At 38.5% G+C, this 57,671-nt stretch carries 56 protein-coding genes and 2 riboswitches (2 of these 58 cut by a window edge); of the genes, 21 read left to right on the forward strand and 35 right to left on the reverse strand.

Going from position 1 to position 57,671, the window contains the following annotated elements; all coding sequences use genetic code 11:
* The 5 genes from lpdA to ACRPLQ_RS12620 all read right to left on the reverse strand — a co-directional run.
* Positions 1–769, reverse strand: the 5' portion of a protein-coding gene (lpdA, locus tag ACRPLQ_RS12600) for a dihydrolipoyl dehydrogenase (protein ID WP_013082295.1). Its footprint begins 644 nt before the window's first position; the window shows 769 of its 1,413 coding nt (coding positions 1–769); the start codon lies at positions 767–769; the stop codon falls past the left edge of the window.
* A gap of 3 nt (positions 770–772) precedes the next feature.
* The gene (locus ACRPLQ_RS12605; protein ID WP_028414110.1) at positions 773–2,074 is read right to left on the reverse strand and encodes a dihydrolipoamide acetyltransferase family protein; all 1,302 of its coding nucleotides are present in this window, start codon (positions 2,072–2,074) and stop codon (positions 773–775) included.
* 102 nt (positions 2,075–2,176) lie between these two features.
* Positions 2,177–3,154: an alpha-ketoacid dehydrogenase subunit beta gene (locus tag ACRPLQ_RS12610; protein WP_013056055.1), complete on the reverse strand. Its 978-nt coding sequence runs from the start codon at positions 3,152–3,154 to the stop codon at positions 2,177–2,179.
* A 3-nt stretch (positions 3,155–3,157) separates the two neighbouring features.
* A complete protein-coding gene (gene pdhA, locus ACRPLQ_RS12615) occupies positions 3,158–4,273 on the reverse strand; it encodes a pyruvate dehydrogenase (acetyl-transferring) E1 component subunit alpha (protein ID WP_013056054.1) in 1,116 nt (371 codons plus the stop codon).
* Positions 4,274–4,854: 581 nt separating this feature from the next.
* Positions 4,855–5,520 (reverse strand): YkyA family protein, encoded by a 666-nt coding sequence (locus ACRPLQ_RS12620; protein ID WP_028407940.1) that lies wholly within the window; start codon positions 5,518–5,520, stop codon positions 4,855–4,857.
* A 169-nt stretch (positions 5,521–5,689) separates the two neighbouring features.
* On the opposite strand from ACRPLQ_RS12620, the gene ACRPLQ_RS12625 reads away from it, so the two are divergent.
* Together ACRPLQ_RS12625 and def are read left to right on the forward strand one after the other, a co-directional pair.
* Positions 5,690–5,800: a YjcZ family sporulation protein gene (locus ACRPLQ_RS12625; protein ID WP_016763434.1), complete on the forward strand. Its 111-nt coding sequence runs from the start codon at positions 5,690–5,692 to the stop codon at positions 5,798–5,800.
* A gap of 174 nt (positions 5,801–5,974) precedes the next feature.
* Positions 5,975–6,529 (forward strand): peptide deformylase, encoded by a 555-nt coding sequence (gene def, locus ACRPLQ_RS12630; protein ID WP_013056051.1) that lies wholly within the window; start codon positions 5,975–5,977, stop codon positions 6,527–6,529.
* Between the two features lie 29 nt (positions 6,530–6,558).
* Here def and ACRPLQ_RS12635 read toward each other — a convergent pair whose 3' ends face one another.
* The gene (locus ACRPLQ_RS12635; protein ID WP_033578407.1) at positions 6,559–7,341 is read right to left on the reverse strand and encodes a Cof-type HAD-IIB family hydrolase; all 783 of its coding nucleotides are present in this window, start codon (positions 7,339–7,341) and stop codon (positions 6,559–6,561) included.
* 549 nt (positions 7,342–7,890) lie between these two features.
* On the opposite strand from ACRPLQ_RS12635, the gene ACRPLQ_RS12640 reads away from it, so the two are divergent.
* Positions 7,891–8,100, forward strand: coding sequence for a DNA-dependent RNA polymerase subunit epsilon (locus tag ACRPLQ_RS12640; protein WP_013056049.1), 210 nt, complete (start codon positions 7,891–7,893; stop codon positions 8,098–8,100).
* 5 nt (positions 8,101–8,105) lie between these two features.
* The gene (gene rnjA, locus ACRPLQ_RS12645) at positions 8,106–9,773 is read left to right on the forward strand and encodes a ribonuclease J1 (protein ID WP_013056048.1); all 1,668 of its coding nucleotides are present in this window, start codon (positions 8,106–8,108) and stop codon (positions 9,771–9,773) included.
* A gap of 42 nt (positions 9,774–9,815) precedes the next feature.
* On the opposite strand, the gene ACRPLQ_RS12650 is transcribed toward rnjA, so the two are convergent.
* The 6 genes from ACRPLQ_RS12650 to ACRPLQ_RS12675 form a co-directional block, all read right to left on the reverse strand.
* Complete coding sequence (locus ACRPLQ_RS12650) at positions 9,816–10,478, reverse strand: potassium channel family protein (RefSeq protein WP_028414113.1); 663 nt, start codon at positions 10,476–10,478, stop codon at positions 9,816–9,818.
* 149 nt (positions 10,479–10,627) lie between these two features.
* The gene (locus ACRPLQ_RS12655; RefSeq protein ID WP_028414114.1) at positions 10,628–12,433 is read right to left on the reverse strand and encodes an ABC transporter ATP-binding protein; all 1,806 of its coding nucleotides are present in this window, start codon (positions 12,431–12,433) and stop codon (positions 10,628–10,630) included.
* A gap of 15 nt (positions 12,434–12,448) precedes the next feature.
* Entirely contained in the window at positions 12,449–14,185 is a 1,737-nt protein-coding gene (locus ACRPLQ_RS12660) for an ABC transporter ATP-binding protein (protein ID WP_033578405.1), read from the reverse strand.
* Between the two features lie 449 nt (positions 14,186–14,634).
* The gene (gene gnd, locus ACRPLQ_RS12665) at positions 14,635–15,531 is read right to left on the reverse strand and encodes a phosphogluconate dehydrogenase (NAD(+)-dependent, decarboxylating) (protein WP_025749395.1); all 897 of its coding nucleotides are present in this window, start codon (positions 15,529–15,531) and stop codon (positions 14,635–14,637) included.
* A 187-nt stretch (positions 15,532–15,718) separates the two neighbouring features.
* Positions 15,719–16,165: a TlpA family protein disulfide reductase gene (locus ACRPLQ_RS12670; RefSeq protein ID WP_028414116.1), complete on the reverse strand. Its 447-nt coding sequence runs from the start codon at positions 16,163–16,165 to the stop codon at positions 15,719–15,721.
* A gap of 102 nt (positions 16,166–16,267) precedes the next feature.
* On the reverse strand, positions 16,268–16,816 hold the full coding sequence (locus ACRPLQ_RS12675) for a peroxiredoxin (RefSeq protein ID WP_014461006.1): 549 nt from the start codon (positions 16,814–16,816) through the stop codon (positions 16,268–16,270).
* Between the two features lie 356 nt (positions 16,817–17,172).
* Between ACRPLQ_RS12675 and ACRPLQ_RS12680 the strand changes: the two genes are divergently transcribed.
* Positions 17,173–18,036 (forward strand): mechanosensitive ion channel family protein, encoded by an 864-nt coding sequence (locus ACRPLQ_RS12680; protein WP_071276184.1) that lies wholly within the window; start codon positions 17,173–17,175, stop codon positions 18,034–18,036.
* A gap of 35 nt (positions 18,037–18,071) precedes the next feature.
* Here the strand turns inward: ACRPLQ_RS12680 and ACRPLQ_RS12685 are convergent, their stop codons facing one another.
* The 6 genes from ACRPLQ_RS12685 to ACRPLQ_RS12710 form a co-directional block, all read right to left on the reverse strand.
* A complete protein-coding gene (locus ACRPLQ_RS12685; RefSeq protein WP_013056040.1) occupies positions 18,072–18,317 on the reverse strand; it encodes a YkuS family protein in 246 nt (81 codons plus the stop codon).
* Between the two features lie 56 nt (positions 18,318–18,373).
* The gene (locus ACRPLQ_RS12690) at positions 18,374–19,501 is read right to left on the reverse strand and encodes an N-acetyldiaminopimelate deacetylase (RefSeq protein ID WP_165635680.1); all 1,128 of its coding nucleotides are present in this window, start codon (positions 19,499–19,501) and stop codon (positions 18,374–18,376) included.
* Positions 19,502–19,645: 144 nt separating this feature from the next.
* The gene (gene dapD, locus ACRPLQ_RS12695; protein ID WP_098112880.1) at positions 19,646–20,365 is read right to left on the reverse strand and encodes a 2,3,4,5-tetrahydropyridine-2,6-dicarboxylate N-acetyltransferase; all 720 of its coding nucleotides are present in this window, start codon (positions 20,363–20,365) and stop codon (positions 19,646–19,648) included.
* Positions 20,366–20,494: 129 nt separating this feature from the next.
* The gene (locus ACRPLQ_RS12700; RefSeq protein ID WP_013056037.1) at positions 20,495–21,373 is read right to left on the reverse strand and encodes a LysR family transcriptional regulator; all 879 of its coding nucleotides are present in this window, start codon (positions 21,371–21,373) and stop codon (positions 20,495–20,497) included.
* Between the two features lie 99 nt (positions 21,374–21,472).
* The gene (gene cbpB, locus ACRPLQ_RS12705) at positions 21,473–21,928 is read right to left on the reverse strand and encodes a cyclic-di-AMP-binding protein CbpB (protein ID WP_013056036.1); all 456 of its coding nucleotides are present in this window, start codon (positions 21,926–21,928) and stop codon (positions 21,473–21,475) included.
* A gap of 382 nt (positions 21,929–22,310) precedes the next feature.
* Positions 22,311–22,547 (reverse strand): YkuJ family protein, encoded by a 237-nt coding sequence (locus ACRPLQ_RS12710; RefSeq protein ID WP_013056035.1) that lies wholly within the window; start codon positions 22,545–22,547, stop codon positions 22,311–22,313.
* A 280-nt stretch (positions 22,548–22,827) separates the two neighbouring features.
* Here ACRPLQ_RS12710 and ACRPLQ_RS12715 point away from each other — a divergent pair, with 280 nt between their 5' ends.
* Complete coding sequence (locus tag ACRPLQ_RS12715) at positions 22,828–23,064, forward strand: glutaredoxin domain-containing protein (protein WP_013056034.1); 237 nt, start codon at positions 22,828–22,830, stop codon at positions 23,062–23,064.
* Positions 23,065–23,093: 29 nt separating this feature from the next.
* On the opposite strand, the gene ACRPLQ_RS12720 is transcribed toward ACRPLQ_RS12715, so the two are convergent.
* From ACRPLQ_RS12720 to fadH, 3 genes are all read right to left on the reverse strand, one after another.
* On the reverse strand, positions 23,094–23,576 hold the full coding sequence (locus ACRPLQ_RS12720; protein WP_033578404.1) for a DUF3993 domain-containing protein: 483 nt from the start codon (positions 23,574–23,576) through the stop codon (positions 23,094–23,096).
* Between the two features lie 156 nt (positions 23,577–23,732).
* A complete protein-coding gene (locus tag ACRPLQ_RS12725) occupies positions 23,733–24,944 on the reverse strand; it encodes an EAL domain-containing protein (RefSeq protein WP_013056032.1) in 1,212 nt (403 codons plus the stop codon).
* Between the two features lie 105 nt (positions 24,945–25,049).
* Positions 25,050–25,814, reverse strand: a complete 765-nt coding sequence (gene fadH, locus ACRPLQ_RS12730; RefSeq protein WP_028414119.1) for a 2,4-dienoyl-CoA reductase — start codon at positions 25,812–25,814, stop codon at positions 25,050–25,052.
* 171 nt (positions 25,815–25,985) lie between these two features.
* Here fadH and ACRPLQ_RS12735 point away from each other — a divergent pair, with 171 nt between their 5' ends.
* Both ACRPLQ_RS12735 and ACRPLQ_RS12740 read left to right on the forward strand, forming a co-directional pair.
* On the forward strand, positions 25,986–26,852 hold the full coding sequence (locus tag ACRPLQ_RS12735) for a metallophosphoesterase (RefSeq protein ID WP_013082275.1): 867 nt from the start codon (positions 25,986–25,988) through the stop codon (positions 26,850–26,852).
* Between the two features lie 146 nt (positions 26,853–26,998).
* Complete coding sequence (locus ACRPLQ_RS12740) at positions 26,999–27,337, forward strand: hypothetical protein (protein WP_014461015.1); 339 nt, start codon at positions 26,999–27,001, stop codon at positions 27,335–27,337.
* A gap of 39 nt (positions 27,338–27,376) precedes the next feature.
* Here ACRPLQ_RS12740 and ACRPLQ_RS12745 read toward each other — a convergent pair whose 3' ends face one another.
* Both ACRPLQ_RS12745 and ACRPLQ_RS12750 read right to left on the reverse strand, forming a co-directional pair.
* On the reverse strand, positions 27,377–29,500 hold the full coding sequence (locus ACRPLQ_RS12745; protein ID WP_165635679.1) for an RNA degradosome polyphosphate kinase: 2,124 nt from the start codon (positions 29,498–29,500) through the stop codon (positions 27,377–27,379).
* Positions 29,501–29,573: 73 nt separating this feature from the next.
* On the reverse strand, positions 29,574–31,100 hold the full coding sequence (locus ACRPLQ_RS12750) for a Ppx/GppA family phosphatase (RefSeq protein WP_165635678.1): 1,527 nt from the start codon (positions 31,098–31,100) through the stop codon (positions 29,574–29,576).
* Positions 31,101–31,202: 102 nt separating this feature from the next.
* Between ACRPLQ_RS12750 and ACRPLQ_RS12755 the strand changes: the two genes are divergently transcribed.
* The gene (locus ACRPLQ_RS12755; protein WP_028414122.1) at positions 31,203–31,715 is read left to right on the forward strand and encodes a L,D-transpeptidase family protein; all 513 of its coding nucleotides are present in this window, start codon (positions 31,203–31,205) and stop codon (positions 31,713–31,715) included.
* A 261-nt stretch (positions 31,716–31,976) separates the two neighbouring features.
* Complete coding sequence (locus ACRPLQ_RS12760) at positions 31,977–32,444, forward strand: YkyB family protein (RefSeq protein ID WP_013056025.1); 468 nt, start codon at positions 31,977–31,979, stop codon at positions 32,442–32,444.
* Between the two features lie 50 nt (positions 32,445–32,494).
* On the opposite strand, the gene ACRPLQ_RS12765 is transcribed toward ACRPLQ_RS12760, so the two are convergent.
* Positions 32,495–33,400, reverse strand: a complete 906-nt coding sequence (locus tag ACRPLQ_RS12765) for a chemotaxis protein (protein WP_048020021.1) — start codon at positions 33,398–33,400, stop codon at positions 32,495–32,497.
* 297 nt (positions 33,401–33,697) lie between these two features.
* Between ACRPLQ_RS12765 and ACRPLQ_RS12770 the strand changes: the two genes are divergently transcribed.
* The 5 genes from ACRPLQ_RS12770 to ACRPLQ_RS12790 all read left to right on the forward strand — a co-directional run bounded on the left by ACRPLQ_RS12770 (position 33,698) and on the right by ACRPLQ_RS12790 (position 37,054).
* Positions 33,698–34,297: a TetR/AcrR family transcriptional regulator gene (locus tag ACRPLQ_RS12770; protein ID WP_013082269.1), complete on the forward strand. Its 600-nt coding sequence runs from the start codon at positions 33,698–33,700 to the stop codon at positions 34,295–34,297.
* Positions 34,298–34,410: 113 nt separating this feature from the next.
* Positions 34,411–34,605, forward strand: coding sequence for a hypothetical protein (locus tag ACRPLQ_RS12775; protein ID WP_013056022.1), 195 nt, complete (start codon positions 34,411–34,413; stop codon positions 34,603–34,605).
* A gap of 203 nt (positions 34,606–34,808) precedes the next feature.
* Positions 34,809–35,030, forward strand: coding sequence for an IDEAL domain-containing protein (locus ACRPLQ_RS12780; protein WP_047751393.1), 222 nt, complete (start codon positions 34,809–34,811; stop codon positions 35,028–35,030).
* A gap of 96 nt (positions 35,031–35,126) precedes the next feature.
* Positions 35,127–36,290 (forward strand): aminotransferase A, encoded by a 1,164-nt coding sequence (locus ACRPLQ_RS12785; protein WP_432236036.1) that lies wholly within the window; start codon positions 35,127–35,129, stop codon positions 36,288–36,290.
* A 152-nt stretch (positions 36,291–36,442) separates the two neighbouring features.
* Positions 36,443–37,054 (forward strand): nitroreductase family protein, encoded by a 612-nt coding sequence (locus ACRPLQ_RS12790; RefSeq protein ID WP_014461024.1) that lies wholly within the window; start codon positions 36,443–36,445, stop codon positions 37,052–37,054.
* A 36-nt stretch (positions 37,055–37,090) separates the two neighbouring features.
* On the opposite strand, the gene ACRPLQ_RS12795 is transcribed toward ACRPLQ_RS12790, so the two are convergent.
* Positions 37,091–37,876 carry an SDR family oxidoreductase gene (locus ACRPLQ_RS12795; RefSeq protein ID WP_028414127.1) on the reverse strand — a complete coding sequence of 262 codons (786 nt, stop codon included), beginning with the start codon at positions 37,874–37,876 and terminating at the stop codon, positions 37,091–37,093.
* 140 nt (positions 37,877–38,016) lie between these two features.
* Between ACRPLQ_RS12795 and ACRPLQ_RS12800 the strand changes: the two genes are divergently transcribed.
* Complete coding sequence (locus tag ACRPLQ_RS12800) at positions 38,017–38,712, forward strand: GNAT family N-acetyltransferase (RefSeq protein ID WP_033578397.1); 696 nt, start codon at positions 38,017–38,019, stop codon at positions 38,710–38,712.
* Between the two features lie 139 nt (positions 38,713–38,851).
* On the opposite strand, the gene ACRPLQ_RS12805 is transcribed toward ACRPLQ_RS12800, so the two are convergent.
* Positions 38,852–39,628, reverse strand: a complete 777-nt coding sequence (locus ACRPLQ_RS12805) for a hypothetical protein (protein ID WP_047751395.1) — start codon at positions 39,626–39,628, stop codon at positions 38,852–38,854.
* 241 nt (positions 39,629–39,869) lie between these two features.
* On the opposite strand from ACRPLQ_RS12805, the gene ACRPLQ_RS12810 reads away from it, so the two are divergent.
* From ACRPLQ_RS12810 to ACRPLQ_RS12820, 3 genes are all read left to right on the forward strand, one after another.
* A complete protein-coding gene (locus ACRPLQ_RS12810) occupies positions 39,870–40,745 on the forward strand; it encodes a LysR family transcriptional regulator (RefSeq protein ID WP_033578395.1) in 876 nt (291 codons plus the stop codon).
* Positions 40,746–41,242: 497 nt separating this feature from the next.
* Positions 41,243–41,611, forward strand: coding sequence for a CidA/LrgA family holin-like protein (locus ACRPLQ_RS12815; RefSeq protein ID WP_014461029.1), 369 nt, complete (start codon positions 41,243–41,245; stop codon positions 41,609–41,611).
* Positions 41,608–42,294 carry an LrgB family protein gene (locus tag ACRPLQ_RS12820; protein WP_165635677.1) on the forward strand — a complete coding sequence of 229 codons (687 nt, stop codon included), beginning with the start codon at positions 41,608–41,610 and terminating at the stop codon, positions 42,292–42,294. Before ACRPLQ_RS12815 ends, ACRPLQ_RS12820 begins: the two co-directional genes overlap by 4 nt.
* Positions 42,295–42,334: 40 nt before the next feature.
* Here ACRPLQ_RS12820 and ptsP read toward each other — a convergent pair whose 3' ends face one another.
* From ptsP to ACRPLQ_RS12865, 9 genes are all read right to left on the reverse strand, one after another.
* Positions 42,335–44,056: a phosphoenolpyruvate--protein phosphotransferase gene (gene ptsP / locus ACRPLQ_RS12825; RefSeq protein ID WP_013082261.1), complete on the reverse strand. Its 1,722-nt coding sequence runs from the start codon at positions 44,054–44,056 to the stop codon at positions 42,335–42,337.
* On the reverse strand, positions 44,056–44,322 hold the full coding sequence (locus tag ACRPLQ_RS12830) for a phosphocarrier protein HPr (protein ID WP_013056011.1): 267 nt from the start codon (positions 44,320–44,322) through the stop codon (positions 44,056–44,058). The genes ptsP and ACRPLQ_RS12830 overlap by 1 nt, the downstream gene beginning before the upstream one ends.
* 18 nt (positions 44,323–44,340) lie before the next feature.
* On the reverse strand, positions 44,341–46,395 hold the full coding sequence (gene ptsG / locus ACRPLQ_RS12835; protein ID WP_028414132.1) for a glucose-specific PTS transporter subunit IIBC: 2,055 nt from the start codon (positions 46,393–46,395) through the stop codon (positions 44,341–44,343).
* A 270-nt stretch (positions 46,396–46,665) separates the two neighbouring features.
* Positions 46,666–47,514 carry a glucose PTS transporter transcription antiterminator GlcT gene (gene glcT / locus ACRPLQ_RS12840; RefSeq protein ID WP_165635676.1) on the reverse strand — a complete coding sequence of 283 codons (849 nt, stop codon included), beginning with the start codon at positions 47,512–47,514 and terminating at the stop codon, positions 46,666–46,668.
* A gap of 131 nt (positions 47,515–47,645) precedes the next feature.
* Positions 47,646–48,518, reverse strand: a complete 873-nt coding sequence (locus ACRPLQ_RS12845) for a hypothetical protein (RefSeq protein WP_165635675.1) — start codon at positions 48,516–48,518, stop codon at positions 47,646–47,648.
* Positions 48,519–48,900: 382 nt separating this feature from the next.
* Entirely contained in the window at positions 48,901–49,371 is a 471-nt protein-coding gene (ribH, locus tag ACRPLQ_RS12850; protein WP_013056007.1) for a 6,7-dimethyl-8-ribityllumazine synthase, read from the reverse strand.
* A gap of 91 nt (positions 49,372–49,462) precedes the next feature.
* Complete coding sequence (locus ACRPLQ_RS12855) at positions 49,463–50,656, reverse strand: bifunctional 3,4-dihydroxy-2-butanone-4-phosphate synthase/GTP cyclohydrolase II (RefSeq protein WP_028414135.1); 1,194 nt, start codon at positions 50,654–50,656, stop codon at positions 49,463–49,465.
* 16 nt (positions 50,657–50,672) lie between these two features.
* Positions 50,673–51,332, reverse strand: a complete 660-nt coding sequence (gene ribE, locus ACRPLQ_RS12860) for a riboflavin synthase (protein WP_028414136.1) — start codon at positions 51,330–51,332, stop codon at positions 50,673–50,675.
* A gap of 278 nt (positions 51,333–51,610) precedes the next feature.
* A riboswitch (FMN riboswitch) is annotated at positions 51,611–51,761 on the reverse strand.
* A 107-nt stretch (positions 51,762–51,868) separates the two neighbouring features.
* Positions 51,869–52,903, reverse strand: a complete 1,035-nt coding sequence (locus ACRPLQ_RS12865; RefSeq protein ID WP_223546455.1) for a YkvI family membrane protein — start codon at positions 52,901–52,903, stop codon at positions 51,869–51,871.
* A gap of 332 nt (positions 52,904–53,235) precedes the next feature.
* Positions 53,236–53,342: riboswitch (SAM riboswitch) on the forward strand.
* Positions 53,343–53,449: 107 nt separating this feature from the next.
* Between ACRPLQ_RS12865 and ACRPLQ_RS12870 the strand changes: the two genes are divergently transcribed.
* The gene (locus ACRPLQ_RS12870) at positions 53,450–55,288 is read left to right on the forward strand and encodes a bifunctional homocysteine S-methyltransferase/methylenetetrahydrofolate reductase (RefSeq protein WP_165635674.1); all 1,839 of its coding nucleotides are present in this window, start codon (positions 53,450–53,452) and stop codon (positions 55,286–55,288) included.
* Positions 55,289–57,671 carry the 5' portion of a methionine synthase gene (gene metH / locus ACRPLQ_RS12875; protein ID WP_165635673.1) on the forward strand. 1,061 nt of this gene lie beyond the right edge of the window, so 2,383 of the gene's 3,444 nt are visible here — the first part of the coding sequence; its start codon is at positions 55,289–55,291; the stop codon falls past the right edge of the window.

Here is a 57,671-nt window from a genome sequence, read left to right on the forward strand (position 1 = left end):
CTTCAAACGTAACTTGTACGCCATCAGCAGTTTCTTCAACACCTTTAGCCATTGCTTTTGTGTAGATTTCAACGTTTCCTTTTTTCTTAAGGTTACGTTTAACAAGAGAGCTCATTTGTTTTTCAAAACCAGCTAGAATTTCATCAGCAGCTTCTACAAATGTAACTTCTGTGCCGAAGTTAGCAAAAGCAGTACCAAGCTCAGTACCGATGTAACCTCCGCCGATTACAACTAATTTTTTAGGAACTTCTTTAAGCGCTAATGCACCTGTAGAGTTGATTACGCGCTCAGAGAATTTGAATCCAGGGATCTCGATTGGACGAGAACCAGTTGCAAGGATTGCATTTTTGAATTTGTACGTTTGTGCTGAATTTTCATCCATTACACGTACAGTTTCGCTGTCAACGAAGTAAGCTTCACCTTTTACGATGTCAACTTTGTTACCTTTAAGAAGGCCTTCAACACCGCCAGTAAGTTTGTTTACAACGCCGTTTTTGAATTCTTGAACTTTAGAGAAATCAACTGTTACGTTCTCAGCGATAATCCCCATGTCTTCAGAATGTTTAGCATGTTCAAAACGGTGACCTGCAGCGATTAATGCTTTTGAAGGAATACAACCAACGTTTAAGCATACGCCTCCAAGATTACCTTTTTCTACGATTGTAACTTTTTGACCTAATTGAGCTGCACGAATTGCTGCAACGTAGCCACCAGGGCCAGCACCAATGACAAGAGTATCAGTTTCGATTGGGAAATCTCCTACTACCATTTATTACGCCTCCATTAATAATAATTCTGGATCATTTAATAAACGCTTGATTTGGTTAAGAGCGTTTTGAGCTGTTGCGCCATCGATAATACGGTGGTCAAAGCTTAGTGATAATGCTAATACTGGAGCAATTACAATTTCACCGTCGCGTACAACTGGTTTTTCAGCGATACGTCCGATACCTAGAATTGCAACTTCTGGGTGGTTGATAACTGGAGTAAACCATTGTCCACCAGCAGAACCGATATTTGTGATTGTACAAGAAGCGCCTTTCATTTCAGCAGGAGCTAATTTACCATCACGTGCTTTTCCAGCAAGGTCGTTAATTTGATCCGAAATTTCGAATACAGATTTACGATCAGCATTTTTCACAACTGGTACTAAAAGACCTTTTTCAGTGTCAGCAGCGATACCGATGTTGTAGTAATGTTTTTGAATTACTTCATCTGTAGAATCATCGATTGAAGTGTTAAGAGCTGGGAACTTCTTAAGTGCTGAAGTTAACGCTTTTACCACGTAAGGTAAGAATGTTAATTTAATACCTTGATCTGCTGCAACTGTTTTGAATTTTTTACGATGAGCAACAAGAGCTGTTACATCGATTTCATCCATTAATGTTACGTGTGGAGCAGTGTGTTTAGAGTTAACCATAGCTTTTGCGATTGCACGACGGATACCGCTCATTTTCTCGCGAGTTTCTGGTAGATCGCCTTCAGGAATAGCTTGTGCTGCTGCTGCTTTTGGTTCAGCTGAAGCAGTTTCCTCTTTAGCTGGAGCTTCAGCAGTTGCTGTAGCTGTAGAGCCACCAGATAAGAAGCTATCGATGTCATCTTTAACAATACGTCCGTTTTTACCTGAACCAGGAACAGCTTTAATGTCTATACCTTTTTCACGAGCATATTTGCGCACTGAAGGCATAGCAATTACTTTACGGTTAGGATCAACATCAGCTTGTGCTGCAGGAGCTGTTGCTTCTTCAGTCACTTCTTCAGTTGAAGCTTCTTCTTTAGCTTCTTCTGCTGGTGCATCATCATGATCGTCACCTTTGAATTTTAAGTCTTCGTATCCAGGAGCATCAAAAGTAACGATAACTTGTCCTACAGTAGCTACTGTACCTTCGTCAACTTTTACTTCTAATACTTTACCTTTTACAGGAGATGGGATTTCAACAACAGCTTTGTCATTTTGTACTTCTGCTAGTACATCATCCTCATCAATTTCATCTCCAGCTTTTACGAACCATTTTACAATTTCACCTTCGTGGATACCTTCACCGATATCCGGCAGTTTAAATTCAAATGCCACGTGTCTTCACCCTCCTAGTTAGTTGCGTTCAATTTGTTAGTGTTTATTTTATCTAAGACAGAAATCAGCACAAAGCTGATTTCTATCACAGTAAAATGCTAATTAAAATTCAAGTACTTTCTTAGCTGTTTCAACGATGTCTTTGTGGTCTGGTAACCATACGCCCTCAGCTTGAGAGAATGGGAACACAGTATCCGGTGCTGTTACACGTAATACTGGTGCTTCTAAGCTTAAGATTGCACGATCGTTAATTTCAGCTACAACGTTAGCTGCGATACCAGCTTGTTTTTGAGCTTCTTGAACTACTACTACGCGACCAGTTTTTTCAACTGATGCAAGAATTGTATCGATATCTAAAGGTTGAACTGTACGTAAGTCCACTACTTCAGCAGAGATACCTTCTTTTTCTAGTTCTTCAGCTGCTTTTAATGATGAGTGTACCATTGCACCGTAAGCGATAAGCGTTACGTCTGTACCTTCACGTTTCACATCAGCTGTACCTAAGTCAATAGTGTATGATTCTTCAGGTACTTCTTGACGGAATGAACGGTAAAGCTTCATGTGCTCTAAGTATACAACCGGATCGTTATCACGGATTGATGAAATTAAAAGACCTTTTGCATCGTATGGAGTTGAAGGAATTACAACTTTTAGACCAGGTTGAGATGCTACGATACCTTCTAAGCTATCAGCGTGAAGTTCTGGTGTATGAACGCCTCCACCAAATGGTGAACGGAATGTGATTGGTGCATTCCAGCGACCGCCAGAACGGTAGCGCATACGTGCAGCTTGACCTGATACAGAATCAAGTACTTCGTATACGAAACCAAAGAATTGAATTTCAGGAACCGGACGGAAACCTTGAGTCGATAGACCCACAGCAAGACCACCGATACCAGATTCAGCTAATGGCGTATCGAATACGCGATCTTCGCCGAATTCTTGTTGAAGACCTTCAGTCGCACGGAATACTCCACCGTTTACGCCAACGTCTTCACCAAAAACTAATACGTTTTCGTCGTTTTTCATTTCTGTGCGTAACGCATCAGTAATCGCTTGAATCATTGTCATTTGCGCCATGGCTTACTTCGACTCCTTCTCTTTGTAGATTTCATATTGCTCTTGTAAGTTTGAAGGCATAGTTTCGTACATGATTTCCATTAAATCTGTAACTTTTTGTTTTGGATAATCGTCAGCCTTCTTAATAGCTTGTTTGATATCTTCTTTAGCTTGCTCGATTACTTTGTTTTCTTCTTCTTCATTCCAGATGCCTTTAGCTTCTAAGAATTTACGGAAGCGAACAAGTGGATCTTTCTTTTCCCACTCAGTGTCAAGCTCAGCTGTACGATAACGAGTTGGATCGTCACCAGCCATTGTATGTGGACCATAACGGTAAGTTAATGTTTCAATTAAAGTTGGACCTTCACCGTTTACTGCACGCTCACGAGCTTCGCTTACTGCAACGTATACTGCTAGTGCATCCATACCGTCTACTTGAACGCCTGGGATACCAACAGCCGCTGCTTTTTGAGCGATTGTACGTGCTGCAGATTGCTTTTCAACTGGTGTTGAAATTGCAAAGCGGTTGTTTTGTACAACAAAGATTGCTGGAGCTTTGAATGCACCTGCGAAGTTCATACCTTCGTAGAAGTCACCTTGTGAAGCTCCGCCGTCACCTGTATAAGTGATCGCTACTGCTTTTTTACCACGCTTTTTAAGACCTAGTGCCACACCAGCAGTTTGCACGATTTGTGCACCGATGATGATTTGTGGAGAAAGTACATCTACACCTTCTGGCGCTTGGTTACCGTGGAAATGACCACGAGAGAATAAGAACGCTTGATATAGTGGAAGACCATGCCAAATTAACTGAGGCACATCACGGTACCCAGGTAAAATGAAGTCTTCTTTTTCTAATGCGAAATGTGAAGCGATTTGAGAAGCTTCTTGCCCAGCAGTTGGTGCATAGAAACCTAAACGACCTTGACGGTTCAATGAAATTGAACGTTGATCAAGAATACGAGTGTATACCATGCGAGTCATTAACTCTTTTAATTTTTCGTCAGATAAATCTGGCAACGCTGATTTATTTACTACTTCGCCCTCTTCATTAAGAATTTGGAACGTTTGGTACTGCTCAGCGATTTTATCAAGTTGCTTTGATACATCAATAATAGCCTTTTTAGTTTTAGCAGCCATCTAAGTCACCTCTTCCTTTCATTTAAGCCGTATAAATTCATTTTACTAATCAAACAAACATACACGCTTTTAGAATGTCCCAAATGGACAAGTAAAAGTCATATTTTGTCGAGTAGCTTTTTGAATTCGCTAACCCTTAACATTTCTATGTATTCCCCAGCGAATTCTGTGCAAACATTTACGTAAAAGGAAAGTTTAAGCGAAACGAGCGTTTCGTTAAACTGTATTAATTATTTTGCAAAAATGATTAATACAACACTTACTACGCTACCTAGTTTACAATACACTAAAACAGTTCGTCAATGCATTTACATCAAGAAATTACGCTTTTTTAGTTTGTGAAATAAAACACATAAAAAAGACATGCTGTACTATTACACAGATACAAACTGTATTATATGTTTTATAATAACCTTCTCTTTTTTTACGTCTGCACATCTCCTATCTTGCCACAAATAAACGATTTTTTAAAACAATAACCTTTTGTAATTTTTACTTGAATCGTGTCGAAACTCTTTCTTTATTTCAGAAAACCTTCCTTTTCAGCCAAAAAAAAAGACCTGTAAACTTCACAGGCCTTCTTATTTATCCTCGCTATTTTTCACCTTTAACTTCGTTTTGTTATAAAAATCTTCTTTGGCTTTGTTATAGTCAGCTGTTAGTGTGTTAAACGTTTCTTTTTTCTTTTCAACTTCTTTATAAGTAGCATTGATCGAAGCGATTTGTGTTTCAAGATTCTCTAATTTCACATTGTCTTTTTCAAAGAGCGTATATAGCTGACGATCTAATTCAATGGAATGAAGATAGGCATCATGTAAGGACTGGTAGGCCTTATAACGCTTCTTCATTAACGAAGATAGTTCAAGCGCCTCTTCTTTTGCTTTGCCGTCCTCTAGCTTTTGGATCTTTGGCTCTGTCGCTTCAAACTGTTTTTGCGAAGCGCTGATGCTTTTTTCTTCTTTTTGTAATTTATTTTCACGCTCATCTAATAACTGCTGCGCTTTTTGTGCTTTATTTTTTATTTTCTTTTTATCTTTAATCCCTAGCTCAATAATTTGGTCGTATATCGCATTTTCTTGCTGTTCTAAATCAGCTAACGGTTTTTGCTGATCAGCAAATTGCTTTTCTTGTGCTACCACTTTTTCTAATCCATTATATACCTCAAGTTCAGGCGATGAGCCCTCTGCACAGCCTGCTAGTGACATAGCAGCAATGCCAATAACTATATATCTTCCGACGCATTTCATATTTGGTAAATCCTCCCTTATTCATGGGTCATTATACAATTTTTGTAGGAAATTAGCAATTTATCTACACCCTTTTTCCACCTTTTAATATATTATACTAACCCAATCGTGAAAAAAAGGGAGTTTATTACTTTTTACCTTGGGATTGATAACTACGGGAGGTTACATTATGTTGGGTTATGGTGGATATGGCTGCGGCGGTTCTAATAAAGGTTTCGTGTTATTAATCGTACTGTTCATTTTATTAGTTATTATCGGCTGCAGCTGTGGCGGCTGGTAATTATACAATAAAAGCGGCTAACTGCCGCTTTTATGTTTTCTTATGCATGTTTTTCCAAATGTTTGATACATATAATTAGTAGAAACATTTATGTGGTCAAGGTCGAGGTAATGACTTTTTTATACGGATTTGGTACACTTTATACCTATAAAATAGCCTAGGGAGATGTGAAAGTTGATTACAATGAACGATATTATCCAAGACGGACACCCAACGCTGCGAGAAGTAGCAAAAGAAGTACCGTTACCTGCTTCTGAAGAAGACAAAAAGATTTTACATAGCTTATTAGAATATGTAAAAAACAGCCAAGACCCTGAAATTGCTGCTAAATATGGACTGCGATCTGGTATCGGACTTGCCGCTCCTCAAATTAATGTATCAAAACGAATGATTGGGGTACACGTTACGGATGAAAAAGGCAAGCTATACAGCTATGCATTATTTAACCCTAAGATCATTAGCCACTCAGTTGAAAAGACATATCTTACAGGCGGTGAAGGCTGCTTGTCTGTCGATCAAGATATCCCAGGATTTGTTCCTCGATATGCACGCATCACAGTAAAAGGCACAACGCTTGAAGGCGAAGAAGTGAAAATTCGTTTGAAAGGCCTTCCTGCTGTCGTATTTCAGCACGAGATTGATCATTTAGACGGAATTATGTTTTATGATTACATCAATAAAGAAAACCCATTTCAAGAACCTGAAAATGCTTTTCCATATGAACGCTAAAAAACGCGAGCTAGAGCTCGCGTTTTTTCTTATTTTAACAATCCTACTAGCTCTAATCCGTGGAGAATACCACCTTCTGCTACATCTTTTGTAACAAGATCAGCCACTTCTTTCACGACTTCTTCCGCATTTCCCATCGCTACGCCATTTCCGACAAACTCAAGCATTTCGATATCGTTTAAGCCGTCTCCGAATGCATATACATCTTTTTTATCAAAGCCAAGCTTTTCAATCATGGTCTCAATTCCTCGCGCTTTTGATCCACCTTTTGGGAGAACATCAGTTGAAAATTCATGCCAGCGAATAAAGTCAAATTTCTTAAATTTTTCTTCATAAGGAGCTTCTTCTCCCGCTGTACAGAATAAGAGGGATTGATAAATTTCACGCCCTTTGAAATAAGCAGGATCGTGGTGAGGGTGGGTAAATCCAATTTTCAGCGTGCTGATGCTGGATTCGATATAATCATGAAATTCAATGTTTGATTTCATATCTTCATGATCCATGTATACGACAGGATGATCATGCTCAACAGCAAAAGCCGTTAAATCCTGAAGCTCTTCTTTATTTAACGGGTTTTTGTAAAGAACTTCTCCATTTAAGACAATGTACTGACCATTAAAGCTAATATATGTTTGAATATCCAACTCTTCACGCAGATCTTTAAACATAAAAGGAGCCCTTCCAGTTGCAATTGCCACTTCATGCCCCTGCTCTTTTAACAGCTGGACAGCTTTTTTTGTAGAAGCAGGCAGTTTTTTATCATGATCCAATAACGTTCCATCAATATCAAAAAAAATAATCTTTCGTTCCACGTTTATCACCTTATTTTTTATAATTTTTTATCTCTTTGTTAAGCCTTTCCAATTATACCAAACAAGCGCTGATTTCTCTATAAATGGACGTTCCCATTTACAATTTTTCCATATTTAACCACGAGAAACCTCTCCCTTTTCATCATATAATAAAAGTACAGAGAGAGACAGGCAGGTATCGCAAAAAAACAAAGGAGCTGAAAAATCATGTTAAAAGATTTTCGAAAAAGGCTGCTAAAACGCTGGAATGAATTATTGCGTAAAAAAACGATGGCATAATCGATTTTTTTAGGGCTTTCTGTTGTAAAATTTGCAGAGTGTGTGTCTGCATCGTACAATGGAATAGCCCTTATTTTTTATACGCCCGGAAAATATAGTCTTGTATCCGTTTCCTATTAATATTATTCTATAATTAATTGACTTGTTATATTTAGATGACTAAAATGTAGTGAAAGCAAGTTTCTTTAGAAAATACATGAAATACATACACATTTTATAATATAATAAAATAAGTTATTTGAATTTCGGAATTAAGGAGAGATTTTTGTTATGATTTTTAAAGTTTATTTTCAAGAAAAAATGAGTGAAGTAGCTGTACGTGAAAATACAAAAACAGTGTATGTGAACGCAGATTCTGAGCGTGACGTTCGTAAAAAGTTAAAAGCGCGTTCAATTAATATTGAGTTTGTTCAAGCAGTGACTGGAGACTATCTAGAATATGAACAACAGCATGAAGATTTTAAAGTATTGGAGATATGATGAAAATGAAATTTGTAAAAAATAATCAAACGGCAGTTTTCGCCCTGGGTGGACTAGGCGAAATTGGTAAAAATACGTATGCCGTACAGTTTCAAGATGAAATTATTCTTATTGATGCAGGAATTAAATTCCCTGAAGATGAGCTTTTAGGAATTGACTACGTTATTCCTGACTACAGTTATTTGGTAAAAAATGCAGATAAAATCCGTGGTCTTTTCGTTACACATGGTCATGAAGATCACATTGGCGGAATTCCTTACTTATTAAGAGAATTAAACATTCCTATTTATGCAGGAAAATTAGCCCTTGGACTTCTTCGCAACAAATTAGACGAGCACGGGTTGCTTCGTACAGCTCAGCTTCATGAAATTACTGAAGATGACGTAATTAAATTCCGTAAAACATCGGTAACGTTCTTCCGTACAACTCACAGTATTCCTGATTCTTACGGAATTGTGGTAAAAACACCAAACGGACAAATCGTACATACAGGAGATTTCAAGTTTGATTTTACACCAGTGGGCGAACCGGCTAACTTAACAAAAATGGCTGAAATCGGTAAAGAAGGCGTTCTATGCTTGCTTTCAGACAGTACAAACAGTGAAATTCCTAACTTTACGATGTCTGAGCGCCGCGTAGGTGACAGCATTCATGACATTTTCCGTAAAGTAGACGGCCGTATTATTTTTGCAACGTTTGCTTCAAATATTCACCGCTTACAGCAAGTAGTGGAAGCAGCCGTATTGCATAACCGCAAAGTTGCTGTATTCGGACGCAGTATGGAAGCAGCTATTGAGATTGGCCAACAGCTTGGATATATTTCATGTCCGAAAGATACGTTCATTGAGCCTTCTCAAATTAACCGAATTCCAGCTAACCGCGTGACTATTTTATGTACAGGCAGCCAAGGTGAACCGATGGCAGCGCTATCTAGAATTGCAAACGGTACTCACCGCCAAATTCAAATTATCCCTGGAGATACGGTTGTGTTCTCATCTTCACCTATTCCAGGAAATACAGTAAGTGTTAGCAAAACAATTGATATGCTATTCCGTGCAGGAGCAGAGGTTATTCACGGTGCTCTAAACGATATCCATACTTCTGGACACGGCGGACAGGAAGAGCAAAAATTAATGCTTCGTTTGATGAAACCAAAATACTTTATGCCAATTCACGGTGAGTATCGCATGCAGAAGATGCACATCAAACTTGCAACAGACTGTGGAGTTCCTGAAGAAAACTGCTTCATTATGGATAATGGAGAGGTGCTAGCTTTAAGCGACAGTGAAGCTTCAGTAGCCGGCAAAATCCCTTCAGGCTCTGTATATATTGACGGAAGCGGAATTGGTGACATTGGAAATATCGTACTTCGTGACCGCCGTATTTTATCTGAAGAAGGACTTGTTATTGTCGTTGTAAGCATCAATATGAAAGACTTCAAGATCGCTGCTGGTCCAGACATTATCTCTCGTGGTTTTGTTTATATGCGCGAATCTGGCGACTTAATTAATGATGCACAGTCCCTCATTACAAAACACTTGAACAAAGTGATGGAACGTCGTACGTCACAATGGTCTGAGATTAAAAATGAAATCACAGACACATTGGCTCCATTCCTTTACGAAAAAACAAAGCGCCGTCCAATGATTTTACCAATCATTATGGAGGTTTAATAAAAGAAAAAGAGCAGATGCAATTGCATCTGCTCTTTTTTATTAGGAACTGGCAAATTTATTTTCGAAGCGGTTGATATCTGCGTCTGCTCCAATAACAATCAACACGTCTCCTTCTTGTATCGTTTCGGACGCCTGAGGAGAAACGATGATATCTCGATCACGCTTAATGGCTACAATGTTAATACCATATTTCGCACGAATGTCTAACTCAATCAGCGTATTGCCAGCCATTCTTTTGCTTGCTACTAATTCGACAATGCTGTGTTCTTCAGATAGCTCCAAATAATCCAGCACGCTGTTTGAAATCATGTTATTGGCAATTCTTCGTCCCATATCTCGTTCGGGATGCACGATAAAATTGGCGCCAATTTTTGATAATACTTTGGCATGATAATCATTTTGCGCTTTTACCGTTATTTTTTCAACCCCCAGCTCTTTTAGTATAAGGGTCGTCAAAATACTTGCCTGAATATTGTCGCCAATAGCTACGATAACGTGATCAAAATTACGAATTCCTAAACTTTTTAGAACCCCTTCATCCATTGAATCGCCTACTACTGCATGCGAAGCAACGTTAGCATACTCATTTACCTTTTCTTCATCAATGTCAATCGCCAGAACTTCCATTCCTTGATCGCTTAATGTTTTACAAATACTTCCACCAAATCTACCTAATCCGATGACTGCAAATTCTTTTTTCATTTGAATTCCTCCATTATGTACAGGAAAAAATCTGAACTACCGTTATTTTACCACAATTCTTTTGTATCAACCTCATTTTCCCGTTAACAACGCTTATATGTCTTTACTATTTCTCATAGAAAAACAGAAGGATCAGCTCCTTCTGTTTTTTAAGCTGTAGCATGGGTTTGAACAAGGTAATAATATACGCCTTTTTGCTGCATAAGTTCCCCGTGATTGCCTGTTTCAATAATGCTTCCGTGGTCTAACACAATGATGTTATCTGCTTCTCGTATAGTCGATAGCCGATGAGCAATCATGATGGCCGTTCTGTTATTTAACAGCGTTTTAAGCGCTTGTTGAATCTTCACTTCTGTTTCTGTATCGATGCTTGCTGTCGCTTCATCTAAAATAATAATACGAGGATCAGCCAACAGCGTTCGAGCAAATGAAATCAATTGACGCTCTCCCACCGATAAAACGTTTCCTCGCTCTTCTACTTCCGTATCATAGCCTTTTTTCAGACGCTTTATAAAATCTGCAGCCCCTACCGCTTCTGCGGCCTTAATCACTTCATCATCGGTAGCATCCGGTTTTCCAAACCGAATATTCTCCGTGATGGTTCCTGAAAAAATAAAGGTTTCTTGCAGCACAATACTAATTTGTGCTCGTAAACTCGCTAACGTAATATCTTGAATAGGCATATTATCAATTAAAATCTGCCCTTTGTTCACATCATAAAAACGTGTGATTAAATTAGCAATGGACGTTTTTCCAGATCCAGTATGCCCCACTAAAGCAACCGTCTGTCCTTCTTTTATTTCAATTGATACGTTGTTTAGAGCTTTACGCTTCCCATCATAAGAAAATGAGACGTGCTTGAACTCAACTTTCCCCTTCATATTCTCTAAAGACGTAGCGGTTTCCAAATCTGCGACGAGAGGTTTTTCATCTAGAAATTCAAAAATGCGCTCGGATGAAGCCATTCCCATTAATAATTGATTGTACACTTGCCCTAAACGAGAAATCGGTTCCCAAAACATCCCGAGATAAAAAGCAAATGATACAAAAATACCAATTGTTAGCCGCTCATCTTGAATAAGTGCAGCACCGAACCAAATTAAAATGGCCGTTCCGACAGCATTTGTGAGTTCTACAAACGGTCGAAACATGGCATTTTTTCGAGTAGCTTGCCTCCAGCTCTCGTAATTTTCACTGTTTATGCGATCAAAAAACAGCATATTTTCTTGTTCTTGAGCAAATGATTGAGTAACGCGAATGCCTTGAATACTCTCATTTAAATGTGAATTTAATACTGACTGCTTCATACGAACAACTTGCCATGACCGGCGGATTCTTCTTCTCAGCTTTGTAGAAATCAAAAACATAATCGGTAAAATGACTAAAACAGCACATGTCAAAGCAGGACTGAGAGAAAATAATATAACCACAATTCCCACTAACAATAAGAGGTCCATAAATAGGTTAACTACCCCGTTCGTAAATAAATCTTGAAGAGAGTTAATATCATTCATAATCCTTACAAGAATAGAGCCTCCTGAACGCGTATCAAAAAACCGGTGCGACAGCCCTTGAACATGCGTAAATAAATGTTTTCTTAAATCATATATCACGTGCTGCCCGAGTTGATTCATCCATTTAATCCGAAAGACATTCGCAATATAAGATAGGATATACAAGCTAAAAATGATGAAAACTAACTGCATGAGCAGCGTGCTATTCTTATCTTTTACAGCATGATCAAGCGTATAGACACCTATCAAAATAGGAATAGCGAGTCTAATGACCGTCGTGATAATGACCATAAGAAACGAGAAAGGAAGCAAGTTTTTTCGATATGGATGAAGATAACGAAACAAGCGGGCCATTTGCTTCCAGTTAAACGTCTTATCAATGATTTGATCTGTTTGATAATAAAAGCGCTCTCGCACAACTTTATTTTTTTCGCCTGCCATTCTATTCCTCCCCTGTTATACGTTCATCACCGACGTACTGCTTTCATATTGAATGTCGTAAATGTTTTTATAAATCCCTTGCTTTTGAATGAGCGTTTCGTGGCTTCCTCTCTCTTTTATACGACCTTCATGTAAGACCAAGATTTCATCGGCATGTCGCAAAGAAGAAAGGCGGTGCGCGATAATAAACGTCGTACGATTTTTCATCACTTCTTTTAAAGCCAATTGAATTTCTCTTTCTGTTTTCATATCAACGGCACTGGTGGCATCATCTAATACTAGAATACTAGGATTTAAGATAAGCGCTCGTGCAATCGCAATACGCTGCTTTTGCCCGCCTGATAACCCCAGTCCTCTCTCTCCCAGCATCGTATCATATCCATCTGGAAGCTCCATAATAAAATCATGCGCCTGCGCTCGTTTTGCAGCATCAATAATGTCTTCTCTAGAAATACCCGGCACGCCATAAGAGATGTTGGTTCCTATGCTGCTTGAGAACAAAAACGTTTCTTGAAGTACAAAGCTAATTTCTTTCCGAAGAACAGAGAGCGGATACTCTTTAATCGGACGATGGTTAACTAAGATCTGTCCTGAAGTCGGTTCATAAAACCTCGTGAGCAGCTGTGTTAAGCTTGTTTTGCCGGCTCCAGTTGCACCGATTAAACCTACTACTTTCCCTTTAGAAGCAGAAAACGATATGTTCTCAAGCGATTTTTTATCCTCGTTTGGATAGGATAAGCTAACATGCTGAAACTCGACCGTTCCATTAATAGAGAAACTTCCGGCATGCTCATGGACTTTTTCTTCTTCTTCTAAAATTTCTAGCAGCCTTTCACCTGAAGCTTTAGACTGTGAAAACATATTGATAACAAACCCTAGATTCATAATAGGCCACATTAAATAAGAGGTTAAGCTAAAGAAAGCAACAAGCTCTCCAGGACGTACGCTTCCGTTCATAACAAGCGCTCCTCCGTAAGCAAGGAGACCAACAATAGATAAATTCCCTATAAACTCCATTAAGGGGAAATAAGTTGCCCACACATTCGCTGTTTCAATGTTTCGATTTTTATAAACTCCGTTGGAATCGTTAAATTTAGAGGTTTGAAATTTTTCTCTTGATAATGATTTGACCGTCTGTATGCCGCTTATATTTTCTTGAACATTTGTATTAAGTTCTCCAAACGATTGGCGAATTAAGCGAAACGCTGGATGAACGCGTTTATCAAAACGATAAACAGCTACCCCCAAAAAAGGCAGCAGGCAGATTGTGACAAGAGTGAGTGAAATAGAGTAATAGAACATAACGGAAAAGCTGGCAGTAAGTAAAATGACGAAGCGAATTAATTCTGAGAAGCCAAAAGATAGAAAAAAACGAAATCCTTCTACATCAGCTGTCAACCTGGACATCAAGTCCCCTGTTTTAGCATTGTCATAATAAGAAAACGGTAAATACTGAAGTTTGCGGTAAAGTTTATTGCGAAGAGTATACACGGACTTAATTCCAAATAAGTCGCCGTAATATTGCTGAATATATGTAAAGATTCCTTTGATGATCATCAGTCCAATAAAAATAAATGCTACATTATCGACTAGCTGATATTGTTTTCCTAACACGATATGATCAATCGTATATTGCAGCACAATAGGGTAAATCACAGTGATGGAGGTTACAAATAACAAGCAAATAGCAGAATAAAAAAAGTACATTCGGTACGGCAAATAAAAATCTTTTAGTTTTTTAAACGTTCCCATATACCCCGTCCTTTCCCTTAGCTAAGATGTGGCACACATATTTAAATATATCGGTTCCCGAAATAAATTACCATAATTTTTAGATATTTTTTCAAAAAAAGGTAAATAGTCATAAAAAAGAGGTCGGGATATAGCTAAATGAATCCAATCTAAAGAAGAACAAATGGAATACATGAGTTGAACTGCTTGTGATACCGCAGTTGATTTCCGTGCAAGACTTCGCTTTCCGCGGGCGGGCGCTGAGCCTCCTCGTCGCTTGCGCTCCTGTGGGGTCTCATCTGTTCCGCTTTTCCCGCAGGAGTCTTCGTCTTGCCCTCCAATTAACTTCTAGAGAGACCTAAATAGACGAAACCTATTCACTATAACAAAAAAACGAACCACCAATCAATACGTTGATTAGTGGTTCGTTTTTCACTTGGACTAAAATACTTTTGTCCCCGCTTCTTTTTTTATTGTTTTTCTACTGCATGTCCACCGAACTCATTGCGAAGAGCCGCTACTACTTTACCTGTAAACGTATCATCTTCAAGTGAGCGATAGCGCATCATTAAAGATAAAGCAATAACTGGCGTTGGCACTTGTAAATCTAAAGCTGATTCAACCGTCCATTTCCCTTCACCGGAAGAATGCATAACTCCTTTAATACTGTCAAGTTTTGCGTCTTTTGAAAATGCACGTTCCATTAATTCGATTAACCATGAGCGAATAACAGAGCCATTGTTCCATACGCGGGCTACAGCTTCGTAGTCATAGTCAAATTCACTTTTCTCTAACACATCAAAACCTTCAGCAATTGCTTGCATCATGCCGTACTCAATTCCGTTATGAACCATTTTCAAGAAGTGACCGCTTCCTGCTGCACCTGAATAGAGATAGCCGTTTTCTACGTTGATGTCGCGGAAAATAGGTTCGATTGTAGCAAATGCTTCTTTATCTCCGCCAATCATCATACAAGCGCCGTTTCGGGCACCTTCCATTCCGCCGCTCGTTCCAACATCGAAGTAGTGAATTCCTTTTTCAGCAGAAGCTGCAGCACGTCGTACGGAATCTTTATACTTAGAATTACCGCCTTCGATAATCATATCTCCTTCTTCAAGTAATTCTTGAAGCTCAGAAATTACTTTTTCTGTGAGCTCTCCGGCTGGAACCATTACCCAAGCAATGCGTGGTTTTTCTAATTTGCTTACTAATTCTTGAATGGAAGAAGCGCCTTCTGCTCCCTTTTCTGATACTTTCTGTACGGCTTCGTTGTTCACATCGAATGCTACCACAGAATGGTTATGATCTAGTAAATTCAATACTAAGTTTGCTCCCATTTTCCCTAAGCCAATCATACCTAATTTCATATGTAAATTACCTCCAATAGTAAGTTTCGTATCATGTTGTTAGTGTTAGTATGGTGTAAACTCACAAGAAAAAATCCACATTTTTATATTTCCTTTATCAGTTACTTCCTACACACAAAAAAGAAAAACATTCGATGCAAGTTCTACTAAGCATCGAATGCTTTTCACCTGTTACAACTGCCTGTATTTATTCGTTCTCGCCTAATACACGATTCACGCGCTTTTCAAGCATTTTCATACCGCTTCCACCAGCTTGGAAGTGGCGTAGCTGACCTGTTTTGTCAAATACATAATATGCCGGTACATATTGATTTTCAAATGCATCCGTTAATTTATGTTCACTGTCTACAAAAATTGGCTGCGTAATATCGTGTTCTGCTGCTACTTCTTTAATTTTTGTTAAGTCTAAATCATCTTCAGAGCGCGGCATATGAACGGCTACTACGTTTAGTTGTTCTTTGTATTGGTCGCGAAATTCATTTACTTGAGGCATTGCTTCTTTACATAGATGACAGCTTACTGACCAAAAATGAATAAGCGTTGGCTTTTCGCCAATTAGCTGCTCTTTTGTAACCTCTCCGTTTAACCATTCTGTAGCGCCCGTTAACTCAGGCATTGGCTGACGTAATTTCATGAATAAAAGCCTCCCTTATTTTCACTATTATTAACTAAATGTTCTTTATTATCCGATGAAAAAAAGGCCTAACGTGGACGTTAGACCTTTTAAACGTTGTGCTTACGCGTTTAAAGTAGCTTGACCTGGTTTCCAGTTAGCTGGGCAAAGTCCGCCAGTTTGTAACGCTTGAAGAACACGTAAAGTTTCATCAACGTCACGGCCAATATTGTTGTGGTTTACAACTGAATATTGTAATTCGCCTTCTGGGCTGATGATGAATAAACCGCGAAGTGCTACACCTTCTTCTTCAATTAAAACGCCGTACTCACGAGAAACAACGTGATTTGTATCAGCTGCTAATGGATATTTAAGATCACCTAAACCATTATCTTTACGATCAGTGTTGATCCAAGCTAAGTGTGTATGGATTGTGTCTGTAGAAACACCGATTACTTCTGCGTCAAGATCTTCAAACTCATCATAACGGTCAGAAAGTGCAGTGATTTCTGTTGGACATACAAATGTAAAGTCCATTGGATAGAAGAATAATACTGTCCATTTGTCATTTTTAATATTTTCTTCTAAGCTAACTTTACCGAATTCTTTGTTTGATAATACAGCTTCCATTTCAAAGCGTGGAGCTTGTTTACCTACCATACGTTCTGGCATACATGATCCCTCCAAATAATTATTAAATGAGAAAATGTATAAAACATTCTCACTTATGTACTGTTATAACGGTTTTCATTATAATGGATATTGTTTTTTTAGTCAATATTAATTAAGAATGAATTTAAACAACACCTTATAATGGTAACATAGTTGTTATGCCCGCCTTGAGGGCAAATTAAACCCTGACTTTAGCAAAAAAATGCTATAAAAGGGTTGCATTTATTTACCTTCTCAGTTTAGCATGTCTAATATCGGGAATAAACAAATGTGCTCATACTCTTACAAAATCTTTTCCACAGAATAAATTCCCACTTAGTAATATTGAAACAGAACATAGGAAGGATGAACAACGAATGTTTAAGATGCAAGACATCAACTGGGAACAGCTTCTTACCAATGCTGGAGTTATTGTGTTAAAACTTATTGCCATTACTATCGTCTTTTTACTTGTACGAGCAATTGGTAAAAAAGTTATTGAACGTTCCTTTGAAAGAATGAGTGAGCGCGAAAACGCTACGCGCGGACGTATGCTCACACTCAAAAGTTTAACCGTTAATGTGTTTTCATATGTACTTATTTTTATTTTTGTCGTCATGCTGCTTGAAGCAGTAAATATCCATGCGACAGCTTTATTAGCTGGTGCCGGAGTTGTGGGTCTAGCAATCGGGTTCGGTGCTCAAGGACTGGTTAGCGACATTGTAACAGGTTTCTTTTTACTTCTTGAAAAACAGCTTGATGTTGACGACTATGTAACAACCGGAAGTTTTTCAGGAATTGTCGAATCAGTAGGTCTTCGCACTACTCAAATTCGCGGGTTTGATGGAACTTTACACTATGTGCCTAACCGTGAAATTACAAGCTTAAGCAATCATTCCCGAGGCAATATGCGCGCGTTGATTGATATTGGCATTTCGTATGATGATGATATTGACAAAGCAATTTCCGTACTAGAAAAAGTATGCGAGCGCGTTGCTGCAACAAATGAAAACATTGTAGAAGGACCAAGCGTAATAGGAGTTCAAGGTCTAGGCGCGTCGGACGTTGTGCTTCGTGTAGTTGGCAAAGCTAAAAACGGTGAGCAGTGGGGGGTTGAACGTCAGCTTCGCAAAGAGTTTAAAGAAGCATTTGACGCAAACGGTATTGATATTCCGTTCCCTCATCAAGTAAATATTGATAAAAAGCAGCCTGAAGATGCCAAGCAGCCTCAGCATGCATAAAAAATAGCCGAAGGATTTGTTCCTTCGGCTTTCTTTTATCCTTGTACCTTGTTGCCTACTTGCTGACAAATTTCTTCTGCCGTTAATCCGCTAGCTGTAATAACTGAGCCTTGCGTTACTGCATCAGAAATCCCCATTACGTTTGAATCCTGTCCTGTTACAACACAGCAATCGCACCCTTGTGCATCACTTTCGTTGCGTAATTGTACCACTTCATGTCCGAGCTGCTGAAGTGCAGCCTGTACATCTGTTAAACCGTATTCTACACCAATTCGTGCCATCGTTGCCCACCTCCTCATGCTATTAATTTAGCCATAAGGAAAAATGATTATACGATTTATTGATTGCCTTTATGTTCAAAATATTTTGTAATGAGTGAAATCGCAGTATCTATTGCGCCTTCATGAGGCTGCAGCTTTGCATGATGAAGCCCATATTCAGACTGAACGCCAAGCCAAAACATAAATCCAGGAATATCTTTTAGCATATAGCCAAAATCTTCTCCTGTCATTGCTTCTTTGCACTCAATAACATCCACGTCCGTTTGCGCTTTGGCAAACTCCATAAACTCTCGCGTGACTTCATGGTGATTATATACTTGATGATACATACATCCATAATCAATGGCTGTTTCACACTGATACCCTACTTCTACTCCTTTAACAATCGCTTCAATTCGTTCTTTAACACGCTTCATTGATTCAGGAGATAGCGTGCGAATGGTTCCTTCTATGCGAGCTCGCTCCGCAATAATATTTTGAACCGTCCCCCCTTGAATTTTTCCTACTGTAATTACAGCGCTGTCTAGCGGATCAACGTTGCGAGCAACAATCGTTTGAAGCTGTGAAACGAGCTGACATGCAGCGACTACCATATCATTTGTTGTATGTGGATAAGCAGCATGACCGCCTTTTCCTTTTAAATCAATAAATAGCTCAGACGTGTTAGCAAATAGTAACCCTTCCTTCAGCGCAATCGACCCAACCGGATATTCAGGAGCTACGTGAAGGGCAAAGATGAAATCTGGAAGCCATTCTTTCATGATATCGCTTTGGAGCATTGGCTGTGCTCCTCCTGGACCTTCTTCTGCAGGCTGAAAGATGAACAGTACGTTATCTTTGATTTCATGCTGAGCAAAGTAAGTCAGTACGCCTAGCCCAATGGCCATATGCATATCATGTCCGCAGGCATGCATGAGTCCTTCATGCTGTGATTGAAAAGAATAATTCGTTTCTTCCGTGATAGGAAGACCGTCAATATCTGCTCGGTAGCCTATTGTTTTAGTTGGGTTTGTACCATGTACTTTAACAAAGAGTCCCGTTTTCCACGTCTTTACTTCTAAGCGCTCTTGCGGAAGAGTGTTAATATAATCAAGCAAAAAACGCTGTGTTTTCACCTCTTGAAACCCTAATTCAGGAATTTTATGTAGCTCTCTTCTTATTTTCACAAATTCATTTTCAGCCATGTGTATGTCCTCCTCACGAAATAAAGAAGAAAGCGTGGTTGCCCACGCTTCCAACTTGTCCATATGATACGTTTAAGGATTCAGTATCCCAATCGCTAAAACCTATTAATTCAGCAAAGAAAAAGCGCAAACTGATCGTTTTTCTTATTCTTCGTTTAATTGACGCAATTCTTGCTTGATTTCTGTTTTAGACTTTGTTTTTTCGTCAATTTCTTTAATAACGCGTGCTGGCGTACCTGCTACTACTGTGTAAGGAGCTACATCTTCGACCACAATTGCACCTGCAGCAACTACGGCACCTTTACCTACTGTTACCCCTTCAAGAACAACAGCATTAGCACCGATTACTACATCATCTTCTACTACAACTGGTTTTGCAGAAGGTGGCTCAATAACACCAGCTAATACAGAACCTGCGCCGATATGACAATTTTTACCTACTGTTGCACGACCACCAAGTACTACGTTCATGTCGATCATTGTTCCTTCACCGATTACAGAACCGATGTTAATCGATGCACCCATCATAATAACAGCGTTGTCGCCGATTTCAACTTGATCGCGAATAATAGCGCCCGGCTCAATACGGGCTTTAATTCCTTTCATATCTAATAAAGGAATCGCAGAGTTGCGGCGATCGTTTTCAATTACGTAGTCTTCAATTTTTCCTTCGTTTGCTTCAATAGCAGCTTTGATGTCTTTCCATTCACCAAATACTACACCTGTGTTGCCCGTTACAAATGTTTTAGAAGATGAACCAAAGTCAATTCCTTCTACTTCACCTTTTACGTAAACTTTTACCGGTGTTGATTTTGTACTGTTTTGAATAAATGAGATAATCTCATTAGCATCCATCATTTTCATTATGTATTCCTCCTAAGTAAGCAATGTCTCATTTAATGTAACAAAATGCTTTCACAATGACAAGCATCATTATCGTTTTAATAAAAAGATAACGATTGCAAATAAAAAAAGCGAGCACCTGAGCTCGCTTTAGACCGTTTCTCTTACGTATTCACGTACAATATCAACAAATGCTCGAACTTGCTTCAGTTTAAACGCTGATTCATATCCAACTAAAGAAGTGTCTCGTGTAATTGGCTCGCCATTTGCTTTTAGAAGCGGCGTCCGATGAATATGGCTTCCAGCTTCTTTGATAGCAATCGATGGTAAAATAGCGAAACCAAGACCATTTAAAGCCATTTGTTTACACGTCTCAATCTGATCCACTACAATCGTACGCTTCGGTGTAGTATGAAACTCTCGATGCCACCATTCTAAAATTTCTTGATAATACGTTGAGTCACTTTTAAATTGAATAAATGGTCGATGAGTATTTACTACTTCCGCTGCCCTTTCAATTTCTGAATCAACTAGGTAAAGAGGATCTGTAAACAAATGTTCTTTGACGCCTTTCCAATCCGGATTTCCGCGTATGATTCCAATATGTACCTCATCTTCGTACAGATAGCGAAGCATTTCACTGCTCCAGCCGGTTACAAGAGAGATTTTAGCATGTGGGTAACGATCCATATAGCGTTTTAACACCGCCGGCAGCCAGTGCTGTCCAATAATCGAAGCCACCGCTAATTTGAGTGTACCATATACTTCATTATCTAAATGATGCAAGTCCTCGCGAACCCGATCTTCTTTTTCTACTACTTCTTTTGCAAATTGAACAATCTTTTCTCCAGCAGGCGTTAATGACAGTCCTTTTTGCGAACGAATGAAGATTTGTGTATCCCATGCTTTTTCAATGGTTTGCAGCCTCTGTGATAAAGCTGGTTGCGATACAAATAATCTCTCTGCAGCTTTTCTCATATTTAATTCTTGAGCTAATACAACGAGCATTCGACATTCTATTAATTGCATTCAGTTATTCCTTTCAAGCCTCTTTTTACTTTCATTTTACCTTTATCATATAAGAAAAAAACGGAGAAAGATAGGCTGAAACACGATTTCTTAAAAAAATTATTGAAATGACTCTTTCGGGAGAATGATGGACTGCCTTCTTAATGACTTTAACAAATTTCTTCGCGTTAAAATCCCTTCAAAAATACCATCTTCATTCTCTACGCACAAAAAAGGATGGTTAATCATGGCATTTATGACTTTTAATACGGATTTTTTCATGGAGACACGAGGAACATTTTGATTCATAACTTCTTCTACTTTCATGGTTTCTAATCGTTCAAATTCAATGCGCTTTAACCCTAAAATCGAATCTAAAATAAGCGTCATGCTCACGAACCCCTGCAGCTGAAACCTTGGATTTAATACGGGAATGGACGTATAGCCAGTCTTTGTTAACACAAGCAAAGCATGTTCTAAATTATTTCCCACTTGAACATGAGCAACTTTATCAGAAGTGACAAGCAAATCTCGAAGTTCAATTTGATTTAACTGATTGTGATCAATATCAATCATTTATACATTCTCCTTCCATTTCTCATAACTTCCACGTGTGTAAAGAGAAAAAGAACAAGCTACAAAATGAAAATAGCTTGCTTACGTAAATGCGAACCTTTAAGAGGGAATAGAAGCAGACACACTCGATGTTCTCCCTTATATGTTAAGTCTAGATTTTTTTAAAACAAGTGTCAACGAAAGTTCATAATTATCTGAATTTTTTATTTTGCTTTTTTTACAGCATTCGACCCTTTCCTTCCATTTATCAGAAAATCCGCTATCACTTTGTCGGTATTTCTCGGGAAAATAGGACAGAAGCCACCGCAAAAACTCCATACGCAGTAACAAAAAAATGCCGCAAAGTATAAAATCCTTTGCGGCATTCGTTTTGCTTTATCCCTTAATGAATAAGTTCAAAAATTTCAATTGCAATCATATCAACGTTATCAAATTGATAAACAGCTGGCTTTTCACCATCTTGATATACTTCAAGTTCGTATGTTTCAGTTTTTGCATGATATTTCACGCTGCAAATTCTTTTTCCCTCTACTTCGAAGAAGCGTTGTGGCGCTTCACTTCCACTTGCTTGCTCACGGAGATTCACAAGACGAGTTAAAATACCTTGTAATTGTGACATATAATCTCTCCTTTCACCTATTACATCATTACGCATTCGACTTTTCTACAATATCAATTCAAATAAGTACTTTATCTAAACTAATACTTAAAAGACACCATTTCACTATATGCCACATACTAAAAAAACACAAGTACTTTACGTGATTTTTCATAAGAAAATGCCTTATTATAGCGATATATGTCGTTTTTTATTATAATAACATAGCGATATACTATGTATCATCCAAAACTTCATTCTACTTTAACACCATTCATTTTGATATAGGGAGGTGCTTTCATTGAGATCTATAGAGCTGTACACACAACCAGCTTGCCCACCTTGCGAAATTGTTAAACAGTTTTTACAGCATCACCACGTTTCCTATAAAGAATTTGACGTATCTAAAGATGCTTCTGCTCGAAAACGAATGACTACTGAGTTAGAGTCTTATTCCACTCCGACTATTCGTGTTGATCAGGAAATTATCAGAGGGTTTGACCTTCAAGCGCTTGAGAAGCTTCTGAACATTGGGTAACAGAAACACTCAAAATAAGCTTTTCTCGGCTATTTTGAGTGTTTCTTACTATATATAAGCTTTTGCACCTTCCATTTCCCCTGTTTTTTTACTAAAGTGATCATTTCATAATGATCTTGGTATTTTACTCGTTCATTATGCACAGCCGGAAAAAATTGATAGACATAAGCTTTGTTTTGGTCGGAATGAAGAGCTACCTTCGTCTGTTCATCGAAAGAAAAGAAAGGGATGTAGTGTGTTAAATATTCAGGTCCCTCTCCGACATATCCTTGAGCTTTTTGTAAGAGAGCCTCATTAAAAAATACGGATGCATACTCATCATCTAAAAATAATTTCAGCTCACGAGCAGCATCTTGATTAGCATGGGCAGACGCAGCTCTTAGCTGAGCCTGATAAGCGTCCTGCAAATTTATAAAGATTTCATGCCTAATCTCTCCTGACACTTCTGCATGAACAGATTTTCCTGAGTACAAGATCATCATCAAAAAGACAAGTAAGCATATTTTCTTCAAATTAACTCAGCTCCTTCGCTTCTTTTTTATTAGAATTCCGAAATTTCCCCTGCCTATGCATATCTCTATAACCGACTGTCGTTCCCCTCTAAAAAAACATAAAAAACCGGCAACCACTTTTGCTGATTGCCGGTTTAACTTCAACTTATATATTCTCTACAAAACGTCTCTTTCATATAAAAAAGAATATGAAATATCAAGGAATATATAGTGCATATTATCAATCGGATACGAAAAAGTCCGGATATTCTCACCTGTTTCAATATCATTATACAAATCTGATAATATGCCTTTTTTTTCATAGCTCATTCGAATAATATTCTCAAGAAAATATGGGCGCCAGCTCCAATTTTTCTTTACATATTCAGGCTCAAGAATCCAATCCTCGTTTTTCTTTACATAGTTAGAAGACTTTTGAAATCCATTTTCATCGCAGATGTAAAGGCGAAAACACACGTTGGATAGTTCTTCTGCAATAACAGGCAGCATATCGTCATACGTTTCTAGCTTTCTGCACTTTGTCATTACCTGCTGCATTTTATCTTGAAAGCGTTCCGTCAGCTGGTAAACAGCAAGCAGCTTTTTCTTTTCATGAGCGATATACATTTCGAAACGTTCCTTTAGTTTATCCTTTAAGATGTTCGGATCGACAAGTTCAGCAGCCGGCTTATGCAAATAATAACCTTGAAAATATCTGCCTCCGTTTCTCCATGCATACTGCAGCTGATAGGAGGCTTCTATATCTTCATATAGAAGCGTAGCACCCATTTTTCTTGCTAAAAGAGATAAAGAATACAATACGTCTTGATACGACTGCGCCATGTCCGTTTGTCTTAGAATATGTAAATCTACTTTTAAGATATCTGGTGACAGCAACCCAATTCTGTCTAGATTACTACTTTCTTTTCCTATATTATCAATTGCAATCTTAATACCATATGTTTGATAATACTTTAGTAAGTGTTGAAGCGATTCCAAATCTCCACTAAAATTGTGTTCTGTAATTTCGAGAACAATTCGATCAAGCGATAATCCTTTATTTTCGAAAAGTTGCAATAATTCTAGCAAGGATTCTCCATGATCGTTCATTAATAAATTAGGGTTCTGATTAATAAAAATTAAAAATTGTTCTTCCTGGGTCAACATATGCTCGAGCGCTTGTGTTAAAACAGCATAATCAACTTCTATGCGATATTCATCCGGAATCGCATCATCATGAAAGAATGGGCCGAGACTTTCAATTTCCCCTTCATTTTGAAACCTCGCCAACACTTCATAGCCAATTACTCTGTGTCCATCTGCACTAAAAATTGCTTGATAATACGGAAGAGTTTTCTCTATGTTTGTTAATACATCTAACGGGTCCACTCAACTCTCCCCTCTCCTTGTTCACTTTACGTTAGTATAATACGAATAGCATAATTTTGCTAGTCCTTCTAGGTTTGCTTTGTACTTTTTAGTGCGTATCCAACCTTAAAAAGGATGCTGATTTAGCCACTGTCCCCCGTCCATTGTGATGCATTCCCCATTGATATAAGATGCTTCATCGGAGAATAAGAAACTAGCTAATCCTGCTATTTCCTCAGGAGTTCCAAGGCGTCCTAATGGTACAGAATTCAATGTACGCGCTTTCATTTTTTCTGACTCAAATAACTTATCGGCTCCTCCTGTTCGCTCGATCGGCCCCGGCGCAATCGCATTCACCCGTATACCGTATTTCTTTCCCCACTCTACTGCGAGCGTGCGCGTCATGGTTAAAACTCCTGACTTGGCACAAGCTGAATGAATAACACCTGCTCCTGCGTTCCACGCATATGTAGCCACAATGTTTGTAATGGCTCCTTTTGTACCTTTATCGATCCAATATTTCCCTACTGCGGAACTGCAATAAAATGTACCATTTAATACAATATTAATTACGCTGTTCCATCCGTTAACGGATAAGTCTTCAGCTGCACATATAAAATTCCCTGCAGCATTATTAACTAAAAAATCAATTTGTCCAAATGCCTTGTCTGTTTCTTGAACCATTCGTTCCACATCTTCTGGATTGCGTACATCCATCACCACGGAAAGTACCTGTCCATCAAACGTTTTAATTTCCTTTTCTGTCTCTTGTAATCGATCGGCTGACCTACCTGTGATTACCACATGAGCACCTTGTTCTGCAAATCGCTTCGCCATATGTTTTCCCATTCCACTTGAACCGCCAGTAACAATTACGACCTTGTTCTTCAATTTATCTTCCTCCCCAAAACATAAGTGTTTTACAACTATTATTTTACTATTTTTTCTGAATAAAGTGAAACTTTTATCTATTTAACTTAAAAGCAGACTTCTCGTTGTGATGATAAAAAAAACAATGCTATAATGAAAACTTGAAAACTATAAGGAATAGGTTGATTTTGCATGAAAAAGACGTATACAAGACGATCTTTTTTGAAAGGACTAGCGTCTATTTCGTTAGGGTCTTTGCTCACCACGTCTTTTGGGTATACATATGCCAAATATATTGAGCCTAGACGTCTGCAAATTGTTCGTCATACAATTACTTCTAAAAACATTCCGAAAAGCTTTAACGGAATAAAAATTTTACAATTTAGTGATATTCACCTTGGACTCTCTTATGATTTATTACAACTTGAACAGCTTATGGTAACCATAAATAATTTGAAGCCTACTATTATATTATTTACTGGAGATTTAATGGATGTACCTAATGAATACCCGCATCCAGAAAGAATTCCCCCGATTTTACAGAGGCTTCAGGCTCCTCTTGGAAAATACGCAATATATGGAAACCATGATCATGGAGGGTATGGAACAAATATCTACAAACAAGCCATTGAAGACGCAGGATTTAGACTTCTAGTAAATGAAGTTGACACGGTTTCCATGCCCGATAAAAGCTACATTCATATTTGTGGACTCGATGATATTATGCTTGGGAATCCACAATATGAGGGAACGCTAGGACAATTACAGCCGGATATCTTTTCTATTGCTATGATTCATGAACCTGACGTTGCTGTCAAAGCAGCTCCTTTTCCAGTGGATCTTCAGCTCTCCGGCCACAGTCATGGAGGCCAAATTCAAATTCCTTTTTACGGTCCTTTGATTACACCGCCCTTTGGGACGGTTTACCCTGAAGGAATGTACGAAGTTGGAGATTCTAAAATGAAGCTTTATGTGAATAGAGGCTTAGGAACCACGCGCATTCCTTTTCGTTTTTTAGCTACGCCTGAAATTACGCTTTTCACCTTGCAATCAACATAAAAACGCCCTTACAGGGCGTTTTTATGTTTTTTTGTCTTTTTTTAGCTGATCATGACCGCCTAATTCTAGTCTTAAAGAAATAAACCAGGCTCAAAAACTTCCGTTCAGCCATACACTACAAAGACAACTGACAAGGAGGTTAAATTATGTACTATCAATATCCCTATACAGGATATCGTAATATTCCAAATGGTGACGAGCGCTTTTTTGGATTTCCTTTTGTTGCTGGCTTAGCTGGTGGGCTGCTTGGCGGACTAGCTGTTGGCGGCTTTGGAGGCAGACCTGGGTGCTGTCCACCACCTTATCCTTATCCCGTTCCGTTTTACGGCGGTGGATTTCCTGGAGGAGGCTACCCTGGTGCCGGCTTTGGAGGCGTTGGATTTTCTGGAGGAGGCTACCCTGGTGCCGGTTATGGAGGCGGTGCTCCTGTTTATAACACATACTACGGACCTGGATACGGTCCTGGTGGTCCCATTCCTAGATAATAACATGACTAAAAAGCCGAGCACTCGGCTTTTTTTGTATTATTCTTGATCGTCGCAAAGAGCATATTGACAAAAGATCTCTTGACTATTGATAGAGAGCTCATGTTCTTTTTTTATGACGTAATGATAATTCCCTTCTTGATCTTGTTCTCGTGCTTTTACATTATCAGCAAGCATAACTTCAAGCCACTTCCACACTTTTTTTTTCAAATGTGTATCCAAGACAGGAAATAAAATTTCTACTCGTTTCACCATATTTCTTGTCATCATATCTGCAGATGAAAAGAAAAACTTTTCCTGTTTATTATGATGAAAATAATAAATTCGGCTATGTTCTAAAAATCGTCCCACAATGCTTCTTACTCTTATATTCTCGCTAACGCCTTGAATTTGAGGGCGCAAGCAGCACGCTCCTCTAACAATGAGTTCGATTGTCACACCCGCTATAGAAGCTTCATATAGCTTCATAATTAAAATTTTATCTGTCAATGAGTTCATTTTCCCAATGATTCTTCCATTGCCATACCGTCTGTGATACTGTATTTCCTGATCAATGAGATGCAAAAAATCGTTTCTTATATCAAATGGTGCAACGGATAAATGATGATATACTGGTTTTTGCGTATAGCCACTTAAGTAATTAAAAAAATTGGCCGCATCTATCCCGATGTTTTGGTTGACAGTAAAAAGACTTATATCCGTATAGATCTTTGCCGTCGCATCGTTGTAATTCCCAGTACCAAGATGAACAAATCGCTTAATATGCTCTCCTTCTCTTCTCACCACGAGCGTAATTTTACCATGCGTTTTTAAATGCGTCATTCCATATATCACGTGGCATCCTGCCCGCTCTAACTCTTTAGCCCATTGCACATTATTCTCTTCATCAAACCTTGCTTTTAGTTCAACTAGTACCGTCACTTGTTTACCTTTTGCAGCCGCTCGTTTTAATGCTTTAATAACGGGAGAATCTCCACTTACCCTATATAACGTTTGCTTAATAGCAAGCACATTTTCATCGTCTGCTGCACAGTTAACAAAGTCAAGCACCGGCTTAAACGATTCATAAGGATGGTGAAGCAAAATGTCTCTTTGAATCATTTGATCGAAAACATTTTGATCCGGGTGTAACTGTGTTGTAACCTTAGGAATAAAGGCTTTTTCAGCGAGCTCTTCATGGGTAGATTTAAGTAATCTATAAAACGAAAACAAACTGGTTAAATCCAACTGTTCTTTGATCTCATACACATCTTCATCGTCAATTTCAAGGACTGACTTTAAATACGCTAGTACACCCTGATCGTATGGACTCTTAATCTCAAGCCGAACAGCCGCTCCCCATTTTCGCTTCTGCAACTCTTCTTCAATCTCTTTTAATAAATCTTGAGCGTCTTCTTCGTGAATAGTCATATCTGCGTTGCGGGTAATTCGAAATTGAGAAACGGAAGAAACGCAGTATCCCTTAAACAACTTTTTAATAAAATAGGCAATCACATCCTCTAGCAATACAAATAGACGGGTAGAATCTGACGTAGCTATTTCAATATAGCGCGTTAGCATCGAAGGTACTTGAACGATGGCTAGTCTTCCTTTTATCTCGGCAATTTGCTGCTCATCATTTAACTTTTCTGAAAGGACAACTGCTAAGTTCAAGCTTTTATTCATCAACATAGGAAACGGCCGGTATGTATCAATAGCCATAGGAGTTAATACGGGAAAGATTTGCTCGTCAAAATACTGTTCAAGCTTATCTAGATTTGATTTCTCCAGCTTTTCAACCGAAATGATTTCCACACCGTATTTCTGTAATTCGGGAAGAAGTGTGTGAATATACGTATCATACCGCTGCTTGACAAGCTCGTGGTTTTGTTTGGAGATAGAGAATAACTGCTGTGTAGGAGTTAAGCCTGCTTTGTTTTCGGGTTTGTTAAATCCAGCCTTCACCTGATCTTTTAACCCCGCTACCCGAATCATAAAAAACTCATCCAGATTCGAACTGAAAATCCCTAGAAATTTAAATCGCTCAAGCAAAGGGTTTTTCGTATCTACAGCTTCTTCCAGCACCCGCTTGTTAAAGGCCAGCCAGCTCAATTCACGATTATTGTAATAAGCTGAATCAGCCACTTGTATGGTTTGCTTATAAGTGCGATTACTTTCTAACATTAGCCTCACCTTCCAGGATAATGAATTTAATCTAGTTAGCTATACTGAATATTCTAACCGATCCAGCGTTATTCTAAAGCTTAGTAAATTCAAGAACAATATTTTTTTTTACTACTTTTTCTAGATGCTTTTTCTGTTTTTCAGCCTGATATTGTTCAGGAAGAAAGGTTTTTGTACATAATAGTTTAATCGTCACTGTGTTTTCATCGCTTTTCACATCAATATGTTGAACAACATTTCGCTTTGTTGCATGTAAGCCATCAGCTATTTTTAAAAGTGCACCGAGCAGCTGAACTTTTTTTTGTTCGTCTTTTGTTAACCACTTTTTAAAAGGAGCAACATATTGCCTAAAAGAAGACTTCCCTTTATATGAAGAAACAAGTGCCAGCTTTAAACGTTCTCTATGTGAAATTCCATCTATTGTACGATTAGCAAGCACATAAAACGTATGCTGGCTGCTTGATTCTGCATCAATATACTTTCCTATATCATACACTTGCGCAGCTTTTATAAGAAGCGCTAAGTCATCCTCTTTTAACTCAACCGGTCCCTGCTCCCTAAGATGCTGAAACATCATACTAGCTGTGCGCGTAAGCTGTTTGACGTAATCTTTACTTACTTCAAACTCTTCCATTATTTCTTGAAAACTTTGCTGTATGACATCGGGGTACATTGGCTGGATATTAGCATCAGATGCTTCTTTAAATAACAGCCCTTCTCTCAAGCCTTTGCGGCTTAGGATGAAGCGAGTCGCGTTCACTGTTTCATATACTGATTGAAATACTTCAATCGCTAGCAAAATTGTATCTGCACGATCGTTTGACAAGCGGTCTAGCTTTTGAAGATTGTGATAAGACAATGAGCCTATAGCAGATTTCACATGCAATATATCAGCTAAATTCATTTCATATTGATGCAGCCCCGCGAGAGGATAGTGGATAAAACCTTGATGCAGTTGCACCATACTTCTTGCACTTCCTCCAATTGCTACAATCGGCACATGACGATTTAAAAGCCAAGGGACAGCATGGAAATGCCGGATCACGAAATCCCGGATTTTCGCTTTTTCTTCTGCAGTGGGAATATTGCCTTTGACGAACTGCAGACGTAGAGATAAGGCACCGAATGGAAAGCTGTGGTACTGCACTAACTCTCGATTGCGAAAATACGTAACTTCCGTACTTCCCCCGCCAATGTCAATTGTAATGGCTTCTTCGATCGAAGTGGAATGAATAACTGCAACAAAGCCGTAATACGCTTCTTCATATTCAGACAATAGTCGAATAGAAAAGCCCGTTTCTTTTTTTACAAGGGCTAGAACTTCTTTTGCATTAGTCGCTTGACGGATGGTAGCTGTGGCCACACAGGTAACGCGCAGCAGCTGATAATGCTTGGTAATAACTCCAAACGTTTTAAGCGTATCAAGCAAGGTATGTATTCCTTTAGCCGTTAACACTCCTTCTTTATCTAAATAATTTCGAATCCGTGCAGCTACTTTCACGTTTTCAATTTGCTTAAACCCTCTGCCTTTTTTGTATTCATAAATAACAAGGCGTATTGTATTTGAACCTATATCAATCAGTCCATGCTTATAAGTCAATGTAATTTCAACACCTTTTTCAAAATAACTTTAAAAAGTCACTTTTACTTTTTTCAATCGTATACTGTTACAGCATAGTCATATATCAAAGGAGCGAAGTTAATGAGATATATAGTAAAGCGCGGTGAAACCTGGCAAAGCGTTTCAGGTGACTACCGGATTCCGGTTGAAGACCTGTGGATGGCTAATCCTTTTGTAAGCCATCATGCGCTGAAGCCTGGGCAAGTAATCATCATTCCAAACCTCCCCGATAAAGAGCTCATTCCTTACACGATCCACGTGTTTATTGCTGAAAAACAGCTTGAATTACGAAGAAATAATATCATACAAAAAGTCTATCCCATTGCAGCAGGAAAAATGCTGAGCGCAACGCCTACTGGAGACTTTGTTATCGTTAACCGGGAACCAAACCCCGGGGGGCCTTTTGGTACAATGTGGCTAAGCTTGTCTAAAAAGTCATATGGCATTCACGGAACAAATGATCCAAGTTCTATTGGAAAAGCCGTATCCAAAGGATGCATTCGTATGTATAATGCCCAAGTAAATGAGCTAGCTCAAATTGTGCCAAATGGTACTGGTGTTTATATTCGACCCTCTCGACGAATGGCTCAATAGTTCGGGATTTACTAATCAATGATTGTTTAACTGTGCGAGCAGCATTTTTTAAAAATAGAAAGTATGGCGTGCTGTTCCACTTTACTTGTATAAGGAAGCGTAACAAAACAAACCCTATACATAGGAAATTTCATTAATTACCAAAATACTTCTTCGTGTAATTATTTTCAAATGGGACAAGACACGCTATAATGAACGTATCAGCTTTCACCTTTCACCTTATAGGTTGAACAGCTGATATGATAGAAAGGGAGTGAACGTATGTCTCAAGCAAATGGACAAGGCTCTTTGACCCCGTCTGTATCTGAGATTGCACAAGCTATTTTCACTGTAAATCGTCACGCAAAAGCTGCTCCTGATCCTAAGCAGTTATATACGTTAAAGAAAATTGCATTAGATCAACTAATTTTAGAAGGAAAAGCAAAAAAAGAAGGACTTCACTTTTCGCCAAACCCTGGTAAAAGTCAACAAAAATCAGATGTACTTGTATCAGTTGGAGACTACTTTTTCCATATGCCTCCAAAGAAAGAAGACTTCAAAGAGTTATCACACCTCGGCCATTTAAACCATCAGTATCGAAATCCCAAAACGACTATGTCATTATCTTATGCGAAGCGCTTATTATCTAAATATACGGGTCATCTCGTACAGCCGGCTAAAAGCCCTGTTTCGACTCCAAGAAAACGGCAAGCACCTGTGTTTAAACCGCTGGGTAAAAGTTATTTTTAAAAAAAGTGCCTGAAGTGGAGCAATCTGCTTCCAGGCACTTTTTTGTCTTCCTACAAAATATAGAGATCAATCAACTCAACAAGCTCTCCGATTTCAGGCTTACTTACTTGTCCTTCCGCTCCTACCATTTTTCCCTTGTGACGTAAATCTTCTGTGATAAGAGAAGAGAAAATAATAACTGGAAGGATAGAAAGCTGAGGATTTTCTTTCACTTTTTTAGTTAAATGATGTCCATCCATTTGCGGCATTTCTATATCTGTAATAAGCAGCTGGACTTGATCACTGATTTCCACTCCTTCATCGATCACCGAGCTTAGATAGTTCCATGCTTCCTCACCGTTCTCGAAAAATTCCGTGTTCTCATAACCTGCTTGTGCAAGAGTATCTTCAATCATTCGGCGCAGCAGCGGCGAGTCTTCAGCCACGACAATCTTTTTATTAGAACGTTCTCTAGCCCCTAGCTTTTTTATTTTCGACTGATTAATACCCGCATCAGGGTTCACATCAGAAATCAACTTTTCGAAGTCTAACAGCAGAAGCATTTGCCCGTTTAATTTTACCACTCCAGTAATCTGCGTTTCCAAACCTTGATACAAATCTGAAGGCTTCTCAATTTCTTTCCAAGAAATACGGTGAATTTGCGTTACTGCGTGTGTGTGAAAGACTATTTTTTGCTGATTGAACTCTGTGACGATTAACTTATCTTTTTCCGGCGTATTTGAAGGTTCCATTTTTAACGCTTTTGCTATGTCAACGACAGGAAGAACTTCTCCTCTTAGCTCTATAATACCTTCTATGTAAGAATGCGCATTTGGAACAGGTGTAATAGATACAGGATTAATAATCTCTCTAACTTTTACTACATTGATGCCAAATAAAACATTTCCTATCTCAAATTCGACAATTTCCAGTTCGTTTGTACCACTTTCTAACAGTATTCCTTTATCTTGATTCATATCACTTACTCCTCTCATCTCACCCGCTTATCTAATAGTCCATATTTCCTATTATAGTGACCGCCTCTTATATCCGTAAAGAAAAATTTTCTTATTTTATTATCCTTTTTCCCTAAAACATATACATAAAATATTGTTTTACGAATTAACAGAATATTATATACTATATAAAAACATGAGCGTTGATCCCTTTCGTCTTATCCTCTGCTCAGTTTTTTACTTGCTCTACTTTACTTCTCTATACTAGCTTATGAACTTGAGTCAAACGACCACTCCTATTCAAATGAGGTGTAATTTATGAACAGAGGATTACAAAAAGAAGAAACAAAAAAACGCATCCAAAAAGCAGCTATCTCTTTATTCCAACAGCAGGGATATCAAAAAACGACTGTGTCTCAAATTACGCATGAAGCGGGTGTAGCAAAGGGAACATTTTTTAATTACTTCAAAACAAAAGAAGAAGTTCTTCACTACCTTGGAATTAATTTCACAAACCGTATCTCCTATAAATTAGAACAGCTCCTTCAAACCGAAGAATCAACTGCTGCCATTGTCAAACAACTGTTTTTATTACTAGCACAATCAAACGAAGAAGCGAACCCTCACCTAATCCGTTCTTGGTTTCATATTGCTATTACCAACAGTTCCTTTCAACAATCTGAAATTCTTCAAATTGAAAAAATGCGCGCTCATTTTACAAAAGTTTTTCAAACAGGACAAGACCGAGGTGAACTTATAGTCGATATCCCTGCCGAAGAAATGGCTTCTATTGCTATACTTAATTTTTTTGGCACCCTTCTCTACTGGTGTACTAACCAACCCGACTCTGCTACCCTTCAAGAAAGAATAGACAAGTCGGTTACTCTTCTATTTAGAGGGTTTCTTATTCATTCCTAAAAGCCTGTTCACAAATTTTTAACAAGAAATCGAAGATAGCTGTGGACTCTACAGCCAAAACGGTTTATACTACACAAAGTGAATGAATAATCTTAAAAGAAGGTGTTCGTAATATGAAAGGCTCCGTCATTCTTTTTAATGACGATAATGAAATGACCATTATTGAAAACGTAGAAGAAGCTGTATATCAAGATATTAAAGAACAAGAAGGCTCTGATCACTGCGTTGTCACATTGGACGATCATGAAGTTGATTTTGGCTACGTTTCCCCCGTTTATTGGCGTGAAGGCCAAATACACACTGACTAATATACAAGACCTGCATATATATGCAGGTCTTTTTATTCACTTATTTTTTTGAATCTAGAATTGAGCGTGAAGCAAGGAACCTCTGATTTCCTAACACATACCTTAGCACATTCGCAGTTAAAAACAGGGTTAACAACTATATAGAAAGGGTACATTTCAAGTAATAGAAGCTGCGTTTTATTTTAAAAAAGGAGGTTTATGTTATGAGTTCTTATCGAAAAAATATGAATCACTATCCTCACTCATCTCAGTACACACCTTACCAACACTATTACGCAAAAGAGGCCAATCGTATTTTGACGACTATGAGTACAAACTTTAATAAACAGCATTTGAAATCTCTTATCGACGATGCGTTAGATAACAGAGATGAAGAACAATTTTATGAACTAACAACTGCTTATAATAAGCTATATAACACCTAACTTAAAACCACTATTTGCAAAATGCGCAAATAGTGGTTTTTTACCTATTTTCATTGTGATAAAATGAGTTGAAAATACGCGGAAGGATTTGAAACCATGGAGCACTTAATCAATAAACGTGTCAAAGAAATTGAACTATCAGGAATACGTACATTTTATAATATGGTCTCACAATACCAAGATGTTTTATCCCTCACAATTGGACAACCTGACTTCTTAACACCACAGCATGTAAAAGAAGCGGCAAAATCTGCAATTGATGGTAACCAAACTTCTTATACCCACAATGCTGGAACAATCGAACTGCGCGAGGCAGCAGCTCAATTTGTCAAAGAAAAATATGACTTGCACTATAACCCAGCGGATGAAGTAATTGTGACCATTGGAGCTAGTCAAGCAATTGATATTGCTCTTCGCACCATTTTAGAAGAAGATTCCGAAGTTATTTTGCCTGGACCTGTTTATCCAGGATACGAACCGCTTATCCGGTTAAACAGGGCTAAACCTGTACATATTGATACAACCGAAACAGGATTTCGACTAACTGCGGATTTAATCGAACAACATTTGACCTCTAAAACAAGATGCGTCATCTTACCTTATCCGTCTAATCCTACAGGCGTGACGTTGTCACAGCAAGAATTAGAAGAAATTTCCGCTCTTTTAAGCGATAAAAATATTTTTGTACTATCTGATGAAATATACAGCGAGCTCGTTTTTGATAAAAAACATCAGTCCATTGCCTCCATTTCATCTATGAGAGAGAAAACAATTGTTATTAACGGAGTATCAAAGTCTCACTCCATGACGGGCTGGCGAATTGGTCTTTTATTTGCTCCTTCTTATTTAGCCAAACATATTTTAAAAGTTCATCAATACAACGTGAGCTGTGCTTCTTCTGTCTCTCAAGCAGCTGCACTCGAGGCACTGACAGCAGGTAAAAACGATGCGGTGGATATGAAAAAAGAATACGAACAAAGACTGAATTATGTGTATGACCGACTAGTAAACATGGGATTTGACGTAGAAAAGCCGACTGGTGCTTTTTATATCTTCCCTTCTATCCAGAACTTCCACAGTAATTCATTTGATTTTGCCCTGGAGTTAGTCAAAGAAGCGGGTGTTGCACTAGTACCCGGCAGCGCTTTTTCTTCCCACGGTGAAGGATATGTACGCCTGTCGTATGCGTATTCCATGAACACGCTGCGTGAAGCCTGTGATCGAATTGAAGCTTATCTTACATCTCGTCAATCACGTTAAACCGATGGTAAGAAGTGTATGCATTTTTTTGTGAGTGATAGCACATAAGAGCGGGTATACTAGAAGCATATAAATTGACTTCAATAGTGTATCATTATAAAATGTGCATCGATTCACTAAAGAAATACATACTTTTAACGGAGGTTTTTATTATGACAAAAGATTTTTTTGATGTGGTAAATGAACGTACATCGATTCGAGAATATGACTCTTCAGCTAAATTAAGCAAAGAAGAATTAACGGAACTTTTAGAAGCAACAGTGAAGTCACCATCAGCTTGGAACTTACAGCACTGGCATTTCGTTGTTATTACAGACCAAGATGCGAAAGAACGTCTACTTCCAATTGCTTACAACCAAAAACAAATTACAGAAGCAGGCGCTGTAGTAGCTGTGTTAGGTGATTTAGAAGCCAATAAAAATGTAGATGACGTGTACAACCCACTAGTCGAAGCAGGTCACATGACAGAAGACGTAAAAAACATTTTGTCAGGACAAATTAACGGCGCTTATAAAAACGGTGCTTTCGCCCGCGATGCCGCGTTTACAAATGCTTCGCTTGCATCTATGACATTCATGCTTGCAGCAAAAGCAAAAGGATATGACACATGTTCAATGGGCGGATTTAACGCACAAAAATTTGTAGAAGAGTTTAAAATTGAGGATCGATACATTCCAGTTATGCTTATTTCAGTTGGAAAAGCAGCTAAAGAAGCACATGCTAGCGATCGTTTACCATTAGATCAAGTTACAACTTGGATTTAACAAAAAACCCTGCAGCTGCAGGGTTTTTCTATGTAACTAAATGGATTTCACCATGCCTCCGTCGATTAGAAACGACTGGCCTGTCATATATGAATTCGCTCCCGAAACAAAGAAAGCAACGGCTTTAGCAAACTCTTCAGGCTGACCGTAGCGCTTAAGAGGAATTTGGTTTCTCATCTCTTCTTCAACTTCTAAAACGTCTACTCCCATTTTTTCAGCACGAATGGTATCTAGCTCTTTCACTCGGTCTGTTGCAATTCTTCCTGGCGCAACCGTGTTAATTAAGATACCGTCCTCTGCTAGTTCTGAAGCAAGTGTTTTCGTAAGTCCCACGATTCCTGTACGGAAGGTATTTGACAGAATAAGTCCAGCAATTGGCTCTTTAATGGAAGAAGAAGCAATATTGACAATACGTCCTCCGCTCTTTTTCATAAAGGGCACTACCTCACGAATAATACGAATATAGCTGAGGAGATTTAACTCAAATGCCTGCTTCCAATCATCATCTGTTAACGAAAGGAAATTCCCAGCTTTAGGACCTCCTGTATTATTAATTAAAATATCAATAGTTCCAAACGTATCTACTGTATATTGAATAACATCTTGAATGTCCTCTGTTTTTGTAACGTCTGCCGTTTTATGTAACACTTGTCCGCTTCCAAGGTATGAAATCTCTTCTGCTACTTGGGCTAGTTTCTCTTCTGAACGACTTGCAATCATAACGTTTGCGCCTTCTTCTGCGAGTCTAGCAGCAATCGCTTTGCCAAGCCCTTGGCTGGCTGCAAATACAAGCGCTGTTTTTCCTTTTAATTCAACATCCATTTCTTTCACCTCATCTAATAGTTCGAATCTTTTTAACTTTATCACGTTCTCGTCAAATTCTTCAATAAATATGAAATAATTTCTTTTTTCCATATGGTATAATTATCTGAAAATTATTTCTTAAAGGAGGCAAAAAAGCAGTGTATAAAAAGCAATGCTTTGTCTTTCATCAAAATAAGCCTGTAATATGTACGGTACGATCATATACATCGAATGATTTTGATGAGTTGATTCGGATTCAAGAAGAAAGTTTTCCCCCTCCTTTCCCTTCTGAATTATTATGGAGTAAAGATCAGTTAAATAACCATGTTTCCCTTTTTCCGGATGGAGCGCTATGCGTGGAGATAGACGGGACAATATGCGGATCTATCACAAGCGCGATTGTTTCAGTGGAAGGAAATGCGGCTCACACATGGGATGAAGTAACAGGAAGCGGATATATTCATACGCACGACCCTTCTGGTAATACGCTTTATGTAGTGGACGTGTGCGTCACTCCTTCGCATCGATCAATGGGGCTTGGGAAGCTGCTGTTGCAGTCTTTATATGAAGTGGTGATTCATTACAAGTTAGAAAGGCTGCTCGGCGGGTGCCGCATCCCTGGATACGCACCAGTGTCTTCCTTGTACACGCCCGTTGAATATATGAACCTTGTATCAGCCGGAACTCTCTACGACCCCGTTATGACCTTTTTGATGCGTTGTGGCAGAACGCCTATTGGCCTCGCAGCAAACTATATTGAAGATGAAGATTCACACAACTACGCCGTACTAATGGAATGGAAAAATCCATTTTATACGTCTATTCAAAAAGAGGCTGGGACAAAAGCATTTTAGCCCAAGTGAAAAACGAACCATTAATCAACATGTTTGATTAGTGGTTCGTTTTTTTGTGATGGTGAATATAGTTTTATCTGTCTCGTTCCTTCTAGCAGTTGATTGGATTCATTGCGTTATGTCTCAACTTCTTTTTAGATTATTGAACTTCTTCAATGCTCCACTCCAGTTCTTTATGAGTCAGAACAAGATGCGCCTGCAATTTACTCATCTCTTTGTGCTCAAACCGATCATTATACATTTCATTCATATCGTCAAAATCACCGATTGTATACAAAGGAATTTTAATATCTTTACGGGATTGAACCATATGTTCAAAATCAATAAACAAACCGTCATTCGTTAAAGTAAGAAGCGTATTTGCTAACACGAGCGGCAAAATCGGATATTCTAACTTCTTCCTTCTAAATACAAATCTTTTTTGCTTAATTGCTGACATTTTTAACGGAATGATTCGACTTAAAATGTGCTTCATATCATACACGTCTCGAAAATAGATTTTGTTATAAAATCCATCATCGTGAGCTAAATAAACAAATTGATTACCGAGTTTATTATTAAATGGCGAATTGAGCGGTTTTTTTAAATGACCTAAATACAGCAGCGCTGCAATATCTTGAGGTTCTAACAAATCCAACGAAGATATATCCTCAAAATCAATCCAACAAAAATCGCCATAATCATAAACATCATCCTCTGCTAAAAGATGAATTTGTTCTTCTTCTACATAGTCCATATGGGTTTGGTAATGGTAATCACTGTCTTCAAAACCGTGCTTTAACAATAATATATTTGCAAGCGGCGTAGGAAGGGAATGATAAAACTCTTTAAATTCAATTCCATATGTAATAAAGCATTTTTTATTTACATGGCCATTAATATAAACGATATCTCTTATTTCATCTGCTTTACTCAACCGTTCTAACCACCTTATTGATTGATTCTGTGATCGATATGTAACCGTTCTACTGATTTATATATTATACTTCTAAAATAAACAATGTGTAAATATATATTGTTGGCAATTTCTTTTGTATTCACTCCCCCTTCTACTGATCATTTTATTGGATAGGACAGAAAGGTATAGAGCTGATCGTGAATGTGGTAGAATGTGTGTATCTTATTAATTAGCATGTATGAACACGGAGGTATACAAAATGGATGTTCGCCATTTGCATTACTTAACAGAAGTGGCTAAACATAAAAATTTCACAAGAGCTTCTGAAGCGCTGCATATTTCTCAACCTTCTCTCAGTAAAATGGTTAAATCATTAGAAGAAGAGCTCGGCACACCTTTGTTTGATCGCGCTGGCAAACAAGTGCAGCTTACCGATGCAGGAATAATTGTGTACGAGCAAGCTGAAAGCATTTTATCTTCTCTCCGAGATTTATCGGATTCCCTCTATGATTTAATGCATTTAAAAAGAGGAACCATCAAAATAGGCATTCCCCCTATTATTGGTACATTGTTTTTTCCTACTATTATTAAAGCATTTCGAGAGCAATACCCTGAGATTGATATTCAATTAGTGGAATATGGCGCTAAAAGAATGCAAAAGTTTGTGGAACAAGGAGAAGTGGACGTGGGGGTAGTTTTACTTCCAGTTGATGAAAATATGTTCTTTACGACTCCTTTAGCTCGAGAAACGCTGCAGCTTGTTGTGCATAAATCTCATCCGTTGGCTCAGCATTCTACGATTTCATTAAAAGAGTTAAAAGACGAAACGCTTATTTCCTTTCATGAAGACTTCACCATGCATGAAATGGTCTATAACGAATGTTTAAAAAATGGATTTACGCCTAATATTGCTTTTAAAAGCTCTCAGTGGGACTTCATTGGAGAGCTGGTAGCTGCTAATCTCGGCATTGCTCTTTTCCCTTATTCACTATGTGAAAAGCTTGATTTGGAGCATATGAAAGTAATTAATCTCGAGAATGCTATTCCATGGGAAATTGCTTTAATTGTTAAAAAAGATCGATATATCTCTTATGCTACGCAGGCTTTTATTGATTATATTAAAAGTACAGTTTAACAAAGCTAAGACAAAAGTAGTTTAATTAAAAATCCGAACGAGCCTGATTCTCCATCAAGAATCAAACTCGTTCGGATTTTTTTCATGGCGGTGTAACAAGTCATTCATACTAAATCATTTATCCCATTGGTTCGTCTTTAGATTGAATGGATGTAGGCATGTCACAATTTCTTTTTTTGATTGCCTTTTATTAAATAATTACACCTTATATTTCACAAACGCTTTTTTGAAAAGGTTACCAACGCATTTGTAAAGAGATTTCTTGCGACTATAACTAAAAAGAATAGTTATCATAGTTATTATATATTTCATATTATAGTCGTTTTTTTGTAAGATAAGTGTGTAGCATTCATTTACTTAAGTTGTATCCCCATTTGCAAAATCCAAATAGTTTCTCTTTTCCCATGATGGAGTCGTCTTTTCAGCATAGACGACTCCATTATTGTCTCAACAAACTAGGAATGAATGAATAAAAACATAAATAAAGGAGGCTAATCATGAAACTGATTATGGTGATTTTACAGATTTTATTACTAACGGCTCTGTTTTTAATAGGAGAAAGTATTTCACAGTGGTTTGACCTCCCAGTGCCAGGTAGTATCATCGGATTTTTCTTACTGTTTTTCTTACTGTACTTTAAAGTAATTAAATTAAGCTGGGTTGAACAAGGTGGAACACTGTTAGTGGGAGAACTATTATTATTTTTCATACCAGCCGTCGTTGGACTCATCAATTATGGAGATGTATTGATGCATTTTGGAATCCAGATTGTGATTATTATCACAATCAGTACGATTATTGTGATGTCTGTAACGGGAATCATTGCAGAACATATTTCAAGAAGAAAGGAAGGTTCGCTAAAATGACATTACTCACATGGATTGCTCTTCCGCTTACACTGCTCGTTTATGTCGGCACAAAAGTGCTCTATAAAAAATATAAGTCTATGCTAGTTTCCCCTATTTTACTAGCCCCCATTCTTTTAATTGGCATCTTATTAGTAACGAATGGCTCTTATGATCATTATAAGCAAGGTGCCAGTGCTATTAGCTTTATGCTTGGACCAGCAACCGTTGCTTTTGCTGTTCCTATGTTTAAATACTTTGATTTACTCAAAAAACATCATGTTGAAATCAGCTTAAGCGTAGGGCTCGGCACGTTTGCTGCCATGATTTCTTCCATGCTGTTAGCATTAGTGTTTCATTTACAATCAACGCTGGTTCATAGCTTGATTCCAAGATCGGTTACGATTCCTATTGCTGTTAATGTATCTCAGACGCTAGGAGGAGATCCGAATATTACCATTATGTTTGTGATTATAACCGGTGTAGTGGGATGTATGGTCGCTCCAAAACTCATTAAGCTCCTCGCACTGCACTCTTCTCTAGCAAGAGGTCTTCTTTTAGGCGTAGCTTCTCATGGGACAGGTACAGCAAGAGCTTTTGAATTTGGAAAAATTGAAGGTACTTTTTCTAGCCTTGGCATGATCGTAGCAGCACTTCTTACAATGCTGTTTGCGAATATGCTTCTGCCTACTATTTTCGCTTAAAAGATAAAAAGGTGTGATCATATATGATCACACCTTTTTATTATCCAATATGAAAAGTTGATTTTACGAACTCAATAACTTCTTCCGTAGAAGACATTGATAGAATTGTATCTAAATGAGGTTCGATATCAGCTTTTGATAATTGACGGATTTGAGAACGAGCTTTCAGAATAGATGTTGCACTCATTGAGAATTCATCTAAGCCTAAGCCTAAAAGAATTGGAATGGCAATCTCATCTCCTGCCATCTCTCCGCACATGCCTACCCACTTACCTTCTTTGTGAGCCGCTTTGATTACCATATTCACTAAGCGAAGAATCGCTGGGTTATACGGTTGGTATAAATAAGACACGCGCTCATTCATGCGGTCAGCAGCAAGCGTATATTGAATTAAATCGTTTGTTCCGATAGAGAAGAAATCTACTTCTTTAGCAAATAAATCTGCGATTACCGCTGAAGAAGGAATCTCTACCATCATCCCTACTTCGATGTCTTCCGAAACTTGTACGCCTTCTTGTTGAAGTTTTGCTTTTTCTTCTAAAAGAATAGCTTTTGCTTGACGGAACTCATCAACAGTAGCAATCATAGGAAACATAATTTTCAGATTACCGTATACGCTTGCACGTAGAAGCGCACGAAGCTGTGTACGGAACATGTCTTGCATCTCTAGACATAAGCGGATAGCACGGAATCCTAAGAATGGGTTCATTTCTTTTGGTAGATTTAAATAAGGAAGCTCTTTGTCTCCACCGATGTCAAGAGTACGAACAACCACTGGTTTGCCTTCCATACGTTCAAGAACTGTTTTATAAGAAGTAAACTGCTCTTCTTCCGTCGGAAGATCTTCGCGGCCCATATATAAGAATTCTGTACGATAAAGGCCAACGCCTTCGCCGCCGTTTTCTAATACGCCTTTTACATCTTCTGGTGTACCAATGTTAGCTGCAAGTTCAACGTGATGATCATCAGCTGAAACCGTTTTTTCATTTACAAGCTTAGCCCACTCAGCTTTTTGTTCTGCATACTCAGCGGCTTTTTTCTCGTAAGCTTTTACTGTTTCTTCGCTTGGATCAACGATAACTTCGCCATCTAAACCATCAACAATTACTAATACGCCGTTTTGAATGTCTTCCATAACTGTTTTTGTACCTACAACAGCTGGGATCTCCATTGAACGCGCCATAATTGCTGAGTGAGAAGTACGTCCGCCAATATCTGTTGTAAATCCTTTTACGAACTTACGATTTAACTGTGCTGTATCAGACGGCGTTAAATCTTCTGCGATAATGACAACTTCTTCTGAGATTAAGCTTGGATTTGAAACGTTTACACCTAAAAGATGAGCTAATACACGTTTTGTTACGTCACGGATATCAGCAGCACGTTCTTTCATATATTCATTGTCCATTGACTCAAACATATTAATAAACATTGCCGCTACTTCATCAAGTGCATGTTCAGCGTTTACATTTTCATTGGTAATTTTATCTTTAATTGGATTAATAAGTTCAGGATCGCTTAGAACTAATAAGTGAGCTTCAAAGATTTCTGCTTTGTCATCTCCAAGTTCTTTACGAGCATGCTCTCTAATAATTTCAAGTTCTGATTTTGATTTCTCTAGCGCAGCTTCTAGACGTGCTACTTCTGCTTCAACTTCAGTTACTGATTTTTTTTCAACGGTTAATTCTGGATTTTCTAGACGAAATGCTTTAGCAATAGCAATGCCGCTAGAAGCGGCAATGCCTTGAATTTCCTTTGTCATTATTCGCCTAATCCTTCTTTGCTCATTGTATCTTCAAGAGCAGCAAGTGCATCTGCTTCGTCAGAACCTTCTGCAGAGATAGTGATTGTAGCGCCTTTTTGAATACCTAAAGACATAACGCCCATGATTGATTTTAAGTTTACAGTTTTACCGTTGAATTCTAAGTTGATGTCAGAATCAAATTTGCTTGCTGCTTGTACTAAAGTTGTTGCTGGACGTGCGTGAATTCCTGAGTCTGCTGTTACTGTAAATGTTTTTTGTGCCATGTTAAATCAATCTCCTTTTTACTTTGAAATGTTAATAATATTTGCTTCTTGTTGAGAAACTTGGCCCTGCTTTAAGATATCAATTTTTTCATCAGCTTGTAAATTCGTGAAAATGATCGGCGTAATCGTCGATGGCGCATTTTCTTTTACAAAGTCTAAATCAATTTTCAATAGAGGCTGTCCTTTTTTCACTTCATCGCCTTGGGCAACTAAAGCTTCAAAACCTTCGCCTTTTAAATTAACTGTATCAATACCAACGTGAATTAAAATTTCACGTCCAGTCGTTGATTCAATACCTAAAGCATGTTTCGTCGGGAATAAGTTTACTATTTTTCCGTCCACTGGTGCAACTACTGTGCCTGTTTTCGGAATAATCGCAAAACCGTCACCCATTAATTTTTGTGAAAATACCTGATCTGGTACTTCCGATAAAGGTACCAATTCTCCCTCAATCGGTGAAACAATATCATTACCATTATCGCTTCCTACTTCAGATGTTGCAACAGGTTTTTCAATTGTTTTTGTCTCTTCTTTTGTGACAACCGGTGTTTTGCCATTCATAATGTCTTGAATTTGACCTTTTAACGTGTCAGATTTCGGACCGAAAATAGCTTGAATATTGTTACCAACTTCAAGAACACCAGCTGCTCCAAGTTTTTTCAAGCGGTTTTTATCAACGTTACCCACATCATCTACTGAAACACGTAAACGCGTAATACAAGCATCTAAATGTGTAATGTTTTCTTTACCGCCAAGTGCAGCCAAAATATTTGTCGGAAGCTCTGCTGCTTCTACTTTTACATCTTCTTCTCCTTCTTCTTTATCTTCACGACCCGGTGTTTTTAAGTTAAATTTACGGATTGCAAAGCGGAAACCGAAGTAGTAGATAACTGCTAGAACTAAACCTACTGGAATAACTAGCCACCATGCTGTGCGGTTTTGCATAACTCCAAATAGAACGTAATCGATAACCCCACCTGAGAATGTCATACCGATTTTAACATTTAATAATTGCATAACCATAAACGACAAACCAGCAAATACTGCGTGAATCGCAAATAATACTGGTGCTACGAATAAGAACGAGAACTCAAGCGGCTCTGTAATACCCGTTAAGAAAGATGTTAAAGCAGCTGAACCCATGATACCAGCTACATATTTTTTGTTTTCAGGACGCGCTTCGTGATAAATCGCAAGAGCGGCTGCTGGCAATCCGAACATCATGAACGGGAATTTACCAACTTGGAATGTTCCTGCTGTTAAAGGCACGCCATCTGCTAATTGAGCAAAGAAAATCTTTTGGTCACCATGAATATGTTGACCTGCTTTATTGACATAATCACCAAACTCAAACCAGAACGGAGAGTAGAAGATGTGATGAAGTCCAAATGGAATTAATGAACGTTCAATTAATCCAAATACAAACGCTGATAAAGTTGGGTTTGCATCAATCATGTTGGTAGAGAAAGCATTTAATCCGCTTTGAATTGGCGGCCAAATGAAAATCATAATAACACCTAAAAGAATTGAAAATACCCCAGTAATAATTGGTACAAATCGTTTTCCTGCAAAGAACCCTAAGTAAGATGGTAATTCAATATTGAAATAACGATTATACATGGATGAAGCTAAAATACCTACTATGATACCCCCGAATACACCCGTAGCTAACGTAGGAATTCCTAAGATGCTAGTGTAAGCTGGATTAGCACCCATTTTGTCAGGATCTAGTTGTCCTGTAGCAACTAAGATTGTGCTCATCGTTTTGTTCATAATTAAGTAACCTACGATTGCAGCAATACCTGCTACACCGTCACCACCGGCTAAACCAACGGCAACACCAACGGCAAACAATAGCGATAAGTTGTCAAATACGATTTGACCCGCCTGCGACAAAACATTTGAAACTAATTGAACCCAGTCTGCACCAAGTGCCGGTACTGCATCCAACAATGTAGGGTTTTGAAGCGCTGTCCCTACTCCAAGTAAAATCCCTGCTGCCGGTAAAATCGCAACCGGTAGCATAAGCGCTTTTCCGACTTTTTGTAATACTCCAAAAAGTTTTTTAAACATGGCGCTTACCTCCTTTTATATATTTAGTGTGCAACAAGCTATTTATTTGATACGTGAATCATTAACGCGCTTTCATAAAACGCTTTCTTTAACTAGAAAACTCATTACATCTCCTGGTGTTATGAGGCGAAGTCTTCAATGATTGCGCTTTCTTATAACAAAAAAAGGCATGAGGAAAAAGAAACGACAAATGGATACACTCATCCAATTACACATCGCTTCATTTCTCACTCATGCCTGATCGTATCAGTAACACGTATTGAAATGATTTTATAAATCCGTTTTTGTTATAAGTCGCTGCAAATGCATCGTTAAGTAAACTGCTTCTGCTTCATACACAGGTAAATGTAACGCTTGCTGCATTACTTTTATCACTTTCCAAGACACATTGTAACACAGAGGATATTCTTCTTTCAATAGCAAAGCAATTTTTTTTGGCTCTTCTATTTTTTCTCCTGTTTTTACTCGATCAATGGCAAAATGCAAATGACGAATCAATCTCATATAGTGTACAGATTCTTTGTCTACCTGCAGATGAAGCGATTCTTCAATCACATTAATAATCGTTTGAATAAGCTGCGAGTCTTGATTCACTTCCAGCAGATTTTTTTCAGTCAGCGCGCTGTGAATATGTAGCGCAATAAAACCAATCTCTCCTACTGGAAGCTTCACGCCTATTTTACGACTAATAATTTCTACCACTTCAGATGCGATCGTGTATTCCTCTGGATATAAGGCTTTTGTTTCAAGTAAAAATGGATTTTTAAGCCCCATTCCCTGCTGAAAACGTTTTATCGCAAACGCGATATGATCCGTCAATGAAATGTGTATATGCTCATTCAAAGGAATGTTAACACGCTTTTGAATGTGCGTTACAATATCATTCATCATTTCAATCACGTCTTCATCCACCTGAGCTAAAAGCTGCTTGTACTGTTCTTGCTCTTCTTCACTCTTTAACAAAAACATTTTCTCCACGGCTTTTGCATCGATTTCATCGCCTTTTTTCTTATTGAACCCTATTCCTTTCCCAATTAGCACAACTTCATCATAGGTAAGGTGTTTAGCAATTAAAACATTATTATTAAGTACCTTTTCTACAAAAAAGGACTCTTTCACGAATCCTTCACTCCCCTGTTTCGGCTTTCTATTATTTGCTTTCCTATCTTACAAATAATACGCATAACCGTCAATTCATTTTTCTTTGTTTCAAATATTATTGAACTAAACTATTTGAGTTACGTATTATCTTAGTAGTTCTTTGCTGGAAACGCAACGTCTTTTTTGCTCGTCCCATAACAATTTTTCATAATAAAGTTTTGAAGCATAACGCTCAGAATGAATACACCCGCTTGTAAAAGCGTAAAAAGAACAAGTGAAGTGGTAATAGATACCAGTAAAATCCCATAGTGAATTAGTAAAATATCTACTATACGCAGCCCCGCTATAATGATCCCAGCTCCAATAAAAAATTCTTTGACTACACTCCAAACGAGGAGAATCGTAACAATACAAACATAAATCATCGTTGCATTTACGGAATCATGAGTAGCCGACGCAAACCATCCCGTATAAAACCAATTATTATGAAAGTATGCTAACAGCAGAAACATAATAGTAGAAGTAATGGCGAGCATTCCCAGAAAAAATGTAGCGTAATGCACAAATGTCATATACCGTTCTGTTAGCCATACATACCAAATCTTTGAAATACTAAAGCCTATAGTCATTAAAACGCCTGTATAAATTGTTTTCCACCAGTGATGTGTATAAATATCCCAGTGTAAAAATAATTCTTCAATCCCCATAAACATAGCCGAAATGATTAAAATATAGCGGAATTTTAATTGATAAGCAGCTACCACCATAGCCATGATTGGAAAAGCAAACGTTTGAGAAGTTAAGGACCCAAACAAATTATCAAAATATTCATTGGTCATAAAATCAGGATCGTACTCGTAACTTTCAAACAACACAAATACAACATACTCTAGTACATAAGCCATTCCAATGATAAAAAAAAGCAAAACGACTAGCCTTTTATCTTTTTTACGTATGAATACTGTAAGCAAAACGGCTGTGCTGATAATAATCAATGCAAAAAAAGCAGTATAATGAGGCATAGACGTCTCCCTTTTACGACCTAATTATTACTTAGAGTAAGACGTTTTAGCTAAATTATACATAGCTAGCTGCTATTCAAAAGAGATTGAGACATACTACATCAATCCAATCTAAAGGCGAACAAATCGGATACATGAGATAGTATGGATCGCTTGCTGCACTGCAGGTGATTTCCCTGCAAGTCTTCGCTTTCCCTACAGGAGCCTTCGCCCTGCTCTCCACTCAACAGTTAGAAGCCTACATACAGGAAACCTACGTTGTAATGTAACCCTAACCATGAAAAAATCCGAACGATTCATCGTTCGGATCTTCTTTCAACTACCATACTTTTGTTTCAGCCTCTTTTAACTCTTTAGTTTACAAAAACTGGAATGACCTCTATTATCCTTCAATCATTTTTGAAAGGTTAGCCATTTCGATAGCTGATGCTGCAGCTTCCCATCCTTTGTTTCCTGCTTTTGTTCCTGCACGTTCAATTGCTTGCTCAATTGTTTCAGTTGTTAATACACCAAAGATAATTGGTACGCCTGTTTGTAAGCTTTGAGATGCAACGCCTTTTGCTACTTCATTACATACAAAATCAAAGTGTGGAGTAGCTCCTCGAATAACCGTTCCTAGCGTAATAACCGCGTCATATTTTTTAGATTCAGCTAATTTTTTAGCGATTAATGGAATTTCATAAGCGCCCGGTACCCAAGCCACGTCTACATCTTCATCAGCTACGCCGTGACGTTTAAGCGCATCTTCTGCTCCACTAAGTAAACGCCCCGTAATAAATTCATTAAAACGCCCTACCACGATTCCGATTTTTAATCCTGTGCCAACTAAATTTCCTTCATATAAATGATTCATCTCTTGTTCCTCCTGCTAGTAGTAATATATAGTTATTTACATTTCTTTTCATGAATTAGCTTCATTTGTTATAACGAAAAAAAGTGTAAACTTATAAATGTAATAAATGACCTAGTTTTTTAGCTTTGGTATCTAAGTATTTTTTATTGGCATCCACTGCCGGCATTTGAAGAGGCACTCTCTCTACCACTTCAAGGTCGTAGCCTTTTAGCCCAGTAATTTTGCGAGGATTGTTCGTTAAAAGCTTCATTTGTTTGACTCCAAGGTCCTTTAAGATTTGAGCACCGATTCCATACTCTCGTAAATCCGCAGCAAACCCGAGTTTTTCATTCGCTTCTACGGTATCGTATCCTTCTTCCTGCAGCTTATATGCTCTTAGCTTATTTAATAAGCCAATACCTCTGCCCTCTTGACGCATATACAGCAGAATGCCGCGTCCTTCTTCTTCAATTTGCGTAAGAGCTGCGTGAAGCTGAGGACCGCAGTCACAGCGCTCAGAGCCAAACACATCTCCAGTCAAGCACTCGGAGTGAACCCGCACGAGAACGGGGCTATTATGATCGATATCACCCTTGATAAGAGCCACATGTTCTTTATTATCAAGTTTATTTGTATATCCTACAGCCTTAAAATCACCAAATGCCGTAGGTAAGCTTACTTCTACTTCACGGCTAATCAGCTGGTCATGTTTGCGGCGGTAGGCAATCAAATCTTTTATTGTAATCATTTTTAAATCAAATTGCTCTGCAATCTTTGTTAAATCCGGTACGCGTGCCATTGTTCCATCTTCATTCATGATTTCACAAATAACACCCGCAGGCTTTCCTCCTGCTAACACGGCTAAATCAACAGCGGCCTCTGTATGACCCGCACGCTGCAGAACGCCCCCGTCTTTTGCAATCAACGGAAAAATGTGTCCTGGTCGTTGGAAATCACTTGCTACCGTTGCTTCATTTACAAGAGCCATAACGGTAGCAGAACGTTCGTACGCACTGATACCTGTTGTACTTGAAATATGATCAATACTTACTGTAAATGCTGTTCCATGTACATCCGTATTGTTCACTACCATCGGGTGAAGATTCAATTTATGCGCAATTTCTTCATTAACAGGTGTACAAATTAATCCTCTTCCATGAGTAGCCATAAAGTTAATAACCTCAGGCGTCGTTTTTTCGGCTAATGCAATAAAATCTCCTTCATTTTCTCGATCTTCATCGTCGCATACAATAACCACTTTTCCCTTTTTTAACTCTTCAATGGCTTCTTCTACTTTATGAAACATCTCTTTCACCTCACTGTTAATTTGTAAAACCATGCTGCTGCAATAAATCCTTCATATTACCTGACCGATTCGAGGCGCCAGGAGTTGACTTGTTAGCCATCATCTGATGCATATATTTAGCTAACATATCGCATTCAATATTCACCTTGTCTCCTCGCTGTTTGTCTCCCACGACTGTGTGAAGCACCGTATGAGGAATAAGAGAAATAGTAAATGATTGATTGCTGACATCAAAAATAGTAAGACTTGTTCCGTCTACAGAAACAGATCCTTTTAACATCATAAATTCACGAAGTTCAGGATCCACTTGAATTTCATAATAAAAGGCATTTCCTTTACGTGTTTTGCTTACAATGGTTCCAATTCCATCAACGTGTCCGCTGACGAAATGCCCTCCAAACCGGCCATTTGCAGCCATCGCCCGTTCTAAGTTAACACGTGATCCAACGGTTAGAAGCTGCAGGGTACTTGCTTTAATCGTCTCCGGCATGACGTCGACCGTAAATTCATTTTGAGAGTAAGCCGTTACGGTTAAACAAACGCCGTTAACTGAAATACTGTCCCCTAAGTTCACATCTTCTAACACGGTCTTCGCATCAATCGTAAGAACAATTGCTTCTGTAGCCTTTTGAATCCGTTTTATTTTTCCAATTTCTTCAATAATACCTGTGAACATTTTCTTCACCTGCTTTGGCGCTATTCCAACTTCTTATGCCGTTTTGAAATAGCAGCTGCTTTTTTTTCATATTTATCTTTCCCCCAACCACTGAAAATAAAAAAGCCCCTTGAACAAATGTCCAAGGGGTCGGCTGAGCTGAATCAGTTTTATCTATGCAAAATTCCGCTAATTGTATACGAAATAAACAGTTATATTTTGTGTACAAAAACAAGGGTAGCTTTAAAAAAGGCAAACCTGTCCCTTATTAATACAACACAAAAAAACAACTGTGCTTCCTGATCCTTCTCCCATCCAGACTTTTACTGTCGGCTCTAGATTTTAACTAGATCCACCGCTAACATACATCGTATGAAAACGGGTCACGGGCTTAAAAGCATATGCTTTATCACCGCCGGTTGGGACTTACACCCGACCCCGAAGGATAATATATTCGACTGCTAGAGTCTTATTTGTTTTACATTATAGCAAAGTAAAATCGACTTGTCACATCATTTAACTTCGTTTTTTCACATCTGTTCTGCAAAATCCAGCTTTTAGCTTATTTTTTCTTTTTTAATACATAGCATCCATACAAAAGCTAGTCCAATATAGCCAAATATCGGATACAAAAACTCAAGAAGCTGAGCATATCCAAATTGCCCGATAATAAAGCATGCCAAGATAATAAACGCAAAAGCTTGTTTGTCATTCAGGGGAAGAAATGATTGAAGCTGTTTAGCGATTCCAAATACATTTCCAATCAATGTAGTAAAAATCTCACCTAACACAACTACCGTAAATAAAACATTCACCCACGCTGAGATATTTTTAACAACGGCACTCATAGGAATATCAAGTTGAAATGAATAAGGCAAATTGGAAAGGGCAAGATGAGTAGAAACAAGCATAAACGTAAGTACACATCCTCCTATTACGGCCCCTTTTTTGATCACGCTCTTATCTTTCACGGAGCTTCCTAATGGAACTAAAACGGCCTGAGCCAAAGCTAGATTTAGGGAAATATATAAAAAGGGACTAACCGCCCACTTCCACTGTGTGACGAGCGTTAAGTCTGGCTTCGTTTGAATCAGTGAGAAATAGCTGACATTTGGCACAAAGATGATAAAAGCAAATGAAAGCATCATCGGCACAACAAGAGAATTAACCATTAAAATACCGTTAATTCCTCTTGCGATAAATATATAAGTTAAAACAATTGTACAAATCATCCCAACAGGAGGCCACAGTCCGAACTGTTCTTTTCCTATTGCCCCCGTACTCGCTAGCATGACTGAAGTTACTCCAAATAAAATGACGATCATTACACCGTTTACCGCTTTTCCAAGTACATCACCAAATAAATATGTATTAAGCTGCTGATAAGAAGAAGCCCCAATTGCGTGCGAAAGCAGCATCATTTTCGAACCTAGCCAAATAAAAAACAAGCCGCTGACCAAAATTCCAACCATTCCAAGTTCCCCGTACTGTGTAAAAAATTGAACAATTTCCTTGCCTGTTGCAAAACCGGCTCCTACAACGGTGCCTACATACGTAGCAGCAACCTGCAGCGTGAGTTTCCACCTTTTCATGCCCATCACCCTTCTACCCTTCATAGTTCACTATATGTAGAAACGGTTAAAAAAAGACGAGCCTTTTATATGTAAATCCTCGCCTCACCCGGTGCTGTTCCTTTTTCGTTTTTTTATTTCCTTCTTGTTTTTTTCATGAAAACCCTTTATCCCTTAACATAACGGCAGTTTTCAAACAAAATATACGGATATTTTCCCTTTAGCTTTTAAATTTTCCTCAATATTTGCTGGAAATTCACAATTTACTGTTGTATAATTTCTAAAAATCAGATAAATTATTAAATAAGTATTCTTTCTATTTAAAAAAATATGTTTCAATTATATACAATTGATTCTTATCATGAGAGGTGGAGGGACTGGCCCTTTGAAACCTCAGCAACCAGTCGTTAGAGACATGGTGCTAAATCCAGCAAGCAATTTATTGCTTGGAAGATAAGAAGGCGAAAAAAGTCTTCTTCTTAAGAAGACTTTTTCTATTTTATCGGCATATTGCATAAAACGAATCACTCGTGAAATAGAAGCGGAACAATTTAAGGAGGTTTTGACATGGGGTTACTTGAAGATTTAAAGTCTAAAATTTTAATTGGGGATGGTGCCACTGGTACCCTCCTTTACTCACACGGTATTGACAGCTGTTTTGAAGAACTAAACATCACCAAACCAGAAGAGGTTTCTCGTATTCACAGAGCCTATGTAGAAGCTGGTGCAAACGTTATTCAAACAAATACGTACGCTGCTAATTATCAAAAACTTGCCCGTTATGGATTAGAAGATTCAGTCAAAGACATCAATGTTGCTGGTGTAAAATTAGCGAAACAAGCTGCAAAAGATCAGGCTTACGTGGTTGGTACACTCGGCGGAATTCGTTCTTTCCAAAAAAATGCTATTAGTTTAGAAGAGGTTAAGCGAAGCATTCGTGAACAAATGTTTTGGCTTTTAAATGAAGGCGTGGATGGCCTTTTATTTGAAACATACTATGATTTCGAAGAATTAAAGACCGTTCTTACACTAGCAAGAAAAGAAACGGATAAGCCTATTATTACTCACGTTTCCCTACATGATATTGGCGTACTGCAAGATGGGCGTCCTTTAGCAGATGCATTAAAAGAATTAGAAGACTTTGGAGCAGACGTTGTCGGGCTAAACTGCCGTTTAGGTCCTTATCATATGATTCAGTCTCTTGAAGAAGTACCGCTTCCTGATCGTGCTTTCTTATCTGCTTACCCTAATGCCAGCCTTCCGGCGTATGTGGAAGGCAAGCTGGAATATGAAACGAATGAAGACTACTTTGTAGAAAGCGCGCGTTTATTCCGCGAACAAGGGGTTCGCTTAATCGGAGGATGCTGCGGTACAACACCAGCTCACGTACGCGCCATGTCGTCTGCCTTAAAAGACCTGCCTCCGATTACAAGCAAAGTCGTTAAAATGAGACCAGCCGTTACGGTTCAAGAGCGTGAGCAGCAGGATAAACCTCATATGCACGAAATTGTGAAGAAGCGCCGCTCGGTTATCGTCGAGCTGGATCCGCCTAAACAGCTTGGTCCGACGAAATTTTTAGAAGGCGCAAAAGCACTTGATAAAGTCGGCGTAGATGCTATTACATTAGCTGATAATTCTCTTGCCTCACCTCGCATCAGCAACTTGGCAATGGCAACACTGATGCAACAAGAAACAAAAGCACGACCGCTTATTCACATTACCTGTCGCGACCGAAATTTAATTGGACTTCAATCTCATTTAATGGGACTTCATACGCTAGGAATGAATCAAGTGCTTGCAATTACCGGTGATCCGTCAAAAGTTGGCGATTTCCCTGGCGCCACTTCGGTCTATGATTTATCTTCATTTGACTTGATTAGTTTAATCGCTCAGTTTAATGAAGGACTATCTTATTCCGGCAAACCGCTTGGTCAAAAAACCAATTTTTCCATTGCAGCTGCCTTTAACCCAAACGTGCGTCACTTAGACCGAGCCGTTCAGCGCTTGGAAAAGAAAATCGACTGCGGGGCTCACTATTTCATTACTCAGCCTCTCTATTCAACTAAGCAAATTGAAGAGGTATATGAAGCAACCAAACATTTAACAACACCGGTATACATCGGGATCATGCCGTTAACAAGCGCAAGAAATGCTCGATTTATTCACCATGAAGTACCTGGAATTAAATTATCAGAAGATATTCTAGAACGTATGGACGCAACGGGAAATGACCGGATTCGCGGTGAAGTCGAAGGCCTTGCGATTGCAAAAAACTTAATTGATACAGCATATGAGCTATTTGACGGTATTTACTTAATTACGCCGTTTATGCGCTATGAAATGACCGAAATTCTAACACGCTATATTCATGACAAGCAACTCGTTACATCAGAAAGGAAGATATAAATGAGCTCACTTATCGAACAACAACTAAAGAAGCGAATACTCGTCATCGATGGAGCAATGGGAACGATGATTCAAGATGCTGATTTAACCGCTGAAGATTTTGGCGGCGAAGAATATGAAGGCTGCAACGAATATTTGACCCGAACAGCGCCTCATGTGATTCAGCGCATTCATGAAGAGTACTTTGCAGCGGGTGCTGACATCATTGAAACCAATACGTTTGGCTCAACATCTACCGTACTTGATGAATATGATTTAGGCTACTTGGCGTATGAATTGAATATCGAAGCTGTGAAGCTTGCTTGTGCAGCTCGCGATAAATATTCAACTCCCGAATGGCCTAGGTTCGTAGCTGGAGCTATCGGTCCTACCACTAAAACTCTCTCTGTTACGGGAGGTATTACATTCCCTGAGTTAGTAGAATCGTACGAAGAGCAAGCTCGGGGTTTGTTAGACGGCGGCGTTGACTTACTTCTAGTCGAAACCTGTCAAGACATGCTGAACGTAAAAGCTGCGTTTTTAGGCATTACAGCGGCGTTTGAAAAACTGAAAATAGAAGTTCCAATTATGATTTCAGGAACGATTGAGCCAATGGGAACAACTCTCGCTGGTCAAGATATCGAATCTTTTTACTTATCACTGGAACACATGAAGCCTCTTTCAGTCGGACTTAACTGCGCGACAGGTCCTGAATTTATGACGGATCATATTCGCTCTCTTTCAGACCTAGCCACTTCAGCTGTTAGCTGTTATCCAAACGCTGGACTTCCGGATGAAGAAGGCAATTATCATGAGTCCCCTGAGCTGCTGGCTCAAAAAATTAAAGGATTTGCTGATAAAGGCTGGCTGAACTTTGTAGGCGGATGCTGTGGTACAACGCCTGCTCATATTAAAGCACTTGCTGAAGCGGTAAAAGAGGTTGCGCCTCGTTCGCTTGATCGCTCCGAGCATAATCATGCTGTAACCGGTATTGAACCGCTTGTGTATGACGATTCTATGCGCCCTCTTTTTGTGGGAGAACGTACGAATGTAATCGGTTCTCGCAAGTTCAAGCGTCTGATTGCGGAAGGGAAAATTGAAGAAGCATCTGAAATTGCGCGTGCTCAAGTTAAAAATGGTGCTCACGTTATTGATATTTGCTTAGCAGATCCAGACCGTGAAGAAATGGAAGACATGGAGGAATTTATTCAAGAAGTTGTAAAAAAAGTGAAGGTTCCTCTTGTAATCGATTCAACTGACGAGAAAGTTATTGAAAAAGCTTTAACGTACTCGCAAGGTAAGGTCATTATCAACTCCATTAACTTAGAAGATGGTGAAGAGCGTTTTGATGCAATCTTGCCGCTAGTAAAAAAATTCGGTGCAGCTCTGGTTGTCGGTACAATCGATGAAACAGGCATGGCCGTTACTGCAGAAAGAAAAGTAGAGATTGCTAAACGCTCACATGATTTGCTTGTTAAAAAACATGGCTTTAATCCAAAAGATATTATTTTTGACCCTCTTGTGTTTCCTGTAGGGACTGGTGATGAACAATATATTGGTTCTGCTGAAGAAACAGTTAAGGGAATTAAAATGATTAAAGAAGCCCTGCCTGATTGCCTGACCATTCTTGGCGTAAGTAACGTGTCATTCGGTCTTCCTCCAGTCGGACGTGAAGTACTAAATGCGGTTTACCTTTATCACTGTACGCAGGCTGGACTCGATTATGCCATTGTTAATACAGAAAAATTAGAGCGCTATGCTTCTATTCCAGAAGCTGAAATTGAGCTTGCTAATGCGTTATTATTTAACACAACTGATGAAACGCTAAGCACGTTTACGGACTTTTATCGTGATAAAAAGAAAGAAGCAAAAGTAGAAATTTCTACGTTAACACTTGAAGAACGATTGGCAATGTATATTGTCGAAGGTACAAAAGAAGGATTGCTTCCTGATTTAGAACAGGCTTTAGCTCAATATGATGATCCGTTAGATATTATTAACGGACCGCTTATGAAGGGGATGGCGGAAGTCGGACGTTTGTTTAATGACAACCAGCTGATTGTAGCAGAAGTGCTTCAAAGTGCGGAAGTTATGAAAGCATCCGTTGCCTTTTTAGAACCTCATATGGAAGCAACTGAAAATGATTCTGGAAAAGGAAAAGTGATTCTTGCAACGGTTAAAGGCGACGTGCACGATATCGGTAAAAACTTAGTAGACATCATTTTAAGCAACAATGGTTTTAAAGTCATTGATTTAGGAATTAAAGTAACGCCGCAGCAGCTGATTGAAGCAGTAAAAGACGAAAAGCCAGACATCATTGGCCTGTCAGGTCTTTTAGTAAAATCTGCTCAGCAAATGGTTTTAACTGCACAAGATTTAACGCAATCAAGCATTGATGTTCCAA

It is taken from the genome of Priestia sp. TRN 1309, from assembly GCF_050846875.1.
Classification (GTDB): domain Bacteria; phylum Bacillota; class Bacilli; order Bacillales; family Bacillaceae_H; genus Priestia; species Priestia zanthoxyli.

Bases quoted from the DNA above. Each gene is read 5' to 3' on its own strand.
- ACRPLQ_RS12770 (WP_013082269.1), top strand. From the start codon at position 33,698: ATGAACAGAGGATTACAAAAAGAAGAAACAAAAAAACGCATCCAAAAA.
- ACRPLQ_RS12830 (WP_013056011.1), bottom strand. From the start codon at position 44,322: ATGGCACAAAAAACATTTACAGTAACAGCAGACTCAGGAATTCACGCA.
- ACRPLQ_RS12775 (WP_013056022.1), top strand. From the start codon at position 34,411: ATGAAAGGCTCCGTCATTCTTTTTAATGACGATAATGAAATGACCATT.
- ACRPLQ_RS12795 (WP_028414127.1), bottom strand. From the start codon at position 37,876: ATGGATGTTGAATTAAAAGGAAAAACAGCGCTTGTATTTGCAGCCAGC.
- ptsG (WP_028414132.1), bottom strand. From the start codon at position 46,395: ATGTTTAAAAAACTTTTTGGAGTATTACAAAAAGTCGGAAAAGCGCTT.
- ACRPLQ_RS12690 (WP_165635680.1), bottom strand. From the start codon at position 19,501: ATGGCTGAAAATGAATTTGTGAAAATAAGAAGAGAGCTACATAAAATT.
- ACRPLQ_RS12855 (WP_028414135.1), bottom strand. From the start codon at position 50,656: ATGTTTCATAAAGTAGAAGAAGCCATTGAAGAGTTAAAAAAGGGAAAA.
- ACRPLQ_RS12660 (WP_033578405.1), bottom strand. From the start codon at position 14,185: ATGGGAACGTTTAAAAAACTAAAAGATTTTTATTTGCCGTACCGAATG.
- ACRPLQ_RS12735 (WP_013082275.1), top strand. From the start codon at position 25,986: ATGAAAAAGACGTATACAAGACGATCTTTTTTGAAAGGACTAGCGTCT.
- ACRPLQ_RS12785 (WP_432236036.1), top strand. From the start codon at position 35,127: ATGGAGCACTTAATCAATAAACGTGTCAAAGAAATTGAACTATCAGGA.
- ACRPLQ_RS12815 (WP_014461029.1), top strand. From the start codon at position 41,243: ATGAAACTGATTATGGTGATTTTACAGATTTTATTACTAACGGCTCTG.
- ACRPLQ_RS12760 (WP_013056025.1), top strand. From the start codon at position 31,977: ATGTCTCAAGCAAATGGACAAGGCTCTTTGACCCCGTCTGTATCTGAG.
- ACRPLQ_RS12650 (WP_028414113.1), bottom strand. From the start codon at position 10,478: ATGAAAAAAGAATTTGCAGTCATCGGATTAGGTAGATTTGGTGGAAGT.
- ptsP (WP_013082261.1), bottom strand. From the start codon at position 44,056: ATGACAAAGGAAATTCAAGGCATTGCCGCTTCTAGCGGCATTGCTATT.
- dapD (WP_098112880.1), bottom strand. From the start codon at position 20,365: ATGAAAATGATGGATGCTAATGAGATTATCTCATTTATTCAAAACAGT.
- ACRPLQ_RS12870 (WP_165635674.1), top strand. From the start codon at position 53,450: ATGGGGTTACTTGAAGATTTAAAGTCTAAAATTTTAATTGGGGATGGT.
- ribE (WP_028414136.1), bottom strand. From the start codon at position 51,332: ATGTTCACAGGTATTATTGAAGAAATTGGAAAAATAAAACGGATTCAA.
- ACRPLQ_RS12680 (WP_071276184.1), top strand. From the start codon at position 17,173: ATGTTTAAGATGCAAGACATCAACTGGGAACAGCTTCTTACCAATGCT.
- ACRPLQ_RS12755 (WP_028414122.1), top strand. From the start codon at position 31,203: ATGAGATATATAGTAAAGCGCGGTGAAACCTGGCAAAGCGTTTCAGGT.
- ACRPLQ_RS12820 (WP_165635677.1), top strand. From the start codon at position 41,608: ATGACATTACTCACATGGATTGCTCTTCCGCTTACACTGCTCGTTTAT.
- ACRPLQ_RS12740 (WP_014461015.1), top strand. From the start codon at position 26,999: ATGTACTATCAATATCCCTATACAGGATATCGTAATATTCCAAATGGT.
- ACRPLQ_RS12655 (WP_028414114.1), bottom strand. From the start codon at position 12,433: ATGGCAGGCGAAAAAAATAAAGTTGTGCGAGAGCGCTTTTATTATCAA.
- ACRPLQ_RS12620 (WP_028407940.1), bottom strand. From the start codon at position 5,520: ATGAAATGCGTCGGAAGATATATAGTTATTGGCATTGCTGCTATGTCA.
- ACRPLQ_RS12700 (WP_013056037.1), bottom strand. From the start codon at position 21,373: ATGCAATTAATAGAATGTCGAATGCTCGTTGTATTAGCTCAAGAATTA.
- ACRPLQ_RS12610 (WP_013056055.1), bottom strand. From the start codon at position 3,154: ATGGCGCAAATGACAATGATTCAAGCGATTACTGATGCGTTACGCACA.
- ACRPLQ_RS12710 (WP_013056035.1), bottom strand. From the start codon at position 22,547: ATGTCACAATTACAAGGTATTTTAACTCGTCTTGTGAATCTCCGTGAG.
- ACRPLQ_RS12845 (WP_165635675.1), bottom strand. From the start codon at position 48,518: ATGCCTCATTATACTGCTTTTTTTGCATTGATTATTATCAGCACAGCC.
- ACRPLQ_RS12670 (WP_028414116.1), bottom strand. From the start codon at position 16,165: ATGAAATTACGTCAGCCAATGCCTGAGTTAACGGGCGCTACAGAATGG.
- ACRPLQ_RS12675 (WP_014461006.1), bottom strand. From the start codon at position 16,816: ATGCCAGAACGTATGGTAGGTAAACAAGCTCCACGCTTTGAAATGGAA.
- pdhA (WP_013056054.1), bottom strand. From the start codon at position 4,273: ATGGCTGCTAAAACTAAAAAGGCTATTATTGATGTATCAAAGCAACTT.
- ACRPLQ_RS12745 (WP_165635679.1), bottom strand. From the start codon at position 29,500: ATGTTAGAAAGTAATCGCACTTATAAGCAAACCATACAAGTGGCTGAT.
- cbpB (WP_013056036.1), bottom strand. From the start codon at position 21,928: ATGATTGATATTGATCACAATCAGTTAAATCAAATTGAACTTCGAGAT.
- ACRPLQ_RS12865 (WP_223546455.1), bottom strand. From the start codon at position 52,903: ATGAAAAGGTGGAAACTCACGCTGCAGGTTGCTGCTACGTATGTAGGC.
- rnjA (WP_013056048.1), top strand. From the start codon at position 8,106: ATGAAATTTGTAAAAAATAATCAAACGGCAGTTTTCGCCCTGGGTGGA.
- ACRPLQ_RS12780 (WP_047751393.1), top strand. From the start codon at position 34,809: ATGAGTTCTTATCGAAAAAATATGAATCACTATCCTCACTCATCTCAG.
- ACRPLQ_RS12640 (WP_013056049.1), top strand. From the start codon at position 7,891: ATGATTTTTAAAGTTTATTTTCAAGAAAAAATGAGTGAAGTAGCTGTA.
- ACRPLQ_RS12790 (WP_014461024.1), top strand. From the start codon at position 36,443: ATGACAAAAGATTTTTTTGATGTGGTAAATGAACGTACATCGATTCGA.
- ACRPLQ_RS12765 (WP_048020021.1), bottom strand. From the start codon at position 33,400: ATGAATCAAGATAAAGGAATACTGTTAGAAAGTGGTACAAACGAACTG.
- ACRPLQ_RS12685 (WP_013056040.1), bottom strand. From the start codon at position 18,317: ATGGCACGAATTGGTGTAGAATACGGTTTAACAGATGTACAGGCTGCA.
- ACRPLQ_RS12625 (WP_016763434.1), top strand. From the start codon at position 5,690: ATGTTGGGTTATGGTGGATATGGCTGCGGCGGTTCTAATAAAGGTTTC.
- gnd (WP_025749395.1), bottom strand. From the start codon at position 15,531: ATGAAATTAGGTATGATTGGCTTAGGGAAAATGGGAGCAAACTTAGTA.
- ribH (WP_013056007.1), bottom strand. From the start codon at position 49,371: ATGAATCATTTATATGAAGGAAATTTAGTTGGCACAGGATTAAAAATC.
- ACRPLQ_RS12810 (WP_033578395.1), top strand. From the start codon at position 39,870: ATGGATGTTCGCCATTTGCATTACTTAACAGAAGTGGCTAAACATAAA.